This is a genomic window from Bradyrhizobium sp. HKCCYLR20261 (genome assembly GCF_051168435.1).
Taxonomy (GTDB): Bacteria; Pseudomonadota; Alphaproteobacteria; order Rhizobiales; family Xanthobacteraceae; genus Bradyrhizobium.
Window position 1 is genome coordinate 115,344 of record NZ_JBNPUZ010000003.1, and the last position, 55,915, is coordinate 171,258.

The window sequence follows — 55,915 nt, forward strand, 5'->3', positions numbered from 1 at the left end:
CAGGTGCGACGTCATGGCGAAGCCAAGACCAACGTTGTCGATGTCGCCCGGGCCATGGGTACGTCACACACGACGATTTATCGCCACTTCCGCTCCAAAGCTGACCTCTTCGATGCGCTCGTCGTCGAGGCCATGCGTGATGAGGAAGAGATGGCGCGTCGCTTCGCGGACGCCAAAGGACCGTTCGCAGAGCGGATCGAGGGCATGGTGCTTGCGCTGCATGCCCGCAAGCGCGAACGCTTCGTTGCTGATCCGGAGGTTTACGGGTTGTACCGTCGCATTGTGGAAGAGAGGCCAGAGATCATCGCGGCCTATTCCCGAGCAATGACTTCGCTCATCGCCCGCATTCTCGCTGACGCGAAAAAACGTGGCGAAATCAAAGTTGACGATATTGATGCGGCGGCTGGCGTCGTACGAGATGCAGTCACCGTTTTCGTGCACCCCGCCCACGTCGCAGCGGCGGCCGCAGCCAATCTTCCGAGCGAGAGAATGGCTCGCAACGTCGTACGAACGCTCTGCGCCGGTTTCCGCGCTGGACTTGATTGAAGGCGGGCCGGATCGGCCGGCCGTTGTGGAGCTTCGCCTCCGCCGATCGCAGCGAACTGATGATCTGGTTGAGCCCGGTGGTGCGCACGATCCGGCAGGAGGCCCAGCGGCGCGGCTACGAATGCGACGATGTTGCCGCCGCGCTCGGCCGCTACAATCCGATCAACTGGTCAACCGGATCGAACGCGTCGCGCCCGACAGCCGGCTCGTCGTCGGCCGCTTCGACCGGATGGTGCCGCGCGCCCGCGGCCAGGCGCGCTGCTCACGCGCGCGAGGCGACGGATTGTCGGCGACATCTCTTCGAGCTGCCGCTGGGCCATGTCGCGGTCCTCGCCGTGAGCGGCTTTCTGCAATGGCGCTAGCTGCGCGCTGAGGCCCACCGTTCGCAGCGATGAGCACAGCGCGGGCAACACCTCGTTGCACTGCAACGATCGCTGCAAACTACTCCGAACTACTTCCAGAACGGATGCATTTTGTCGGATTCGCGACACCAACTTTTCTTGACCCCCGCGCCGACCGCTCCTAGCTTCCGCCCCCGCTTGCGGCGATCAACAAACTCATCAAGGGCGGAAACGATGGTTCGCGAATTCGAATACAAGGGAGAAGTGTTCCGGGTGACGGCGCATGGCATTCACGGCCATGAGGAGATCTTCATCGTGCACATCGATGACGGCGTCGAGGGCGGCGAGATCTCGATCGACCGCATGACCGAGGAGAACGATAAGTCGGCGCCGCTGGAATCCATCATCGTCATGCTGTGCGACAAACTGATTCCAGAGTCCGCCATCGCCTGCCGAAACCCCGGCGCGCCGTTCGCATGGCGAGAGGGCAAGGTGGTCTATCAGGTGCATGATGGCGTGCAGGCACTGAACCATTGAACACGCAGCGCGGACGGCTCGACGTATGACGACGATGTCGTTTCGGCGCAATCCATCCTTGTACGGCCGACGTCCAATGCCGAACGACGATCGTCGTGACTGCGCCCTCTCCCCCAAGGCGAAGCGAAGCTTCGCCAGGGTGGGAGAGGGCGCGGTAGCAGGCAGCGCATGGATGGATCGCGCGTCGCGCGGAGATGGCTGTGGTCAGATGCGCCGCCGCACGGACGCGGGTTGGAGATCCTGTCCGCAGCGGCAGCTTCGCTGGGCCTTTTCCTGCAGGATCTCCGAGACCATCCGCTCCGTCCCGGTCAGGCCGGTCAGAATGGTGGCGCTAACGGCCATGCCCGGCCTCAATCCGGCGGGAAGGACAGTCTTCAGGCGGATCTTCAGGGCGACGCGGTCTTCGCCGTTCGGCGACCCCGGCGCCGCACCGATCCATTCGGCATCCGCCACATGTCCGTAGAGCCGGATGGACGGCAGGCCCGGCACCTCGATCGTGACCGCCTGTCCGAGCGCGACATAGGTGATGTCGGAGACAGCGAGGACAGCGGTGATGTGGGGCTCGCCCGGCGTGGCCACCGCCATCATCGACCGGTCTGCCGTGACGACGTCGCCGACATGGAGACCGCCCACCGTCACGACGCCGGCGACGGGAGCGATGACGTCGTTCAGCGCGACAGTCGCTGTCTCCGCCTCGCGGGGCGCGATGCGCGCGAGAAGCTGTCCGGCGGCGATCTCCTGATGATCGGTCACGAGCAGTTCACTCACCCGGCCGGGCACGGCCGACCTGACCGGGACTTCGTTCCCGCCGACATAGGCCTCGTCGGTATGAACGAGATACTGGCCGACGGTCACGTAATCGACCATCCACCACAGCGCGACGAACATTCCCACGATCAGGCCAAGCCCGGCGAGCGGCCGCAGCGCACGGCCTGCGGACGCAGGCGGCGTCGCCCGCGCATCCGCCGGCGAGCGCTCCTTGTTCGGATTGACCATCCGGGTTCCGCCCGATCCTTGCTGTTCGACCACCGCGCGCTCCCACGACGGCATCGCCTGCGTTGCCGCCCCGACGGGTTTTTCGTGACCATCATGCTCGTTGCGCCGATGTGGCGGCTCCCGGGCCGGTTGATAATGGCGCCGGGACCAAATGCGGTGTTCAGGTTCTCGAAACAATGCCCCTGCCGGCGCGCCCTGCATCGGGTGCAAGCACCAGTTCGGCGCCGGCGACGACATAGCGGACATAGCGGTAGTCGCGGATGAAGCTGATCTTTCCGTCGCGCCACGCGAGCCACATGACGTAGCTGGGCTCGTGATCCCCGCGGTCCTCGAAGACGGCGATCACCTCCCTGCCCTCGAGCCATGCGGGCGCAAGCCAGATGGTTTCGGCCTTGGCGTAGATCTGGAAGAACATGCCGACATCGGCCGCGCCGGAACGGACGGGATGCGTGGACTGGTTCAGCTTGACGTCGTCGGCCAGCAACGCACGCAAGCCGTCCCAATCACGCCGGTTGAACATCGCGACGTAACGCGCCACCGCGTCGGATGGCGGCCTTGCAGGCGGCGGATCGATGGCGTTGATCTCGCGCAGCCGCGCGCGGCCGCGGGCGAGATGGGCTTTCACCGAATCGAGCGTCAGATCGAGCAGGGCTGCGATCTCCGCGAGCGGCTCGTCCAGCACGTCCTTGAGGATCAGCACGCTGCGCTGGTGCAGCGGCAGCGCGGTGAAACGCGATATGGCGGTTTCGATCGCTTCCCGGCGCATCATCATCTCCACGGGGTCAGGCGCGGCGGCATCGACCACGTCGCCGGCCGCATCGATCGGCTCCGCGGCCCGCAGCGCGCGGCTGCGCAGCAGGTCGAGCGCGCGATTATGCGCGATGCGGAACAGCCAGGCGCGCGGCGTCGCGACATCGGACATGTCATCGACGGCCGCGAGCGCGCGCGTCAGCGCATCCTGCACGACGTCCTCGCCATCGATCACCGAGCCCATCAGCCGCGCGCAGTAGCGGTGCAGCTCGGGCCGCAGCCGCTGCGCCAGCGTGACGAGCTCGGTGCGCGCCTCCTCGGATGTGGGCCGGCCGTGGCTCAAGCCGCCGCTCCTTCCATCACCGTGACGCCGTCGTCGCCGTTGAGACCGAACACGACGCCTTCGGCGAACCGCTTGTCCTCCAGCACGGCGATGACGCGATCGCCATAGGCGCGCGGCGGCATCGGCGCGCCGAAGCGGGCGACGAACGCCTCCGGCGTGATGCCCATCGCGCCCGCATAGGCGCCCGCGGCGGTGTCGCCGATGCCGGTGCCCAGGATCATCATGCGCGGCACGATTGCCTGGAAGCGGATGCCGAGCTTGTCGTCCTGCGCCACGCCATTGGCGTATTTGGTCATGAACCAGAGCATGCGCTTGGCGCCGGCGTAGCCGCCCGACATCTGTGACCCGCCCACCGCCGCGCCGCTCGATCCGACCAGGACCCGGCTCCCCGGCTTGAGCGGCAGTTTGAGCGCCGCCTGGATCCAGTACAAGCCCGCTCTGACGTCCGTGTCCCAGGCGACCGAGAAGTCCTGCCAGCTCAGCCGATCCAGCCGGTCCATGTGCGGGGTCGTTCCGGCGTTCAGGATCAGGATGTCCGGCCGGATGTCGCCGACGATGCGATGCGCGGCGGCCTCGTCGGTGACGTCGGCGGCGATCGTCGCCACGGCCAGCCGGTCAGCGGCGGCGCTCAGCGCCTCGGCTCCGCGCGCAACCACGGTCACCTTGGCGCCGTGATCGACCAGCGCCTCCACGATCCCGAGGCCAAGGCCGCGGCTGCCACCGGTGACGACGATCGACTTGTCCTTCAGGCTCATGATGATGCTCCATTGTCCAGATGACATGAAGACGATCGAGGCATCGAAAAGGAGTCAGGCGACCGAATTGATTGTAAGAGTCCCCTTGCGCCAGGGGACGCCGGGCTGGATGTTCCGGCCCTCGTTCAAACATGGGAATCGCCTGATGTCCGTCGACACTGCCGCCGCCACCGATCGCCTGATGCGTCTGCTCGCCGTTCGGGGCGTCACCGGACAGGAGAAGGCGATCGGGCGCGAGATCATGGCGGCGCTGAAGCAGGCCGGCGTGCCGGCGAAGGCGATGCGGTTCGACGATGCCAATAGCCGCATCGCGCTGCCGACCGAGACCGGCAATCTCATCGTCGAGCTGCCCGGCCGCGGCAGCCTGAAGGATCAGCCGCGGCTGATGTTCATGACCCACATGGACACGGTGCCGCTGTGCGCCGGCGCGCAGCCGAAGATCTCGGGGCGCAAGATCGTCAACCAGGCCAAGACCGCGCTCGGCGGCGACAACCGCTGCGGCTGCGGCATTCTGGTGACGCTGGCCGCTGAGCTGATCCGGCAAAAGCTCGATCATCCGCCGATCACGCTGCTGTTCTGCGTGCGCGAGGAGAGCGGGCTGCACGGCGCGCGGCATGTCGATCTCGACGCGCTCGGCGCGCCGAAGATGGCGTTCAATTTCGATGGCGGCTCCGCGTCCAGCATCACGATCGCCGCGGTCGGCGCCGACAAATGGGAGGTCGAGATCTTCGGCCGCGCCTCGCATGCCGGCGTCGCGCCGGAGCGCGGCATCAGCGCCACCATAATCCTGTCGCTGGCGCTCGCCGAGGTCAGAGCCGGCGGCTGGTTCGGGAAGGTGGTGAAGGGCAAGGGCAAGGACGCCAAGCTTGGGACCAGCAATGTCGGCCCGGTCACCGGCGGCGAGGGCCGCCCCGCGGGCGACGCCACCAACGTCGTCACCGACTACATCCATGTCGTCGGCGAGTGCCGCAGCCATGATGCCAAATTCGTCCGCGAGATCAGCAATGCCTACAAGGCCGCGTTCGAGAAGGCCGCCAGGCAGGTCACGAACAGCGACGGCAAGTCCGGCCGCGTCAAGTTCAAGGCGGTGACGGAGTTTCCGCCGTTCCAGATCAAGGAGAACCTGCCCGTCGTCAAGCGCGCCACCGCCGCCGTCACCGACATCGGCGCGACGCCGGCGCTGCGCGCCGGCAATGGCGGCCTCGACGCCAACTGGATGGTCCGCCACGGCATCCCCACCGTCACCTTCGGCACCGGCCAGAACGAGCCGCACACGATCGACGAGTGGATCAATCGCGACGAATACGACCGCGCCTGCGCGCTCGCGGTGCGGCTGGCGACGATGGGGTGAGTGACGCGACGCTTCGCCAACGTCGGCACGTCAGACGGCGGTAAGCTTCACGGCGTTCACATTACCGCGCCTGGACGCGGCGGATCGCGTGGGCAGCTCTGCAGCGAGGCGACCTTGCAACACGACCGTGAAGACGACCGCGTCACCCTCGAAGTCGCGGACACGCGCGATCTGCCGGCATTCAAGCGGGAACTGCAGGAGGCGTTCTCGGCTGCCCTGATGGACGAGCTCGGCTCGTTTCCGGATCAGGCGATTCCGTCCGCTGACGATATCGAACAGTCCTTCACCGCGCCGGGCGCCGCGACCTATCATGTGCTGCTGGACGGACGGCGTGTCGGGGGCGTCGTCCTGACCATCGATCCGGTCTCGCAGCGCAATTCGCTCGACCTGTTCTACATCTCGATCCGGCAACATGGCCGCGGCCTCGGGCAGCGCGCATGGCGCGCGATCGAGGCGCGCTATCCCGAGACCCGGGTGTGGCAGACGTTCACGCCCTATTTCGAGAAGCGCAACATCCACTTCTACGTCAACAAATGCGGCTTTCGGATCGTCGAATACTACAACGCGCACAATCCGCTGCCGCACCGGCCTGCCCTGGACGGCATGCCCGACGACGGCGACTTCTTCCGCTTCGAGAAGATCATGCGGCAGGAGCATTGAGGCGGATTTGCCTTACACCTCCTCCGGCGGGATCACGCCCTTGCTGAAGATGAAGCAGCCATAGAAGCGGCGCTCGCCGGTGGCGATCACGCAATAGGCTGATCTGGCCAATTCATAAAACGCGTAGCGCTCGACGCCGACCAGCGGCCACGGCCTGCCCTCGGCCGCGTCGATCGCGGCCTGCACCTCCTGCTGCACCGGCGTGACCTCCAGGGGATGGCCGACGACCTCCATGCGCAGGGCGGCATCGTCGATGAAGGTGTCGAGCGGCAGCACCGACAACACCGCCTGAACGGCCCGCGCCGCGCTGACATTGTCGATGCGCAGCAGTTCGCCGAACACGGTCTGCCGCGCGATCGCATCCGCTGGAAAGTTGGTGTCGCAGATCACCAGCCGGTCACCATGCCCCATGGCCCTGAGCGCATAGAGCACGTCGGCATTGAGCAGCGGATCGATCCCCTTCAGCATGGCGTCCTCCCCGTGTTGCTTCGTCTGCCGACCGCCTGCGCCTCGGCCTGGCGCAGGCGCTCGATGTGTTGGATGCGAGTGTCGCAATGGATGCGGCGAGCCGCAATCGTCATGCGTCACTGCGGCAACGCGTCGGGCGCGTATTGCGCGGCAAAGGCTGCGCTCGGCGGAATCGGCTTGATGACATCGATCAGCACGCCGTTCGGATCCTGCGTGATGAAATGCCGCTGGCCGAACTCCTCGTCGCGCAGCGGCAGTAGGATCGGCAGCCCGGCCGCGACCGCCTCGGCATGCACCGTGTCGACATCCTCGACTTCGAAATTGAGCAGCACACCCGAGGCCCGGCCCCGCGCGGCTTCGGGGATGGTCGCGTGGTCGCCCCTGAGGATCGCGAGATTGACGGCGGGGTCACGTGTCGACTGCAGATGGACGTACCAGTCGGCCTCGAACAGTGGCTGGAACGCCAAGTGCCGGACATAGAACGCGGCCGTTCCGGCGACGTCGTCGGCCATGAGGACGGGGTAGTAGCTGGTGATCTTCATGCTTCCCTTCTCCCTCAAATAAACATACATTCTGCATGTTTCTTTTTTTAACAAACAGGCAGACTGTATGCAAGTGAAATCGACCCGGCGCAGCAATCCCGAGCGGACCGCCGAGATGCGGGCGCGGCTTGTCGCGACGGCGCGGCGCCTGTTCGTCGCACACGGCTATGCCGCGACCAGCACGCCGGCGATCGTCGAAGCGGCCGGGGTCACGCGGGGCGCGCTGTATCATCACTTCGCGGACAAGCAGGCGATCTTTCGCGCCGTGGTCGAAGCGGAGTCCGCCGATGTCGCCCTGGCGATCGCGGCCGCCGACGCGCCGGAGCTGTCCGCGCAGGCGCGACTGCTCGCCGGCGCCAAGGCCTACGTGCAGGCGATGCAGGCCGAAGGCCGCACGCGGCTGCTGCTGATCGAAGGCCCGGCCGTGCTGGGCCGCGACGAGATTCGCGCCATCGAAGCACGCAACGGAGACGCCAGCCTGAAGACCGGCCTCGGCGAGGCGATCGCTGCCGGTGCCCTGCCCCGCCTGCCGCTCAATGCGCTCGCCTCGCTGCTCTCGGCCATGTTCGAGCGCGCCGCCATCGATGTCGTCGAGGGCGTCGCACCGGCGGATGTGCTCGCCGTGATCGAGCAGATCCTTCGCGGGCTGGCGACGGACTGACGACGCCGCAGCAAGATGCGGCGCCACACCATCACTCTAGGCCGAGCTAAACTCCGAGTCGCCTGCCCTCGCCGACCACGCGGAGATCGATGCTGCCGATCAGATCCGATCGCAGCGCCTCGGCATCGGCCATCGCCGCCGTGGTCTGCCGCAAGGTGCTGACGTTCGATCCGAGCGACACGATGCCGCCAAGCACCGCGGCAATCGCGCCGAGCAGCGCCACCGCGTTGGATCCGAGCAGACCGAGCACCGCGCCGAGCAGCAAGGCCGCGCCGACCGAGATCAGGACCTTCGACGCCAGGATGATCTTTCGGCACCGCTCGGCCATGTCGGCCAGCTGCTCGATCCGCATCTCGATCAAGGCGATCTGTCCGCTCCGGTCGTCCTCCTCCATCACCCGCGCCGTCCTCTGCGATCACACTCCTTGCAAGCCGCGAGCCTACGATGCCGGCCCCGCGCGGGCAACCATCCGCGGTGGTGACCGTGTGTGCGGCAACGCCAATCGCACGCCCCTGTGGCGGAAGGCAGCGGGCCGGAACAAAGCCTGCGACGCCGGATTGTCGTGGTCGAAATTTCCACTCAGCAAAACGATGAGGCGACCATGGCTGCAGACAGCCTGAAGACACTGCACACGTCCCTGGTTGATGCGCGCAACGGCTATCAGGAAGCCGCCGATGATGCCGAGACGCCGGCGCTCAAGGCGCTGTTTGCCGAGATGATCGCGCTCAAGGAACGGGATCACGCCGAGCTGCATGACGCGCTGCGGCGGATGGGCGAGACGCCGGACGAGTCCGGCTCATTCATGTCCACGGTGCACCAGACCGTCATCCGCGTCCGCGCCGCGGTGACCGGCCTCGGCACGAATGCGCTGTCCTCCTTCGTCAGCGGCGAGGAGCAGATTCTCGGTCAATACGACGACGCGCTGAAGGACTGCGCCGGTGACGCCGCGACCGCGGCCACGCTGCGCCGGCAGCGCGAGACGTTGCAGGCGAAGATCGCCGAGATGAAGCAGCTCGCAACCTGAGCGCCCGATCGTGCCGAACCTGAAAACCGACGAGCATTTCATGCAGGAGGCGATCAAGGTCGCCACGCAGGATGGCGCGGATCCGTCGCTGTCGCCGATCGGCTGCGTCATCGTGCTCGGCTCCGACATCATCGCCGCCGAGCGCAATCACGTGTCCGCCAAGCGCGACGCCACGGCGCATGCCGAGATCGAAGCCATCCGCGCCGCCGGCCGCGGCTTCGACGATGGCGAGTTGCGCGGCGCGACGCTCTACACCACCCTGCAGCCGTGCGGCATGTGCACGATGGCGTCGATCTGGAGCAAGGTGGGCCGCATCGTCTACGGCGCCGGCCGCGAGGACGTGCACCAGATGTACTTCGAGGCCCGGCACGTCGACACGCTCGACTTCGTCGCGAACGCCTATCGCGACGACGTCTCGATCGAAGGCGGCGTTCTGCGCGAGGCCTGCAGCAAGCTGTATTATCGACCATGGGACGATGTCCCGATCGAGGACCAGGGCAACCGGTAACGCCGGCATTGTCTTCACGCCCCAAACAGCTTGATCTTCAAGCAGCGAGCATGGCCGGCCGTCTCGCGGCCGCATGCGCCCGAGGGCCGCGACAAACTGGCGCGACGGGCAATGTCGGCATGCGCCCCGCGCGCGGACTGCCCGTCCGCAGCCCGCAATGCTCCGAGCTCATCAGGTCGTCTCTGATCATCGCGACGCTCGCGCGCGGCGGAACTCGAAAGGCCGGTTGAAGTTCTAGGTCAGTGGATCCGTCTTCGCGCCTCCTGTGCCGCACGAGGTCGGGCCAGACCTGGAATTGATCTCGCGTTTGACACCGCTCTGTTCGGACCGTCGTCGAGACGTCTCGGCGAGGCCGACATTGGACCCATCAGCCGACCACGGCATACTCATTGGAGGCCAGACATGTCGACCAAAACTGTTCTGCTCGGCCGCACGGCCGTCATCGCTTCGCTGACCGCACTCGCGATCGGCGCCTTGACTCCGACCAGCGCCGAGGCGCGAAACGGGCGCTGGCACGGCGGCGGCGGCGCCGCGGTGGGCGCAGCGCTTGCGGCCGGTGCCATCGGCACCGGACTTGCGATCGCTGCGAGCCGCGACGCCTATGACTACTATGACGGTCCGGTGTATGGCGGCCCAGGGTACTACGCGCCGTCCTATTACGGCCCGAACCCTCACGCCTATGGCTATTACCGCAAGGGCGAATTCCCCTATCAGGTCTATGGCGGCGACAGCCCGAATGCCGTGTGTGCGCAGGGCACGACCTGGAACTGCCGCTAAGGCCGCCCCCGATCGAAATCTCGGCGCGACCGTGGTCGCGCCGCTCGTCTTCCGACGGCGTCATGGCCGGGCTCGTCACGGCCATTGATGTTACGCCGCTTAGTCCGGCATGCCGCGCGGACGGCCGCGTCGTCCTCGGCACGGACCGGGCGGCTTCCTTCCGATGCCGTTCGAAGCCCGGGATGCCGGCGCGCTCAGATTCGGCGCGAATTCCTATTGCCAGGACATCGAGACCGCATCGAGAGTCGCGGCAGCGTTCGACGCGAGGAGCAGCAGGGCAAACGGCGGAGGCCGTTTTTCCGCGCGGATGCCGGCGGCGGGACAACAGATCCACCGCGCGGCTGCCAGCGTTCTGGCGAGAGCCATCAGGAGGTCCCGACCATGCAGCTGCATCTGCTCACGACCGCATTCCTCCTGGGATGGATCGCCATGCCGCACCCGAGCGACGCCTCTCCACTCGACTCCTACCGATGGAAGAACCGCCTTCTGGTGGTGACCGGATCCGACGGCGCAGCCACGCAGCAGCAGCGCCGGATCTACGATGCCGCCAAAGCCGGCATGTCCGAGCGCGCCATCGTCCTGCTGCAAGCCGATGACGACAGCACCTCGTCGCGGCAATTGCGGGCCGCACTCGGCACCGACGGCCGCCGCTTCAGGGTGTATCTCATCGGTAAGGATGGCCACACGGCGTTCGCGTCGGACGAGCCCATTTCGGCCGAGGCATTGTTCAAGCGCATCGATGCGATGCCGATGCGGCAGGACGAGATGCGGCGCGACAGGATGAAGGAGCGCTGACCCGCGGCGTGACCCCGCCTACGACAGGTCCGGGCTCCGGTCTCGCTCTTCGAGACGACCGCCCCTGAGGGCGGTCTAACCGTTGAAGCCGCAGATCTTGTCGATCTGCAGATCGTTCGAGAAACCTATACGCGATCACATCTCAGGGCCGCTCCGGAGCGACACGATGAAGCTCCGGAGCTCGCACGCGCCCGATGTCAGGCCGCCCGGACCGTTGTAAGGAACTTGCCGATCTCGGTTTTCAATCGCTCGCTATCGCGAGACAGTGACTTCGCCGCAGACAAGACCTGGCTCGAGGCAGAGCCGGTCTCGGACGCCCCGCGTTGGACCTGAACAACGTTGGTCGACACCTGCTGCGTGCCGGAGGCCGCCTGCTGGACGTTGCGGGAGATTTCCTGCGTCGCCGCCCCCTGCTGCTCGACCGCCGCAGCAATGGTCGAGGCAATCTCGGACAACTTTTCGATCGTCGTGGAGATGGCCCTGATCGCATCGACGGATTCGTTGGTCGCCGTCTGGATGCTGCCAATCTGCTGGCCGATTTCGCCGGTCGCTTTGGCCGTCTGCTCCGCGAGCGCCTTGACCTCGGTCGCAACCACCGCGAAACCACGTCCCGCCTCGCCGGCGCGCGCCGCCTCGATGGTGGCGTTGAGCGCCAGAAGATTGGTCTGCCCAGCGATCGTGTTGATGAGTTCGACCACGTCACCGATCCGACCCGCGGCCTTGGAGAGTTCGGCGACCTGTTCATTGGTCTTGCGCGCCTGCCCGACGGCCTCGTTCGCCATCCGCGCGGACTCCTGCACCTGACGGCTGATCTCCGTGACGGAGGATGACAACTCCTCGGTTGCGGAGGCCACCGATTGAACATTCGTCGAGGCTTCTTCCGAGGCGGCGGCCACCGACGTGGACATCTCCTGAGAGCGTTCCGCGGTCTTGCTGAGACTGCCGGCTGAGGCCTCGAGCTGTGTCGATGCCGACGACACGGTGTCGACGATCTCGCCGACGGCCTGTTCGAAACGGTTGGCCAGATCCAGCATGTCGCGGCGCCGCTGATCGACCTGCCTGCGCTCCGTCTCCTTCTGCTCCGCCTCGAGGGCCTGCACGCGGATCGCGTTGTCCTTGAAAACCTGCACGGCCTTTGCCATCTCGCCGACTTCGTCGCGGCGATCGGCGTAAGGAATGACAACGCTCAAATCCTGGTTGGCCAGCCGCCCCATTGCCACCGTCATGCTGGTGATGCCGCGCGTTACGGCCGAGTTCAGGATCAGCAGCGAGAGCAACGCGATGACCGCCATCACGACTCCACCGACCATGATGGCCATTTTCGAGGATGCGAGAGCTGCATCAGCGGCCTCCGCGCGGGTGTGGAGCAGCGACGCCTCAGCGTCGATCACCTCTTTCACGAGTCCGCGCAGTCCATCCATGTACTTCTTGCCGGCGCCGGAGGCTTCGAGATTGCGCGCCTCCGCGATCGTCTGCGGATTGCGCATCAGCGCGATTTCCTTTTCGGCGACGTCCTGCCGCCAGCCCTTCGCGGCCGTCTCGATCTGCTCCAGCCGACGTTGCTGGGCGGCATTGTCGGACGTCAGTTGCCTCACTTCCTTCAACGCAGTCTTGAAAGCCGCGTCCGCATTTCGGTAGGGCTCGAGAAAGTTGTCCGTCCCGCCGACCAGAAAGCCGCGCACGCCGGTTTCGGCATCCACCATCGCCGAGACGAGCGCCTTGGTCGTATCGATCACCTGATAGGTGTGGACCGTCCATTGGTTGTTCTGGGCGAGCGTACCAAGGTTCTGCCACGTTACGACGTTCGCCACCAAGGATACGATGATCGTCAAGAGGAAGGCGGCACCAATCTTACGTGACGTCTTCAAATTCATCAGGAAGGACAGCACCTTTTTAGCTCCCAACAGGCCGCGCCCCCGCGGCAGGCAAGAATTGCGACCATGCAACTCGCCTCCCATGCTGGCCGATCGCCGTTAATCGCCCATTAACCCTCCCTCGTAGTACTACGGACTATCGGAATACCGTGATGACATATCTCGATGAGTTTCCAGGGACAGCAGGCGAAGCCGATCTCACGTCTCCGCATAGCGGCGTTCGAATGCCCAGACGTCCTCGAAGCCGATCAGCTTGTTGAATTCCGCGAAAGAGAACATCGTGTCGGACAAGGTCGTGGTGCCGTTGCCCCTGAGATCGGCATAGGCCGTCTCGAGCGCCTTGGCGGTCGCGAGAAAGCCGACCGCGGGGAAGATCGCGAGCGAAAATCCGATTTCGGCAAGGCGCTTGGCCGGCAGCATCGGCGTCCGCCCACCATTGACCATGTTGGCGACGAGCGGCGTCTTGATGCGCCGGCCGATATCCACCATCTCCGCCTCGGTCTCCGGTGACTCGATGAAGACGATGTCGGCGCCCGCCTCGGCATAGGCCTCGCCGCGGCGCAGCGCCTCGTCGAGACCGAGCGACGTCCGCGCGTCGGTGCGCGCGACGATGAGGAAGTCACGGCTGCTGCGGCTGTCGCTGGCGACCTTGATCTTGCGGACCATGTCGGCCATCGGCACCACGCGCCGGTTCGGCGTATGGCCGCACTTCTTGGGAAACTCCTGGTCCTCGATCTGGATCGCGGTTACGCCGGCCGCCTCATAGCCGCGCACGGTGTGGCGGACATTCAGGAGGCCGCCATAGCCCGTATCGGCGTCGGCGATCACAGGCGTCTTCGTCATGCGACAGATGCAGCCGATGCGGTCGATCATTTCCGTGTAGGTCGCGAGCCCGGCGTCCGGCAGTCCGAGCGCGGAGGCGACCGTGCCGTAGCCTGTGACATACAGCGCCTTAAAGCCCATGCGGTCCGCCATCAAGGCCGAGATGAGATCGTAGACTCCTGGCGCGACGATGAACTCGCGGGCTTCGATCGATGTTTTGAGCGCGGGGGATGCCATGAAGACCTCGTTGCTTGACGTTGTGATGGAGTGAGATGATTTGCGGCACCGGGTATGCGGTACGACAGTTGTTAGGACGAATTTGATGTGACAGAGTAGCTCGTCACTGACGCGGAGCACGCATGAGCGAACTTGATATCTACGCCAAACAGGGATTTGCGCAGACCGTCGGCATCGGCGATCGCCCGGCCGTCGTGGTCGTCGACTTCATCAATGGCTTCACCGACCCCGATCATTTCGGCGGCGGCAACATCGATCCTGCGATCGAACGCACCGTCGAGCTGCTCGAGCTGGCGCGCGCGCGCGGACTTCCGATCGCTCATACGCGGGTGGTCTATGCCGACGATGGCAGCGACGCCGGCGCCTTTGCGAGGAAAGCCCCGGGCCTGCTGAAGCTCACCGAGACCAGCCCGCTCAGCCAGTTCGTGCCGCAATTGCAGCCGCGCCCGGGCGAGTTGATCGTCAAGAAGCGACACGCATCGGCCTTTTTCGGCACCGACTTCAGCGCCTGGCTGACGTGGAACAGGATCGATACGCTGCTGGTGGCGGGATGCACGACCTCGGGATGCGTTCGTGCCACCGTCGTCGACAGCTCTGCGCATAATCTGCGGACCGTCGTGGTGACCGACTGTGTCGGCGACCGGGCGATCGCGCCGCATGAAGCCAATCTGTTCGACATGGGACAGAAATATGCGGACCTGATGCCGCTTTCGGATCTCCGCCAGCACTTGACCTCGCATCATGCGGCGTCGCTGGCTGACGCGACGATCTGAGCGTCGCTTCCGAGAATGACGTGACGCGCGGCCGCGATATGGCTGCGCATCACCGCCCCCGCCCATTCGCTGTCGCGCCGTTCGATCGCCGCGACGATCTCGCAATGATGGGCCGCGCTGCGCTGGAGATCCTCATCGTCGTAGCGGATGAAGGTTCGCATCGTCAGGGGAATCTGGATGATGGTCTTCAGCAGCGGCCCCAGGCGCTTCACGCCGGATGCGTCGTGCAGCAGCTGGTGAAACTCCGTGTTCAATTCGGCGATCACCTCCAGATGATGCTCGCCCCGCTCGCGCGCCGCCAGGCTCATGCGTTCGGCGAGCTCGCGCAGCCGGGCGAGCTGCTCGGGCGAACGCCGCACGGCGGCCTGCTCTGCGCCAAAGCTTTCCAGCACCATGCGAAGGCTGAACACCTCCTCGGCATCGGAGCGTTCCCAGCTCAGCACATAGGCGCCGCGGTTGGCGACGAAATCGACCAGACCCTCGGCATGCAGCCGGCGCAGCGCTTCACGAACCGGCGTCCGGCTGACGCCGACGGCGTCGGCGAGATCCTCCGCCTTCAGATGTGAGCCGCCGGGATATTTGCCGCCCAGGATGCCCTCCCGGATCGCGGCATAGGCCTTCTCGACTGCTGCTGCCATTCGCCTCCCCGCTCTCTCTTGTCTGCGGCATTCGCGCCGATTCGGACTATATATAGCCGCTCGCGCTGCTAGTAACGCTCCAGCAGCGGTCCCCAACCCGGGATTTTGTCGTCGATCCCCGACGCCCGCAGCGCGTGATGGTAGATGGCGGTATTGATCGCGATCACGGGCTTGCCGAGCCAGATCTCGGCGCGGGACGCGAGCGCGGCCATCGCGAGGTTGGTGCCGACCTGCACGATGGCCTCGACATCCGGCGCGTTGACCGCGACCAGCGCATCGCGCAGGCGGGCCTCGCTGACATGGGCAATGGCCACAGGGCTTTCGCATTTCAGGCCGAGGATCTTGGCGACCGAAAATCCAGCCTCCTCGAAGAAGCGCACAACATTCTCGTCGCCGACCGGAAAATACGGCGTGATCACCGCGATCCGCTTGACCCCGATCAGCTTGAGCACGGACTCGACCGCGTCCGAGCCGGTGGTGACCGCGATGCCGCTGTGCTGCTCGAGCTCCTGCTTGAGCCGCCGGGCCGCGGCATAGCCGTCCCAAAACGACTCGGCGGAGATGCCCAGCACCAGACGGTCCGGCTCCATCGACATGGCGCTGTCGACGGCTTCGATCTGCGCCGCCGCGATCAGTTCGACCAGGCGCTGGAAGTCGTCATTGCTGCGCAACGCCATGTTCGGGATGCGGATCCGGCTGATGTGGTTGGTGACGCCGACCGGGCGCATGCCGTCGAATTCAGGCTGCACCGACGTATTGGTCGACGGCACCAGGACCGCGAACTTCTTGCGCCATCCGATCGCGTCGGTCATTCGGATTCTCCTTGAAAGTCAGCAGACGAAATGGGTGTCATGATGCGGCATAGCGTTGTTGCACGTGCGCCGATGCCCTGGGCACCGCAGCGAGCAGCTTCTTCGTGTAGTCGTGGCGCGGCTCGCGCAGCACCTGCGCCGGCGTGCCCTGCTCCACGATCACGCCGGCCTGCATCACCGCCACCTCACTGCAGAGATGATGCACGAGTGCCAGATCGTGGCTGATGAAGATCATCGTCAGGCCGAGACGCTGGCGCAGCGAGATCAACAGACGCAGGATCTGCGCCTGCAGCGACACGTCCAGCGACGACACCGGCTCATCGGCGACGAGCAGCTCCGGCCGCATCGCGAGCGCCCGCGCAATCGCCACGCGCTGGCGCTGTCCGCCCGACAATTGGTGCGGATAGCGGCCGCGCAGCTCGGCATCCAGCCCGACCATGCCGAGCAGGTCCGTGGCCGCCGACGCGCGCTGCGGTTTCGGCATGCCGGCGAGCGCCAGGCTTTCCTGCAAGGTCCGCTGTACCGTCTTGCGCGAGTTCAGCGAGGCCGTCGAATCCTGGAACACCATCTGGAAGCGGCGTCGGAACGGATGCAGCGCCGCGCCGTCGAGTTCGCTGATGTCGTGGCCGTCGAACAGGATGCGGCCCGAGCTCTGGCGCTCCAGCCGCATGATAATCTGCGCCAGCGTCGACTTACCGCAGCCGCTCTCACCGACGATGCCGAGCACGCCGCCGCGGGGAACCTTGAGGCTGACGCTCTTCACGGCATGCAACGGCTGGCGGGCGCCCAGCAGCCGCGGCAGCAGCCGGCGTTCCAGTTCGAACGTCTTGCAGATATCGACGAGTTCGAGCAGCGCGGTCATGCGGCTGCCTCCCAGCAGGCGACGCGGCCGCCTGAAACGAGCCGCACTGGGGGCCTGTCAGCGCATTGCGCGACCCGCGCGCCGCAACGGGGCGCGAACGGACATCCCGTGGTGAGCCGTCCGGCCACCGGCGCCGACCCTTCGATCGTATGGATGACGCCCGGCGGGTCTGGGAGCCGCGGTACACAGGCGAGCAGCGCACGCGTATAGGGATGCGCCGGCGCCGCGAACAGCGCGTCGACCTTGCCCTCCTCCATCAGCATGCCGCCATACAGCACGACGGCGCGGTCGCAGAGCTGGGCCATCAAATCGAGATTGTGGGTGATGAACAGCACGGCAAGGCCGAGCTTGCGCCGGAGGTCGCCGAGCAGATCGACGATCTGCGCCTGCACGGTGACGTCGAGCGCGGTGGTCGGCTCGTCGGCGATCAGCAGCTTCGGCCGGCAGGCGATGGCCATCGCGATCAGCACGCGCTGACGCATGCCGCCGGAGAACTGGTGCGGATATTGCCGAAGGCGCGCCTCGGGATTGCGGATGCCGACCATGTCGAGCGCCTCGACCGCGATCCGCGTTGCCTCGGCGCGGCTCGCGTTGCGGTGCGCGGAGATCACGTTGGTCAGCTGCGCGCCGACGGTGAAGGCCGGGTTGAGCCCCGACATGGCATCCTGAAACACCATGGAGATGGCACCTCCACGCAGGCGGCGCATGGCGGTCTCGCCGGCATCGGTCAGATCCTGGCCATCGAACCGGATGCGCCCCTTGAGGATGCGGAGCGGCGGCCGCAGCAATTGCAGGATCGCGAGCGCGGTCTGGCTCTTGCCGGAGCCGGATTCACCGACCAGGCCGATCGCCTCTCCGGCGTCGAGCGACAGGCTCAACCCGCGGACCAGCTCGATCGTCCCGCCGTCAGCGGGATAGCCGATATGCAGATCGTCGAGCTCGAGCAGCGCCATCTCACGCCACCATCGACAGGCTGGCGGCGCTGCGCGGATCGAGCAGCTCGCGAAGTGCGTCACCGAGAAGATTGAAGCCGATCACGCTCAGCGAGATGGCAAGGCCCGGAAAGACGTAGGTCCACCACTCGCCGGAGAAGATGTATTTACGGGCGTCGGCCAGCATGCCGCCCCAGCTCGGGTTCGGCGGCTCGACGCCGAGGCCGACGAAGCTGAGGCTCGCTTCGACCACGATGCCGACCCCGATCAGCAAGGTCGCCTGCACGATCACCGGCGACAGGCAGTTCGGCAGCACGTCGCCGAACATGATGGAGAGCCGCGACGCGCCCTGCATCCGCCGCGCCCGGACATAGTCCGCCTGCCCTTCCACCAGCGCGCCGCCATAGGTCACCCGCGCGAGCGGCGGAATGTAGAGGATGCCGACCAGGAGGATGATCTTGCTCTCGTTCGGCAGCAGCCAGGGGCCGACCGGCACCGGGCCGACGCCGACGATGCCGACCACGGCAATCGCCCAGATCAGCATCGGGATCGCGGCGAGGCCATCGACCGTGCGCATCGCCGCCTGCTCCCAGAACCCTCTGACGACACCGGCGCTGACGCCGAGCGCAATGCCGCCCGTCAAGCCGATCGCAACCGCGAGCAGGCCGACCGTGAGCGAGGGCCGCGCGCCCCAGATGATGCGGCTCAGGATATCGCGTCCGGTCTGATCGGTGCCCATCCAATGCAGCGCGCTCGGCGGGGCGAGCTTGCGGCTCAGATCGACGGCGAGCGGATCATAGGGCGCGATCCACGGCGCCAGCAGCGCGGTGGCGGCCGCCGCGAGCACGAGCGCGAGGCCGATCCGGCTCTCCAGGCGCCATCCCGCTCCGCTCATCGCGACAACCTCGGATCAAGCCAGGTGTAGAGAAGATCGGCCAGCGCATTGGCGGCGATGAAGACCGCGGTGATGACGAGCACGACGTTCTCGATCATCAGATAGTCACGCCGGAAGATCGCGCTCAGCAGCGCCCGCGACATGCCGGCGATGTTGAACACCTGCTCGACGATCAGCGACCAGCCGAACATGTAGCCGAACGACATCGCGGCGACGGTGACGACCGGCGGCAAGGCATTCTTCAGGACGTAGACTAGGATGCGGCGCCGCGGCAGTCCCATCGCCTGCGCCACCCGGACGTGGTCGGCCCTCAACACATCGGCCACGGCCGAGCGCGTCATCCGGCTGATGATGGCGACGTAGTAGATGCCGAGCGCAATCGCCGGCAAGGTCATCGACTGCAGATGCGCGACGATCCCGTCACGCCAGGGCACGTAGCCGCCGGCGGGAAACCAGCGTAGCGCGACCGCGCCCCATGCGATCAGCATCAGACCCAGCCAGAAGCTCGGAATCGACACGCCCGCGACCGACAGCACCCGCGCGACCTGATCGATCGCCCGCCCCTCATAGAGCGCGGAGAGAACGCCCAGGGGAATGGCCGTCGCGAGCGAGAACGCGAAGCCGAGCACGACGAGCTCGAAGGTGACCGGAAACGTATCGGCGATCTGGCTCGAAATGGGCGTGTCGTCGATCACGGAGTTGCCGAAATCGCCGCGCGCCACGCCGCCGATCCACGAGGCGTATTGCTGCCACAGCGGCCGGTCCAACCCGTGATCCCGGTCGAACTCGGCGACATCTGCCTCGGAGGCATCGGCGCCGAGCACCACGCGGGCCGGTGACACCGGGATCGTATGCACGAGCACGAACAGCACCAGGCTGACGCCTGCCAGCGTGATGATCGCGCCCATGATACGGTATGCGATGGCGATCACGATCCCGACCGATCAGCTCATCTTGACGTCGCGAGTCCAGATCGTCAGACCTGTGTTCGGGACGAAGTCCTTGATCTCGGCGCGCCAGGCATTCGCGACGCCGACGAAACCGAGCCAGACATTGGGGCAGTCCTCGGCGAGGATCGCCTGCATCTTCTGGAACAGCGGGTCGAGATGCGCCGGATCCTGGTATTTGTAGCTCTCCTTGATGGCGTCATCGAGCGCCGCGCTGGTCCAGCCCGACGATTTCGACATGATCTGATCGGCCGTGTAGCAGATCTGCATGATGAACGTCGGGTCGCTCGGTCCCATCAGCGGCAGCGCCGAGGCGACCTGCGTGCCCGCCATGGCGCGCGACAGGATCTGCGGCATCTCCATGGCCGTGATCTTCATCTTGATGCCGACCTCGGCGAGCTGCGACTGGATCACGATCGCAGCTTCCGACTGGTCGAACAGATAGGGCGTCGACGGCACCAGCAGCTCGAACTCGGCATTGGCTGCGTATTTGGAGCGCGACAGGTAATCCCGCGCTTTCGCCGGGTCATATCCCACCGCCTTGTCGGCCTCGGCATTGTAATAGGATACTGTGGTCGGCGCCGGCACCGCGCTCGGGTCCATCAGCCCATAGAACACCTCGCGGGCAATCTTCCGGCGATCGATGGCGCAGGAGACGGCCTTGCGGAAGTTCACGTCGTCGAACGGCGCCCGCTTGGTGTTGGTCTGCAGGAACCACATGCCGCCGACGGCGACCTTGCTGCCCGTCGCGATACCCGGCACCGTCTTGAGCCGCTCGAACTCGTGCGGCGGCGGCGCGCTGATGATCTGGGCCTGGTTCGTCATCAGATAGGCGACGCGGGTGGCGTCCTCCGGCACGATCCTCGCGACCAGACGGTCCCATGCCGGGACGCCCTTACGCCAATATTTGTCGTGCCGCTTCAGCTCGACATAGTCGTTCTGCTTCCAGGCAACGAAGGCCCCCGGCCCCGTGCCCACGCCAACCGGCGCGGTCTTGAAGCCGTTGTCGCCGAGCTTCTCGCGACTGCCCTTGGGAAAGATCCCCATGAACTTGGTCATGTATTGAAACCACGGCCGGTACGGCGATTTCATCTTGAACACGATCCGCGTCGGGCTCTCGATCACGATCTCCTGGATCGGCGCGAACAGCGAACGGCGGACCGATTTGTTTTTGGGGTCCAGCATGTATTCGTAGGAATATTTGACGTCCTCGGCGCTGAACGGCGAGCCGTCGTGAAACACGACGTCGTCGCGCAGGTCGAACTTGAACACGGTCTGGTCGTCGGAAATCTCCGGCATGGCACGCGCCAGCGACGGCACGACGTTGCCGTCGAGGTCGATCTCGAGCAGGTTCTCGAACACGGCGTTGGTGATCGCCATCGCGTCATGATTGGAGATCTGGATCGGATCGAGCGTCGAGGGATTGTTGGGCAGCGCGATCGTCAGCGTCCTGTCGGCCGCCAGGGCCAGATCGGGATCGAACAGCGAGACGCCGGCGATAGCGGCGGCGCCACCGGCCACGAATGAACGGCGCGTCAGATGCATGAGGCCTCCTTGAGGGATGCTGGCAGGACGTTGGCGATGGCCGGCGCGCAGCGCACCAGCCGCCCATCGGGCGCGGCGAGCAGCGGCTGCGGCTGGCCGCTGCAGGACGGCAGCGCGACCGGGCAGCGCCCGGCGAGATAGCAGCCGCGCGGCAGATCGATCGGGCTCGGAATCTCGCCGCTCAGCGCCTCGATATCGGTCCGGTCGACACGGCGATGGGTGGGGTCGACCACGAGATGCGCCGCCAGCAGCGCCTTCGAATACGGATGCAGCGGGCGGCGGAAGATCTGCTCGCGGGTGCCGATCTCGACGATCTGGCCGAGATACATCACGGCGACGCGATGGCTCATCTCCTCGACGGTGTTGAGATCGTGCGAGATGAACACATAGGAGACGCCGAGCCGCTCCTGCAGGCTGCGCAGCAGTCTGATGATCGCGAGCCGCGCCAGCGGCGTCAGCGCCGAGGTCGGCTCGTCCAACACGATCAGGTCGGGCTCGACCGCGACGGCGCGCGCGATGTTGACCCGCTGCTGCGCTCCGGCACTCATCGCGCGCGGCCTGAGCCGCGCCGTCTCAGGCGGCAGGCCGACAAGCTCCAGCAATTCATTGATGCGCTTGGCGTCGGCTTTCGGTTCGATCGCCTCGGCGAGGAGATCGGCGACGCTCCAGCGCGGGTCGAGCGAGTCCAGCGGGTCCTGGAACACGATCTGCATCTTGCGCCGAAGCAACCGCAACTCGCGTGGGGAGGCGCGGCTGAGCGAGCGGCCGCTGAAATCGATCTCTCCGGCATCCGGCTCGACGAGCCGCAGGATGGCGCGCCCGACCGTCGTCTTGCCGGAGCCGCTCTCGCCGACCAGGCCGAGCGTCTCGCCACGGCCGACCGTGAAGCTGACGTCATCGACGGCCTGCACCCGCTTGTCGCTGTCGCGCAGCGGGAACGTCTTGCGCAGACCGCTTATGCTGAGCAGCGGCGTGACTGCTGCGGCGCGCACCGTTGCCTCCTTGCGGCGCGCCAGGATCGAGCGGCTGTAGTCGTCGCGCGGCGCGGCGTAGAACGAAGCCGTCGGCGCGTCCTCGACCTTGCGTCCGTCCTGCAGCACGATCACGCGGTCGCAGTAGTTGGCGATGATGCCGAGATCCTGGGTCATCAGCAGCGCCGCCGATCCGGCCTCGCGCACCGAGCGCCACATTTCGTCGAGGAACTGCGCCTGGATCGTCACGTCGAGACCGCTGGTCGGCTCGTCCGCGACCACCAGCCGCGGCCCCGATCCAAGCGCCATCGCGATCAGCACCCGCTGCGCCATGCCGCCGCTGATCTCGTGCGGATAGGCCTTGGCGCGTCGCTCGGGATCATTGAGGCCGAGATTGCGCAGCATCGCGACCGCATGCGCTTCGGCCTGCCGCGCAGACACCGGATGGTGCGAGCGATAGACGTCGGCGATCTGGCTGCCGACCTGGTGCAGCGGGCTGAGCGCGCTGCGCGGATTTTGCACGATCAGTCCGATGTCACGGCCGCGCCACTCGCGGCGCTCGGCTTCATCGAGCGCGAGCAGATCGGTGCCCTGCATCATGATCTGGCCGCTGACGATGCGGCCGTTGCCGCGGGTCAGGCCGAGCAGCGCCAAGGCGAGCGTCGACTTGCCGCTGCCGGAATCGCCGGTCAGGCCGACCACCTCGCCAGGGGCGATGGTCAGCGCGAAGTCCGAGATCGCGGCACGCGCGCCGTAGGCGACGGTCAGCCCCCTGACATCGATGACCGCGGTCTCATTCGGCATAGATGCGCTCCAGACCGTTGCCGAAGGCGGCATAGCCGAACACCGTCAGCGAGATCGCGAGACCCGGGAAGAGCGACGACCACCATTCGCCCTGGATCAGATCATTGGCGCTGGCGGCGATCATCAGCCCCCACTCCGGCGACGGCGGCCGCACCCCGGCGCCGACGAAGCTGAGGCCGGCGGTCATCAGGATCGCGAAACCGATCGTGACCGAGGCCTGGATCAGCGACGGCGCCAGCGCATTGGGCAGCACGTGGCGCAGCGCGATGAAGAGCTCGCTCTTGCCGAGCGCGCGCGCCGCATCGACGAAGCCGCGGGCGCGCTGCGCCAGCACTTCGGCGCGGGTCAGGCGCACATAGATCGGCGTGTAGAGGAAGGCGAGCGTGACGATGATCGTGCTGTTGCTGCGGCCCGCCAGGGTCACGAGGATCATGCCGGTGATGAAGACCGGAAAAGCCTGGATCAGGTCCGACAGCCGCATCACCGTCGCCGCGATCCATGACCGCGCGAAGCCCGCGAGGAGGCCGAGCAGGCTGCCGATGATCAGCGACGCAAGATTGGCGCCGACCGCGATCGCCACGTCGGTGCGCGGCGCGGCGATTACCCGCGAGAAGACGTCGAGGCCGGTGGCGTCGGTGCCGAACCAATGGATCGGCGGATGCGGCGCGCCGCGCAAGGCGCTCCACATCAATGCGGGAACGCTCGCGAGCTCCGGCGGAGGTTCGCTCACCTCCATCGTCGGCCGGCTCGGGTCGTAGGGCGCGAGCCACGGGCCCGCCACCATGAGGACCAGCGACAACAGCACGAGCGCCGTCCCGAAGCCGAACAGCCACGATGGTCTTCGCTGTTCTACGATGCGCTGGCCGATGTCGGCCGTATCGATCAACTCGGTCATGCCGCCAGCCTCGGATCGATCCAGGCATGCACGACGTCGAGCGCGAGATAGACGAACAGCGAGATCGCGGCGATCACCAGCACGACCGCCTGGATCGCCGGGTAGTCGAACGCAAGCACGGAGCGCACCGCGTATTGGCCGATGCCGCCGAGCGAGAACACGGTCTCGATCAGCACCGCGCCGCCGAGAATATAGCCATAGAGCACGCCGAGCAGCGTCAGCGCCGGGACCAGCGCATTCTTCAGCGCGACCAGCGCGATCCGCCACGGCGGCAGTCCGGAGGCGCGGGCATAGAGGATGTAGTCGGCGCCGAGCACGCGGACCATGTTCTGCCGGACCATCTTGATGATCGGGCCTGACAGCACGAACACCTTGGTGGCGATCGGCAGCGCCAGATGATGGAGCGCATCGCGCAGCGCCGCCATGTTGCCGGCGAGCAGCGAGTCGATGGTGATGAATCCGGTGACCGCCGGCGGCGGCGTCATCATCGGATCGATCCGGCCGAGCGGCGCCGGCGCCCAGCCCAGCACGGCGAAGAACACGTAGATGAACAGAAGCCCCCACCAGAACTCCGGCTGCGAGCCGGCGAACAGGCTGTAGGTGAAGGTCGCGCTGTCAGCAACGCCGCCGGGGCGCAGTGCGCAGAGCATGCCGAGCGGCACGGACAATAGAAACGCGAGCACGAAGCTGATCGTGATCAGTTCGATGGTGACCGGCAGGACATTGCGGATGTCCTGCATGACAGGCGCGCCGCTCACCCAGGAGCGGCCGAAGTCGCCGCGCACGACGCCGACCGCATAGCTCAGGAGCTGCTCGAGCACGGGTCTGTCCAGCCCGAGCGCATGCTGGGACGACAGATACGCCTCGCGCGTCGCGTTCATGCCGACGAGCCGCGCCACCGGATCCGCCGGCAGCATGCGGATCGCAAAGAACACCACGAGCAGCAGTCCAACCAGCTGCAGCATGGCGACAGCCAATCGCCGGGCGACGAACGGGATCACGCGACCGGCTCCGTCAGTTCTGCAGTTGCAGATCGATGAAGTGGATCGAGTTCTCCGGGTGCCAGGTGACGCCGGACAGCTTGCTGGAAAAGGCCCACTCCGTCTTGGTCTCGACCAGCGGCACCCAGGCGAGATCCGTCTGCAGCCGCTCCTGGATCTGGGTCAGGATCTGGCGGCGCTTCGCGTCGTCGACCTCGCTCTTGGCCTCGCTGAACAGCTTGTCGACGTCCGGGCTCGAATAATTGGCGAGGTTGTTGACGCCGCCCGCGGCGGTCGACACGAAGAACAGCATCGTCGCGTAGCCGACGTCGGGTCCGACGGGCTTTTCCTGATCGGACAGACCCATCGGCAGATCCTTCTTGACGATTCGACGGTCGCTCATCTGCGTCTGCGGCAAGGGATCGAGCTGGACCGGAAGGCCGATATCCTTCAGCGACGACTGGATCACGGTGGCGATCGGCCCCAGCAGCGACTCGCGCTCGGCGACGAAGGCGAGCTTGAACGCGTCGGGGTATGCCTCCAGCCCCTTGCCTTCGGGATAGCCGGCCTCGGCCAGCAGCTGCTTGGCCTTGGCGAGGTCGGTGTCGTATTGCGTCGACGGCTTCACATAGGCATTCAGCGCCCGCGAGAAGTGACCGTCCATGTGCTGGGCCGCGCCGGAATAGCCGACATTGGTGATCTGCTGATACGGCATCGCATAGGCGATCGCCTGACGCAGCTTCGGGTTATCGAACGGCGGCGTCTTGAAGTTCAGGTTGAGGATCAGAACCTCGTTACCGAAGATGCCGGCGACCTTGACGCCGTTGGCCTTGCGCAGGCCATTGAACTCGCGCGCCGTCAGGCGCTGGGTCAACTGCGCGCTGCCGCTGCGCAGCGCCAGCGTCCGGTTCGAGCTCTGCGGCACCTTCTTGATGACGACGCGATCGATCGCCGGCTTGCCGCGGTAATAGTTCGGGTTGGCGACCAGGACGAACTCGTCATCCTTGGTCCAGCGCTCCAGGCAGTAGGCCCCGAAGGACGGCACGTTCTGGGTGTTGACGTAGTCATGCGCCCACGGGTCGGCCTCGGTGGCGTGCTTCTTCATCTCCTTGCTGTCGTAAGGATAGGTCGAGTAGATCGTCATCACCATCTGGAACAGGCGGTTCGGCGACGACTGCTTGATGCGCACGGTGTAGTCGTCGACCTTGGTGACGGCGTCACCCAGGCTCTTGTCCGCCCCGGGCTTGAAGACATCGCGCGTGAAGCCCGAGACCGAGGCGAGATTGGCCAGGAACCAGCCGATCGGCGCCTTGCCGCTGACCGATTTCGCGCGCGCAAAGGTGTAGAGCACGTCGTCCGCCGTGAACTCGTTGCCGGCGCAGCTCTTGACGCCCTTTCGCAGATGGAAGGTCCAGGTCAGGCTCGGCTCGTCGAACTCCCAGCTCTCGACCAGGCGTCCCTCATATTTGGAGTAGTCGAGCGTGCGGATGCCTTCGCTGTTGGCCGGGCCATAGGGGTAATAGATGTAAGGCTCGGATAGATTGATGAATCCGGTCTGCGAGGTGTTGGTCGAGACCGATGGGCCGTCATAGTCCAGCCCGGCTGGGACGTCCTCGGCCAGGAACAGCAGCTGGCTTTCGGCTACAGCCGGTGTTGCCGCGAGCGCCAGCATCGTCAGCCCAGCCCAGATCGTCCGCATCCCTCGTTCTCCTGTTCTCTTCATCCCCGGCTCATTGCATCAGCAGCGCGGTCAGCGCCCGGACGTCCTCGACGTCTTCGAGCCGATCGACCATGTCGATCAGCCGGTCACCGGACTCTGGATGCAGCGGCACCTGCGCGAACTCCAGACAGCGGCGGAACTTCGTCAGATGCTGATCGCGCGACAGCCGCCGTGACGGATGGGCCAGCATCACCTCGCAGCGCCGGCGCAGCACCTCGCCGCTCCTGAGCGTCACCACGATCTCCTGCGGCACCAGCGCGTTCGGATCCGGATTGTCGTCGGCTTCCATCGTGACGCGGGCAGCGACGTCATGCGTCGCGGCGTCCGTCAGCTCGGCGCCGCGATAATGCGCGAGATCGACCGTGCCGTGCAGCAGCGCCTTGGCCGCAATGAATTGCATGCACAGGCGCGCGTAGTTGGCATTCGGCGCCGGCACGTCCGGACGTCCGCAAAGCCGCTTGATCAAGGAGGGACCGATGACGCACACGGACTCGACGTCGGCGGCCGTGAAGCCGTGTTCACGACGCAACGCGATCAGGCCCTCGATCCCACCGTGGGTGGCCCGTCCGGCCGGAAAAGGCTTGTGGCTGAGCTCGCTGACCAGCCAGTCGCGCCCGAGACCCTCCAAGGTCGGCTCCAGATCCCAGCGCCCCTCGAACAGCTTGAGATAGCCGAACGGTCCTTCGAACACATCGCGGGGACCAACGAGTCCGACCGCGGCGAGATCGCAGCTTTGCAGCGCGGCCCGTGCATTGAAGGCGATCTGCATCGGCAGCACGATGCTGCCCTCGACATGCGCCTGCATCGTGCCACTGGTCTGGCCATACTGAACGCCGAACGCATTGCAGGTGGCCTCGGCGTCGAAGCCGGCGAGGCGCGCGACCGCTGCGGTCGCGCCAAATCCACCGGATGTGGCCGGCCGAAAAAACGTCAACGCTGAGCGGGAGGCGACACCGAGACCGGCCGCGACGTCGATGCCGACCGCGACGGCGGCGATCAGTTCGCGCCCGGATACGCCGCCCCTTCGGTCCGCATAAGCGAGCGCAGCCGGAAGCAGGGTCGCCATCGGATGCAGCACCGCGCGCTCATGGACGCAGTCATATTCCTGGCAATGAACCTGAAATCCATTGAGGAACGCCGCCATCGAGGCCGGCGCGCGCATGCGGCGCCCCCAGACGACCGCCTCGCTCCCCTCGCCCCACCCAGCCGAAGCCGCAGCGAGCTCATCGGCACCGGCGGCCGACGAGCCCGCGATGCCGACCCCAATCGTATCGAGAATGAAAACCTTGGCCTGCGCGATCGCGTCAGAGGTCAACTGAGCAAAACGCGTCGCGACCACATGACGCGCGAAGCGCTCGGAGGCAACCAGCGCAGTGCTGCCGCTCATGCGACGCTCGGCGCGCAAGCACGTGGCGTGGAGACCGGCGCGCCCGGTGCGGGCCGAGACCGCCATTTGCGTAAGCCGACCAGTTGAAAGATCCGCCTCAAGACCAGCCCCCATCGCTGCCGTCTGGCCGTCAGGCTAACACCGCCCTCGACAAGATTGCATACACTTTTTCTGTGCAACGGCGTAGGCAACCTGCCCATTAGTACAGCAATCGCCGCGTCACGATCGCAAAATACCTGTACGAAAGCCATTTTGTGAAACGCGACGGATGATTGCTCGTGATGAGTAGTCGGAGGCGTTGACGGACTCGAACAACAGTGCATACAATCTTGCACTGGTTACCGACAGCGACGTCGGTCCATCCACGACCAGGCCTCGCCGCCCGATCAGAGGATTTTCAATGCCGGTCATCCGCACCCATGCCATGAGCTTCGACGCGTCGGTGCCGGTGCTCGTGGTTGGAGCCGGCGCAACCGGCATGACCGCCGCACTCGCCGCTGCCGATGCAGGCGCGGAGGTCGTGGTGCTCGAACGCGACGCGAGCCCGACCGGCACGACCAGCATGGCGCAGGGCTTCATCTGCGCGGCCGCGACGCGGGCACAGAAGGACAAGGGCGTCAGCGACAGCGCCGAGGCGATGTTTGCCGATATCATGACGAAGACGCGCGGACAGACCGATGAACGGCTGGCCCGAACCATCGCCCTCGAGTCCGGCCCCACGATCGACTGGCTGATGGCCGATCATGATTTCCCCTTTGATGTCGAGCTCGCCTGGCGCACGGATTTCGGCCACTCGGTGCCGCGGCTGCACGGGCTGCCATCCCGCAGCGGAACGGAATTGCTCGGTCGCCTGATCCGCGCCGGCGAAGGACGGGTGTCGCTGACGACGAACGCGCATGTCGTCGACGTCTACGCCGACGACAGGGATCGCGTGCTCGGTGTCGGTCTTCTGCGTCCGGACGGCACCCGCGAAACCATCGGCTGCGCAGCATTGGTGCTGGCGACCTGCGGCTTCGGCGCCAATCGCGAGATGGTGCGACGCTTCATCCCGGAGATGGGCGACAGCCCCTATTTCGGGCACGAGGGCGATGACGGCGAAGGCATTCAATGGGGCATGGAGCTCGGCGCGGCCACTGCCGACATGGCTGCGTTCCAGGGCTACGGCGCGCTCTCGATCGAATCCGGCGTGCTGGTCAACTACAACCTGATCATGGAAGGCGGCATCCAGGTCAACCTGACCGGCACGCGCTTCTCCAACGAACTGTTCGACATTTCCGGCCAATCCAAGCAGGTGCTGGCGCAGCCGGGCGGCATCGCCTGGGTGGTCTATGACGAGCGGCTGCGGCAGAGCAATTTGCGCTGGCCGGAGTACCAGGCCCTCACCAAGCTCGGCATGGTCAAGTCCGCGCCCGATGCCGCAAGTCTCGCGCAACTGATCGGCGTTCCCGCGGCCGCGCTGCAGGCGACCCTCGCCCACGCCATCGCCTGCGCAAACGGCGAGGCCGAGGATCCGTTCGGCCGCGATTTCCGCCGCAATCCTTCGCTGAGCAGTGAAGGCCCTTACTTTGCGGCCAAGGTGACCGGCGCTCTCTTTCATACCCAGGGCGGCCTGGTCGTCGATGACACCGCCCGCGTGATGCGGTCCGACGGATCGCCGATGCCCAATCTGTTTGCCGGCGGCGGCACCGCGCGCAGCATTTCCGGCCCCGGCGTCTGGGGTTATCTCCCGGCCGCCGGCCTGTGCATGGCCGTGACGCTCGGGCGGCTGGCCGGCCAGGCCGCGGCCCGACAGGCATAACAAGCATCATAAGGAACAAGCGATGCGTGATGTTCTCGGTTGGCGCAAGAAGTTCGGCGTGCTGGGCCCGTCGACCAACACGGTGGTCCAGCCGGACTTCGAGGCGATGCGGCCTGCCGGCGTCACCAACCATTACAGCCGCATCTACACGCCGAATTCGCACGCCGTCAGCAACGAAACCTTCATGGCGGGTACGAGCATCATCTCCGACAACGTGGTCGATGCCGTGAAAAGCGTCATGACCTGCTCGCCGGACTACCTGGTGATGGGCATGTCGGCCATCACCTTCTATGGCGGCATCAAGGGCGCCGATGCGTTCCAGGCCAAGGTGGAGCGCGAAAGCGGCGTCGGCATCAGCATCGGCTCGCACGCCTGCACGGCGGCGCTCAAGGCTTACGGCGCAGGCAAGCGCATCGCCTTCCTGACGCCGTATTATCCGGTCGCCAATGATCAGGTGCGGACCTATTTCACCGAGGCCGGCTACACGGTGGTGCGCGACATCTGCCTGAAATGCCCGAGCTGGACCGGCATCGCCGAGGTTCCTGAGGAAACACTGCGCGACCAACTGATCGAGCTCAATGGCGACGATATCGACGCCATCGTTCAGGTCGGTACCAATCTCAGCATGATCCGGCTGGCCGCGATCGCCGAGTTCTGGCTCGACAAGCCGGTGATCGCGATCAACACCGCGACGTATTGGCACGCCCTGCGGCAGAACGGCATTACCGACAGGATCTCCGGTCTCGGTCGCCTGCTGGAAGAGCATTGACCCATGGCTCTCCCGGCCACGACGCCTGCCGATCGCGCGCCGTGGCCGCATCTTCCGGCATCGCCAATATCTGGCATCGCGTTTGCTAGCAGACTATCAGCCGGTGAGGCGCTTGCCGGCGAGCCAATCGATCTCTTCCGTAACCAGGAGCGACTGCAATGGATCTCGGCGTCTTCATCCCGATCGGCAACAATGGCTGGCTGATCTCGACCGCATCCCCGCAGTACAAGCCGACCTTCGAGCTCAACAAGGAAATCGTCCAGCGCGCCGAAGCCTATAATTTCGAGTTCGCGCTCTCGATGATCAAGCTGCGCGGCTTCGGCGGCAAGAGCGAGTTCTGGGACTACAATCTCGAAAGCTTCACCCTGATGGCGGGCCTCGCCGCCGTGACCACCAAGATCAAGCTGTTCGCGTCGACCGCGGTGCTCACACTGCCGCCCGCGATCGTCGCTCGCATGGCCACGACAATCGATTCCATTTCCGGCGGACGCTTCGGCATCAACATCGTCTCGGGATGGGCCAAGGCGGAATACGAGCAGATGGGCCTGTGGCCCGGCGACGACTATTTCGGTTACCGCTACGGCTACTCGACCGAGTACGTCCAGGTCATGCAGGATCTCTGGACCACAGGCACTTCGGATCTCAAGGGCAAGCACTTCCAGATGTCCGACTGCCACATGAAGCCGATGCCGGAGCACAAGATCGAGATCGTCGCGGCCGGACAGAGCCCGACCGGAATGGCGTTCGCCGCGCAATATGCCGACTATAATTTCGTGCTTGGCAGCGGCGTGAATACGCCGACCGCACATGCCAAGACCAACACGCAGCTTCTGGAGGCCGTCGCCAAGTCCGGGCGCGACGTCGGCGCCTATGTGCTGTTCATGGTCATTGCCGACGAGACCGACGACGCCGCGATGGCGAAGTGGCAATCCTACAAGGACGGCGTCGACGTCGACGCGCTGGCCTGGATGGCCGATCAGGGTTCGAAGGATCAGTCGGCTGCCGACTCCTCGACCGCCAAGACGATCAACCTGCCCGAGCAGGCCGTCAACTTCAACATGGGCACCATCGTCGGCTCCTATGCCACCGTCGCGAAGCTGCTCGACGAGGCCGCCACGGTGCCGGGGACCAAGGGGCTGATGCTGACCTTCGACGACTTCATCGCGGGAATCGATACGTTCGGCAAACATATTCAGCCCCTGATGCAGTCGCGCAAGGATCGCCTGGCCCGCGCGGCCTGATCCGGGTCGGTGGCGCCGGCGAGCCTCGCCGCCGGCGCAGACCTAACTCTCGGAACGCCCCTGACATTCCGCACCCAAACATCCCTCCACGTTCAAGAGAGCGGGCACGGCTTCGCGAACTGTCAGCGCTTGCACCGTCATTCCGCGCGCTCACGGCCATTGAGAACGACTAATCGTGGTGAGGCTGAATCAAGCTCGATCATGGAGTCCTCGCCGCAGCCGCCTCCCTGATTTCCACGCGGATCGGGGTCGGATCGAAGCCGTTGCAGGGATTGTTGACCTGTGGACAGTTCGAGATCACGAACAGGACGTCCATCTCGGCGGTCACGTCGACGAAGTTGCCCGGCGCCGACGGACCATCCAGCACGGTAAAATTGCCTGAGGGCTCGATCGGCACGTTCATGAAGAAATTCAGGTTGGAGACGATATCGCGCTTGGTCAGGCCATGGCGCGACAGCTCGAGGATGAAGTTCTCCCGGCAGGCATGGAGATAGCGCGTCGCCTCGCCGAAACGCACGGCGTTGCTCTCGCAGGAGCAGCAGCCTGCCGAGGTATCATGGCGGCCGCAGGTGTCGGCAGTGATCCGCGCCATGACCCGTCCACGGTTGGACATCAGCTTCGTACCGAGCTCGAGATAGGCCGAGCCCTGGACACGCAACGTATCCTGCGCGCTGTAGCGCTCGGCGGTGTCAGCAGCGACATACATCAGCGCGTCCACCGCCTGCTCGCCTTCGCTGTCGATGATGCGCAGCGTCTGGCCCTTCTTCAGCACCCGCGACCAGGGCTGCTCGGCGGGAATGTCGAAGGCATAGACGAGAGAGCCTGGGTCGGTCGAAGACATGGATCACGCTCCCTCAGGCGAACAGCTGATCGGTGAAGGCGTAGGCGCGCACCGCTTCCGGCGATGCCGTGCGGCAGACGTCATCGGCTGCAGGCGGCGGCAGACGGTGGCGGATCAGCTTGACCGGGGCGGTCGCCGCCGGCCGCGTCGGGTCGAGCGGATGGGCACAGTTGGAGACCGCGACGATCAGGTTCATCTCGGCGCGCAGATCGACGAAATCGCCGGCGCGCTTGCGCGAAGGATGCCAGACGAAGCGCCCGGTCGCATCTGTCGTGACCGGCGCAAAGAACGTCACGCAGGGCGGGATGTCGCGCAGGCCGAGGCCGATCTTGGCGGCAGCCGAGATGAAGTTCGCCTGCGTGTTGCGCGTCACCTCGCCATAGGCCGCAAGAGTCGAGTCGGCGGTGGAGCCGCCGACCAGGAGATCATGCGCGCCGGAGGTATCCTCGATCACCGACAGCAGCACGCGCCCCATATCGGAGAGGATCATCCTGCCCTTCGACAGCGCCGCGCTCCATTGCACCTTCACGGTGTCGGCGCAGTTGATCCGCTCGCATGGATCCTCGGTCCGCCAGGCCAGCAGCGAAACGCTGGAACGTCCGAGATCATCCGAGATGCGCAGGCCCTCGCCACGCGACAGCCGCACCGTCGTGTGCCATCCGGGCGGCACCTGCTCGGTCGAAATGAGCGCATCGGAAGCAATGGGCGCACCGTCCAGCGCCGTCAGCGGCGGCAACTGCTTCAGCTCCTGCCCCGCCGCACGCAACTCCTCGTAACGGCGGCGGTTGGCCTCGGCGCGCTCGGCCTTGTTCTGCGCACTCATGCCGATGTCACCGTGAAATGCGCTTCCACAGGCTGTCCGGCCTTGCCATTGATCGGCAGGATGTCCTGCGGACAGGCGGAGAACGCGATCACCAGATCCATCTCCGCACGCAGGCGCACATGGCCGCCGGGAACGGGACGCGGCGGCGCGGCGAAGCCGAGCGTGCCCTGGGCGTCCCACGGAATGTTCATGAACAGATTGAGCGGGCTCGGCACCTCCGGCGGAGTCAGGCCGAGCTCGGCCATGCCGGCGAACAGATTGTCGGTGCAATTGTCGTGATAGCCCTCGTGTCCGAGAAAGGCGTAGCGATAGCGGTCGCAGGCGGCGATCAGGGTGTCGTGAATGCCGCCCGACGTGTCCTCGATCATCGTCAGGATCGGCCGGCGCATGTTGGTGCGGAGCACGTCGCCCGGCCGCGGCACCAGATGCAGCGAATGCGCGCGTGTATGCTCGTTGGACATGAACTCGGAGAGATCGGCGCGATTGAAGGCCCAGGTGTCGACCACCTGCTCGCCATGGGTGTTGATCACGGTGACGACCTGGCCGGCCGCAACGAACGCCGCCTTGCCGCGCCGCGCGGGAATCTCGATCGGCTGCATTGCACTCTCCCTCAGGCCTTGTAGGCGACCATGTCGATCTCGACGATGCCGCCGCGCGCCAGATCGCAGACGCCGATCGTGGTCCGGCCCGGTCGATGCGCATCGTCGAAATGACTCGAGAAGATCGCGTTCATCGGCGCGTAGTCGCGCTTGAAATCGGTCAGGTAGATGCGGGCGAACACGACGTTCGCGAAACTCATTCCGCATCCCTTCAGCACCCGCGCGAGGTTGTCCATCACCTTGCGGGTCTGTGCCTCGATGCCCTCCGGGAGCGGCAGCGCGTCGTCATCGGGATCGGTCGCGAGCTGGCCGGTGACGAACAGGAAGGGACCGGCCTGCACCGCATGGCTGTAGGGCGTGACCGGCTTCGGCGCGTCGGGAAGCAGATGATAGATCGGGTCCATGGCGTGTCCTCGCTGGTCTCTTCGCTAGCCTGCGGCGTAGCGCTGGATGAACTGGCGCGCGCGCTCGGTGTCCGGGCTGACGAAGAAGCGCTCCGGCGGCCCGGTCTCGACGACGCGGCCGCGATCCATGAACAGGATGCGGGTGGCGGCGTCGCGGGCAAAGCCCATCTCATGGGTCACGATCACCATGGTGCGGCCCTCGCGGGCGAGCTCACGCATCACCACCAACACCTCGCCGACCAGCTCCGGGTCGAGCGCGCTGGTCGGTTCGTCGAACAGCAACACGTCCGGCTTCATCGCCAGCGCGCGCGCAATGCCGACGCGCTGCTTCTGCCCGCCGGACAGCCGCGCCGGAAACACATCGGCCTTGTCAGAAAGCCCCACCTTGGCGAGCAGCGCCATCGCCTCCTCGCGCACCTCGGCCGCAGATCGCTTCTGTACTTGCACCGGCGCCTCGATCAAATTTTGCAGGACCGTCAGATGCGGCCACAGTGCGAAATGCTGGAACACCATGCCGATCCGCGTGCGGACCCGCGACAGCTCGCGATCCGACATCACGACGCCGCCATTGTTGATGCCGATGCGGTCGCCATTGAGATAGATCTGGCCGGCGTCGGGCCGCTCCAGCCAGTTGATGCAGCGGAGCAGAGTCGACTTGCCGGAGCCGGACGGCCCGAGCACGCAGACCGTCTCGCCGCGCGTCACCGTGAAGCTGATGTCGGTGAGCACCTCGAGGTCGCCGAAGCGCTTGGAGATGCCGGCGACGTCGAGCACGGGCATGTCGTCGGTCATTCCAACCTCCCTCAGCGCCGCGCCGCGGCCAGCCGGTCGATGCCGCTGACCCCCGCCTCGATCACGAGGCAAAGGCCCCAATAGAGGAACACGGCGGTGATGAAGGCGGCGAACGGCACATAGTGGCGCGACTGGATCGAGCTCGCGGCATGCGTCAGCTCGGGCAGCGCGATGATGGTGAGAAAGGCGCTGTCCTTGACGATCTGGATCATCTGGTTGCCGATCACGGGCCCAGCAGCGAGCAGCAGCGGCGGCAGGATAATGCGCCGGAACAGACGCGGCCCCGAGAAGCCGAAGGCGACACCCGCCTCGATCGGCTCGCGCGGCTGCGCCGCCCAGGCGCCGCGCAGGATCTCGGCGAGATAGGCAGCGTGATAGACGGTCAACGCCACCAGCCCCGAGCTCCAATTGTCGAGCCGGATGCCGAACGACGGCAGGCCGTAATAGACGATGTAGGCAAACAGCAGGAACGGCACGCAGCGCATGCCGTCGACGAACACCCGCACCGTGAGCGCCAGCCAGCGCCGCGTCGACATCAGCGCCGGCGTCAGCACGAAGGCGATCACGAGGCCGGCGATGGCGGAGAGTACCGAGAGGATCGTGGTGTTGCCGAGCCCGCTCAGCAGCAGGTCGCGCTCGCTCCAGACGATGGCGAAATCCCTGATCATGCCGCCTCGGCTGCGAGCTGGCGCCGCTCGATGAAGCGCTGCAGGGAAACGAGCGCGAACACGATCGGCGCATACATCGCGATCGCCACCAGGAACGGCGGTAGCGGCTCATAGGTCTCGGCGCCGATCCGCACCGCCGCGCGGGTGATGTCGACGACGCCGACCACCGCCAGCACCGGCGTCACCTTGATCAACAGCGACATCTCGTTGACGAGCCCGGGAAGACTGACCCGCACGATCTGCGGCAGCACGATGCGGCGGAACCGCAGGCTCGCATGCATGCCGACGGACTGCGCGGCCTCGTATTGCTCCCTGGGGAAGTTCATCAGCGCGGCGCGCCAGACCTCGCAGTTGAACGCCGAAGTGTTCATGACCAGCGCCAGGATCGCCGCCGACACCGGGCCGATCGCAATCCCGACATTGGGCAGCGCGAAGAACAGCAGCAGCAGCAGGGTCACCAGCGGGGTTGCGCGCAGCACCGAGACATAGACGGCGACCACGCGGGCAACGACGGGGACGTTGGCCCAGCGCAGCAGCGCGAGGCCAAGGCCGATCGGCAGCCCGATCAGGATGCCGACGAAGGACAGCGTCACAGTGACGACGGCGCCCTGCAGGATGGCGAGCACGTCGGCCGCACTCATCGCCGTCCACCCCTGGCAGTGTGCGGCCGGCGCAGCGCGGCTGGCCGCAGCTCACGGGCAAACAGACCAGCGCGCAGCGATCGCCACCCGCACATCAACTGCACCTCGGTCGCGGCGTTAGAATTCCGGCTCGAACGTGACCGGCAGATCCGGGAACGCCTCGCCGAACCACTTCTTCTGCAGCTCGGCGAAGCGGCCGGATTCCTTCTGCTTGGCAATGAAGCCATTCAGGAATTCCACCAGCTCGGTATTGCCCTTGGCGACTGCCCAGGCGGGATACGACTTGCCGGAGACGGGCTGGCCGACCGCGAACACGTTCGGCTTCTCGGCGACCAGCGCCTTGATGTTGATGATGGTGTTGACGACGTAGTCGACGCGTCCGAGCGCGAGATCCTGATAGGCCTCGGGATAGGAGGTGTACTCGACGACCTTGCCGAGCTTGCCGCCCTCTTTCTCCAACATGTCCTTCAGCTCGGGCAGACGGCCAAGCAGCGCACTGCCCGCCTGGACGCCGACGGTCTTGCCGCTGAGATCCTTGATGGCGTTGATGCTCTTGTCGTCCTTGCGCTTGACGTAATAGTGCGTCGCGTCGGCGATCGGGCTGGTGAAGTCGAGCGACTTCTTGCGCTCCTTGGTGATGATCGCCGCGGTGATCGCGACATCGTACTTTCCGGTCGAGACGCCGGCCAGGATGCCGGTCCAGGGCAGGATCTGCTGCTTGATCTCGAACGGCGCATATTTGCGCAGGTCCTCGATCATCTCATTGTCGAAGCCGGTCGGCTTGCCGTCCTTGACGAACTCGAACGGGCGAAAATCGTCCTCGGTGGCGACGATCAGGCCGCGTTTCTTGATCTCATCCAGGCTGCCCGCCTTCGCGCTGAACGCGGCCGGCAAGGTCAGCGCGGCGGCCAGCAGCGCCAACGCGAGGCGCCGCGACGGCGCCTGAAAGCAGGAAAACGAAGGCTTGGTCATCTCGCATCTCCTCATATGAAACTGGTCAGTCGAAGCTGAAGCCGTGCGCGCGCAGATAGGGCGGAAAGGCTGCGCCTTCCGCCTTGGCCGCCTGGCGCGCCTTGTCCTCGGACCAGCCGTAGAACTCGGCCTCGCCGAACTCGGCGTTGCCGCGCTGCTGGTCTTTCGGGATCGCATGCCGGGCATGACGCCGCCGGTCGTAATCGTCGAGCGCCGACGGCAGGGCATCGTCGCCGTAGCGGTCGAGATGCGTTGTGATGCTGCGCGGCAGCCGCAGGCTGACATGCCCCTCTGCCGCGGGATAGCCGAGGCACAGTCCGGCGACCGGGAACACCATGTCCGGCAGTTCCAGCACCTTGGCCACGGTATCGATCTCGTTGCGGATCACGCTGATCGGACAGGTTCCGAGACCCACCGACTCCGCGCACAGGATCATCGTCTGCAGCGCCAGCGCAGCGTCCACCGAGGCGTTGAAGAAGCCCTCCAGCGTTCCGTTCTTGACGGGCTTGCCGCGGAGTTCACCGATGCGCTGCAGCCGCCGCGCATCGCCGAGAAACACGAAGAACACCGGCGACACCCCGATCCAGGGCATGCTCGGAAACAACCTGCCGATTGCGACCCGCTTGTCGGCATCGCGCAGGCGCATCACCGACGCCTGCTGGAAATCCGACTTGGCCGACGCGCTCAGCGCGCCGGCGACGAGCAGGTCGAGCAGCCCCTCTTCCGGCATCCGGTCGCTGTAGCGGCGGACCGTCTTGCGCGACAGCACGCCGCGCAGGAATTCACTGGCTTTGGTGTCGCCGCCATCCGGCCCGCCGTCTCCGAAGCGCGTCGCGACCGCATCAGCATGCTCGGACATCACGGCGCCTTTCTTTCATCACGCGCGGCACGCGTCCAACGACGGCCGTCGAACAGAGCAGAGATCGGCGGAGACCGCCGCGGCAGACATCGCATCGCCCACTCCATGCGCCGCGACATCGATGTCGCCGCCCGGATTCATCTCGCCGCGACTTCTGCGCAGCTGCTAGGGGATGTCAGCAAGGGACATGCCAGAATTCGCAGGGCTCGGCGCAGCGCACCGTCCGCGCACTCGCTTCCCTGAAGACATCAGTTGAAATTGAGCAGCCAACAGCGCTGTTTGCAGACAAAACGCCGCAGCGCGAAATGCGGAGCATGCTTCGTAGTTGCGGGCGCCCTCGCCCTGACTGGATACCGCGCACCGGCGACGCGCTGCTTTTCGGGCAGCACCATGCCCATTATCTAATCGGAGCGCGATGCGGTCAGTCCGGCAAGCGTGTCGCGTCCAGCCCTTGCTCCTGCGCGGCAACAATCGCCTGCATCATGGCAATGAACCGCTTCTGATCGGCCTTGGTCAGATCCGCAACCGTCGCGAGATGCGCCGCCCGCGCCGGCCGCTCGATCTTGCGCAGTAATGCCGCGCCGGAGCGGGTCAAACGACAGGTCCGTGAGCGCCGGTCGTGCGGCCCGACGCTGCGATCGACCAAGCCGCGCGCCTGCAACCGCTTCAACGCACCGGTCGTGGTGGTCCGGTCGAGGGCGATGTCCTGCGCAAGCGCGGTCTGGTCTGCCGTTCCCCGTTTCGCCAGCGCCGTCAACAGGCTGTACTGCAACGGCGTGATCTCATAGGCGGCACATTTCTCCTGGAACAGCGCGACGTGGATCTGGTGCAGCCGCCTGATGAGATAACCCGGGCGCTCCTCGAGCGGCCACGACACATCTGCATTCGTCTTGTTCCTTCCAGCCATCGAACGGCTCCCGCATAAGCGCTGGTCATGCTGCATCAATTTGAAGCTGTCTATGGCACGGATCTTGATGTAATGCGAAGTATGCTTCGTAAATCGGTCGGCGCACGATCCGCGCCGGCTTGTCGGGGACGGCTTTGACCGGGACAAACAAACAGCCCGGATAAGGAGAGCTTGCATGTCCGTGAGCGCCTCGTTCGACCTGCTGCTGCGCGGCGGCCGCGTCATTGACCCCGCCTCCGGCGTCGACGGCTTGAGAGACGTCGCCATCCGCGACGGCCGCATCGCAGCCGTCCAGTCCGACATCCTGCCATCGAGCGCCAAGGACGTCGTCGACGTCACCGGCCAGCTCGTTCTCCCGGGACTGATCGACACCCACGCCCATGTCTATCAATACGTCACCGGCCGCTTCGGCATGAATGCGGACATGGTCGGCGTGCAGTCGGGCGTCACCAGCCTCATCGACCAGGGCGGCCCGTCCTGCATGACCCTGCCCGGCTTCCGGCACTTCGTCGCCGAGCCCGCGCAATCGCGCGTCTATGCGTTCCTGTCGGCCTATCTGGTCGGCGGCCTCGAAGGCCACTACTACCCTGACCTCTATCGCCCCGACTGTGTCGGCATCGACGCGACCGTGAAATCCGCGGTCGCCAACCGCGACCTCGTGCGCGGCATCAAGGCGCATGCCGAGATCGGCGGTTTCGCTCGCTGGGGCATCCGCGTCATCGAGATGGCGGCCGAGATCGGCCGCCGCGCCGAACTCCCTGTCTATGTCCATTTCGGCCAGCTCTGGGGCCTGCCCGCGAGCGGCACCAATGGCGAGGACGTCGACACGATCCTGGAGCGTGTGATCCCGCTGCTGCGTCCGGGCGACGTGCTGGCGCATCCGTTCACGCGCCATCCCGGCGGCTTCGTCAATACCAAGGGCGAGGTGCATCCGGTGATCCAGGCCGCGCTCGATCGCGGGCTCAAGGTCGACGTCGGTCACGGCAGTCACTTCTCCTACCGGCTGGCGCGCAAGGCGATCGACGCCGGCATCGTGCCGCATACGCTGGGCGCCGACATCCACGGCTACAACACCCATGTGCCGGCGCCCGCGGGCACGCCGGACGAGCCTGCCGACGACGAGAACCATCCGTTCGCAGGCCAGGCCAAGTTCAGCCTGGTGCAGGCGATGAGCTCGCTGGTCGCGCTGGGGCTGACCTTGGAGCAGGTCGTGCCGATGGTCACGTCGAACCCCGCCGCGATGCTCGGCCTGTCCGATCAGATCGGCGCGCTGCGGCCGGGCATGGCGGCCGACGTGAGTGTGCTCCGGGAGCAGCAGGGCCGCTTCGTGCTGCGCGACAATGAGAAGACTGAGGTGATCGCCGAGAAGCTGCTGCAGCCGGTGTTCTGCCTGCGTGCCGGCGTCCGGCACGATGCGACGGCGCCGATCTTGCCCGCAGCGGTCGCGGCCTGACGTGACCGACGCGGCGCCGACCGTCTCGCAACAGGCCGCGCCGCGTGGCGTCGGCGCACGGCTGCCGCGCAAGGAGGACGACCGTTTTCTGCGCGGCCGCGGTCAATACGTCGCCGACATCAGACTGCCGGGATTGAAGGACGTGGCCTTCGTGCGCAGCCCGGTGGCGCATGCGAGGATCAAGGCGATCCATATTCCCGCCGCGTATCGCGACGTCGTGTTCACGGCCGATGACCTCGTAGGCATCAAGCCGATCCGCGCTGTCTCCGGCCTGCCCGGCTTCAAGGTCTCCGAGCAGCCGGTGCTGGCCACCGGCAAGGTGCGCCATGTCGGCGAGCTCGTGGCGATTTGCGTCGCGTGCAGCCGCGCCGAAGCCGAGGACATCGCAGCGGCGGTCGAGCTCGACCTGGAGCCACTGCCGGCGGTGCACGACATGCGGCTGGCGCGCGCGGCCGGCAGCGCGCTGGTGCATGAGCATTGGGGCGACAACGTCTTCCTGGAGACCAATTTCGAGGTCGACATCAGCGCGGCGTTGGACGCGCCGATCAAGGTGACGCGCGAGATCACGACCGCACGCCAGTGCATGGCACCGCTGGAAGGGCGCGGTGTCGTCGCCACCTTCGACCACCGGCTCGATCAGCTGACGCTGCACACGGGATCGCAGATGCCGCACATCGTGCGCAACGGCCTGTCCGACTGCCTCGGCATCGAGCAGGGCCGCATCCGCATCATCGCGCCGGATATCGGCGGCGGCTTCGGCCACAAGGGCATCCTGCTGCCCGAGGAGGTCTGCCTCAGCTGGCTCGCCATGACCAAGGGCATGACGGTGCGGTGGCTCGAGGACCGGCGCGAGCATTTGAGCGCGAGCGCGAATTGCCGCGAGCACGCCTATCACATCACGGTCTATGCCGACCGCGACGGCCGGCTGCGCGGCATCGACTGCGAGGCGATCGTCGATTCCGGCGCCTATTCGTCCTATCCGTTCTCGGCCTGCCTCGAAGCGGCGCAGATCGCGAGCATCCTGCCGGGCCCTTATCGGATGCCGGCCTATCGCTGCCGCACCTACTCGGTCGCGACCAACAAATGCCCGATCCTGCCCTATCGCGGCGTCGCCCGCACCGGCGTCTGCTTCGCGCTGGAGCTGCTGCTCGACGCCGTCGCGGCCGAGGCCGGGCTCGAGCCCGGCGAGATCAGGCTGCGCAATCTGGTGCAGCCGCAGGACATGCCGTTCGACAACATCACCAACAAGCATTTCGACAGCGGCGATTATCCCGGCGCGCTGCAGCGTGCGCTGGCGGCAATCGATGTCCCCGCCGTGCGCGCACGCCAGCAGCGCGGCGAGCCCGACGGCCGGCTGATCGGCACCGGCGTCTCGATCTATTGCGAGCAGGCCGCGCATGGCACCTCGGTCTATGCCGGCTGGGGCATCCCGATGGTGCCCGGCCATGAGCAGGCGACCGCGCGGCTGACGCCCGACGGCGGGCTGGAGCTGCGCGTCGGCGTGCATTCGCACGGCCAGGGGCTCGAGACCACGCTCGCCCAGGTCGCGCACGAGATCCTCGGTGTCGATCCCGACAAGATCCACGTCGTGCTCGGCGACACCGCGATGACGCCCTACTCCACCGGCACCTGGGGTTCGCGGTCGATGGTGATGGCCGGCGGCGCCGTGGGCACGGCCTGCGAACAGCTCGTCGCGCGCGCCACGCGCATCGGCGCCAAGCTGCTGCAGCTTGCGCCAGAGGCGGTCACCTGGCGCGACGGTCGCGTCTGCGGGCCGAACGGTAGCGTAGGCCTCGCCGAGATCGCCCACACCTGGTACCGCCGGCCGCAGGATCTGCCCAACGATGTCGATCCCTCCGGGCTCGAGGTCACCGGCGGCTACAAGCCGGTGCGCGACAGCGGCACCTTCTCCTACGCGGCGCATGCGGTGACGGTCGCGGTCGATCCGGATCTCGGCGAGGTCGAGCTGCTCGACTACGTCATCGTCGAGGACGGCGGCGTTCTCGTCAATCCGATGATCGTCGACGGCCAGATTCTCGGCGGTCTCGCGCAGGGCATCGGCACCGCGCTGTACGAGGAGATGCCGTTCGACGAGGCCGCGCAGCCGCTGGCGACGACGCTGGCCGACTATTTTCTGCCGGGTCCGACCGAAGTTCCTGCGCCGCGCCTGTTTCACATGGAGACCCCGTCGCCCTATACGATGTTCGGCGTCAAGGGCATCGGCGAAGGCGGCGCGATCGCGCCGCCGGCCGCGATCGCCAATGCCGTCAACGACGCGCTGCGGCCGCTCGGCGCGGAGCTGATGCAATCGCCGCTGTCGCCGCGCCGCATCGTCGCCGCGGTGCTCGCCGCGAAACAGGCGAGCGCGACGTGAAGGCCGCATCCTTCGCCTATGAGCGCCCTCGCAGCGTGAGCGACGCGCTCGCTCTGCTCGCAGACGCTGATGGCGAAGCCCGGATCATGGCCGGCGGCCAGTCGCTCGGCCCGATGCTCAATCTGCGCCTGGTACAGCCGCCGCGCATCGTCGACGTCGCCGGCCTTGCCGAGCTTCGCGCCGTGGAGCGCGATGGCGAGGCTCTCGTGATCGGCGCTTGCGTCACCCATGCCGATATCGAGGATGGACGAATTCCCGACGTCACCCATGGCGTGCTGCCGCGGATCGCCCGCGGCATCGCCTATCGCGCCGTGCGCAACCGCGGCACCATTGGGGGCTCTCTCAGCCATGCCGATCCGGCTGCCGATTGGGTCACCACGCTCGCGGCGCTCGGCGCCAGCGTGAAGCTGACGAGCGCCGACGGCCAACGTGAACTCGCGGTCGCGGAGTTCATCCAGGGCGCGCTGCAGACCGCGCTGCGTCCCGGCGAGCTCGTCACTGCCATCCGCCTGCCCTCGCTGTCGCCCACGGCCCGCTTCGGCTACGCCAAGGCCTGCCGCAAGCCCGGAGAATTCGCTCATGCGATGGCCGCGGTCCTGATCGAGCCGGATCTGGCCCGCAGTCGCGTCGTCATCGGCGCCATCGACACCGCGCCGATCTTCATCGACGATTCATCCCTGTTCGGCGGAGCGATCACCGATCTCCGAGAACACTTCGATCGCGACCTCGCCAGCCGCCTGCTGATGCAGGCCGGCGTGACCGATCCGGCCGCCCGCCACATTCACCTGAGCGTGCTCGCGCGGGCGATCGCAGAGACAGCCGTATGACGACGATCCAACTCACCGTCAACGGCCGCGCGGCCGAAGCCAGCATCGAACCCCGCACCCATCTCGCCGACGCCCTGCGTGACCAGCTCGATCTGACAGGCACGCATCTCGGCTGCGAGCACGGCGTTTGCGGCGCCTGCACCTTGCTGCTCGACGGGGCTCCGGCCCGCTCCTGCATTACGCTCGCCGTGGCCTGCGATGGCGCCACGGTCACAACCATCGAAGGCCTGGACGAGGACGAGATCGCAGCCGAGCTGCGCGACGCCTTCACGCGCGAGCATGCGCTGCAATGCGGCTACTGCACGCCCGGCATGATCATGTCGGCGCGCGACCTCGTGCTGCGTCTCGATCACGCGGACGAGCAGGCCATCCGCGTCGGCCTGAGCGGCAATCTCTGCCGCTGCACCGGTTATGCCGGGATCGTGCGCGCGATCAGCGCCGTCATTGCCGCACGACGGCAGCGCGGCATCACGGCCGTGACCGGCGCGGGTCGGACATCGCTCGGCCCGGTGGGATCGCAGCCTGGCGCCATCGCCATCGCGGTCTCGCCCGCGCGGCCGGCGGCGACGGACATCAAGCCCCCGCGCGGCGCGGCGCTGGCTTCGCTCGCTCCTCCCGAAGTCATGCCCGCCAGGAACTTCGATGCGTCGTTCACGGTGAAGGCCGCGCCCGCGCAGGTCTTCGCGCTGTTCGGCCAACCCAAGACCCTGGCCGCCTGCTTTCCCGGCGCGACCGTCACGGACATCCCGGCTCCAGATCGCGTCGAAGGTGAGATCAGGGTCGCCATCGGTCCGCTGTCGGCCGCCTTCCGCGGCTCCGCGCGGATCGACCGCAACGCTGCTGATTTGTCGGGTCGGCTGATCGGTACGGGACGCGACCAGCGGAGCCGCACATCGACCTCCGGGCAGATCGCCTGGCGCATGGTCCCGATCGACGACGGACGGGCCACCCGCGTCGATCTCGCAATCGGCTACAGCCTGTCCGGTCCGCTCGCGCAGATCGCGCGCGACGGGCTGGTGCGCGATCTGGCATCGCGCCTCACGACGACATTCGCACAGAACTGCGAGCAGCATCTCAACGGCACGGCGGGCCTGGCCGAGACGACAGAACCGCAGCGACTCAACGCGCTGGCCCTGCTGCTCGACGTCGCGCGCCAACGCCTCACCGGCTTGGTTCAGCGCCTGCGCGGGCCATGAGAGCGCCGCGCGCCGGCGAACTGCCTCTCTCACGACCAGCCGTGACATCAGCGCCGAACACCCGCGCGACACATCGTACCGGCACCTGTCTCTACGTTTCAAAACAGCAGGCACGGCTTCGTCGTCTCGCGGCGAGATCCGCCCGAGCTTTGCCATCGATCGACCTCTTCCTCCAATGAAGAGGCGCAGGGAAGACCGGGTATCGACTGACACCCGCGGTCCGCGTGCAGCAAACAAGCACGCGGCAGAACCACAGGTTCAGCCCAATATCCGGCCTTCCCTGCGCGGCGGTTTTGCGGCTTATAGGCGCTCTCCCCGGGGACCGGCTGTCTTGCCCCCGTCGCCAGCGGATCATCACCACCGGCTTGGTCTCAGCGTCGGGAGACCAGGACCACACCATTTCGCCGTCGCCTCACTCCGTTCGTCGGCACGGGCTGTGACACCCGGCTGCAGAGCAACGCGCCCGTCGCCTCTCCGGCTCGACGCTTCATGACGATCGCGAAACGTCCCTCTTCAGCGAGCCGGGATGTCCGAGAATGTGGAGGTGATTTGCCCGACGATGCAAGGGATGAGACCGCGGCAAACCGGCACGACGGGCAACCCGCGCATGCGGGGCATGCGCGGGTTGCCCGTCGGGCGGATGATCAGTTGAACGATCGGCGTGCTCATGATCCCACGTGGAGCGCCGCCTTCGGCGCCTGATCGACATGGTGAGGCGCGCCGTGCTCCGCAGCTTCTCCAAGACGACTGCCAAAGGCGGCGCGTCTCGAAACATGAGGCCGCAGCTTGGGCCTCACCCTTCGAGACACCCGCCTTCAGCGGGCTTCTTTGCGCGGCGTACGGCTCCCCTATTCGTCCAGGAGATCAAGAAACCGCTCGACCTTCTGTAGCACCGGTCTGGCACTCTGGTCGGAATGGATGACCCGATTGCCGTCGCGCTGCAGCAGCCGTGAGCACGACCTCCGAATTCGTCCCGGCAGCAGCGTGGCCGCGATTGCTTCCGGCCCTACGTCGAGGCGCATGATTCCGCGCTCTCTGCACCTCATCCTGAGCCTGGCAACAGCGAAGAAATTGCTGGCCGCAGGCGGCAACGTTCCGAACCGACGCTGCGTTTCATCCTCGATATCTTCCAGCTCATCGTCAGTCCTGCACCGGGCCACCCGCGCATAGATCTCGAGCCTGACCGCCTCCGACTGCACGTAGTCCGAGGGAAGCAGCTCGGCGATCGGCAGGTTCAGCTCCGGGACCCAGAGGGCCGACATCCCGTCGCGATCGCCTTCCAGCGCCAAGGTCAGCAGATGACCATAGAGTGTCGGACCAAATACCTGCACGTGACCGGACTGGCGATCCGACAGCATGTCGCCGCTCCCGCGGAGGTCGAGATCGCGCGCGCTGATGGCAAAGCCCGCGCCCGGACGATTCAGTTCCTCGAGCACGGAGAGCCGCTGCTCCGATCGGTCCGAGCCGCCCTCGGTCAGGAAATGCGCGAATGCCCGGATGCCGCCGCGACCGACCCGCCCGCGGAGCTGATGCAATTGCGCCAGGCCGAATTTTTCCGGCCAGCACACGACGATCGTGTTCGCCCGCGGTATGTCGAGGCCACTTTCGACGATGTTGGTCGCGAGCAGGACGTCGGCCTTGCCTTCGACGAACGCCATCAGCCGCTCGTCGATCTCATCCGCAGGCAGCTTGCCGTGAATCGTGATGATCCGAAGCTCCGGCGCGAGCATGTGAATGCGGGCCCGCATGGGATCCAGGTCCTGGATCCGCGGACAGATCACGAAGCTCTGGCCGTTGCGGCGATGCTCGCGCCCCAGGGCGGTGGTGATCGCGATATCCGACAGCGGCGCGACCTTGGTCACCACGGGCACACGATGCACGGGCGGCGTCGCGATCACGCTGAGGTCGCGCAGGCCGGTCAGACCGGCCGCCAGCGTGCGCGGGATGGGCGTCGCGCTCATCCAGAGCCTGTGACCGTTCTTGTTGAGGCTCGACAGCATGGCCTTGTCGGCCGCGCCGAAATGCTGCTCCTCGTCGATGATGACGAGCCCGAGGTCAGCGAACTTGACGTCCTTCGACGCCAGCGAAAGCGTGCCGACGACCACTTTGAGCTCACCGCTCTTCAAGCCCTCGCGCACCTTGCGCGCCTCGGCCGTCGAAGCGATCCGGGAGAGATTTCCGACCTCGATGCCGAGCGCCGCAAAGCGCTTGCGGAACGTCTCGACGTGCTGTCGCGCCAACACCGTCGTCGGGACGACGATCGCGACCTGCTTGCCGGCCAGAACTGTCGCCGCGGCCGCGCGCAACGCCACCTCGGTCTTGCCGAAGCCGACGTCACCGCAGACGATCCGGTCCATCGGATGCCCCGATGCCAGATCATCCAGAACCTCGCGGATGGCCTGCGCCTGGTCCGGCGTGGTGAAATACGGGAAGCGCGCGACGAATTGCTCGTAGCTCGCGGGCCGCGGCACGAGCTTCGGAGCCGGCCGCCGGCGCCGCTGGCTGATCTGCTTGGCAAGTTCCTTGGCGACGATGTGAATCTCGGTCTCGGCGGCGGCGCGCCGCGGCCGCCACGAACTGCCGTCGGCCTTGTCGAGCGAGGTGTCGCCGAGTTCAGCCGCGTAAGGCCAGATCAGGGCCAGCTCCGCAAGGGGCACGAGGACCGCATCAGTTCCGGCGAACACCAGGCGGACCATCTCGCGCGCGGAGACACCGGCGGCGCCCATCGCCCGCAATCCGCCGAGCCGGGCCAACCCACGTTGCAGATGCACGACGACCGATCCGGCCTCGGGCAGATCTGCGGTTTCGAAGCCGGGTGTCCAGGCCCAGTTCGCAGGCTGCGGCTGATGGGCTCTGCTGCCGAGAACGTCGGAGGCGGTGATGACAACAATTGGCTTCCGCCCGGGAACGACGAAGCCGGCGTCGAAGCCGGCCAGCAAGGCTGCTTCCCGCCTGCCTCTCGCAATTGCCTGCGCCCAATCAACGGCGCCTTCGGCTTTGACTCCGCTCATGGCGGCCATCAGCCGCAGATCCGACTCGGCCGCCGCGGCAAACACGAGGCGTGCATCACCCCGCCGGGCTTCCTCGATGAAGGCGCGCAGCGCCTTCCGGGGCGTGGCCTCCTTGAAGAACTCCGGCGTCGCTCGGTATGGCGCCGTGGGCGACAGCAACGCAATTCTCTTGGCCGTCTGCTCCCATTCGCGGCGGCTCACATAGGCACGATCACGCTCGGCACGGGGAGCCGCTTCCTCGATCGTGCTCAGCCAGATGTCCGCATGCTTGGGGAGCTCCGCATCGGCGATCCACTTGGCCCGCGTGCAGTACTCGAACAGGCTGGCCTTGTTCCGAGCTCGTTCCTTGAACGCCAGCCGCTCGGACATCGGATCGATCTGGAGCTCCTTGAACTCGGAGATCACTTCCTGATCCAACGGATTGAAGGTGGCAATCCGTCGTATCCTCCCGCCTGAATGCTCGACCCTGAAAGGGCCACGCGCGCCGGCCGGGAAAATCTCGAACGTGTTGCCGTGAAACAGCACGCCGCCGGGATAATCCGGGCTGTCGTCCGAGTCATATCCGAGCGCAGCAAAGCGAGCTTCAAAATGCTGTTCGGAGTAGCTTTCGCCGACCCGCAGCAGCATGCCACTTCCCGACCAGTCCGCCGGCCGCGGCACGCGCTCCATGATCGCCTCCACGGTCGTGATCAGCAGAGGCTTCTTCGCCCGCGCGAGACGCCTCAACACGGAACTTCGCCGGCCCGCGATGTCACGCGACGGCTCGAGCAGATCGAACGGCAGGGTGTTCAGCCGTGGATAGACGAGCACGTCGCAGGCGGGATCGAGAACCTGAATGATGGACGCCAATCGCTCGGCGCGGCGCTCGTTCTTGGCGAGAAACGCAAGTCCGCTTCGCCCCTTCGCTTGCCACTCGGCCACCAGGTGCAGCGCCAAGAGCCCAAGAGGCGACGCGGAGGACACGGCAGGCTTCGCGGCTGCCACCTTCTTTGGCGCACCCGATATCGTCTTGCGCGGAACCGGCTTCGTTCGTGATGCGGCGTGCTTTGGTGAGGGCGTCTTCCGCTGCACCGAGCTGCGGGGATTACGAAGAACTGAGGGCAAAGATGGTGGCTCGTGTGTCGTTGAGGATGCCGGGACGAACGTCCGGCGAATCTGACGACAATTAGCGGATTCGGATCGTCGAGGGCACCAAGATCTCAAAGCGCTCCGCGCAGGCGCACCAGATCCCTATCCCGCCTCGGGAAGGTCAGAGACATGTCCCGAACCGGGAAAGTTCATGCGGCACATGACCTCATCACCGGGAATGCGCGCCATAGCCAGGCTCGACGCGCGTGACGATCGCGCAACGTCCCTCTTCAGCAAGCCGAGATGCGCGAGAAGGTGGCGGTGTTGCCCGACGACACATTTGAGTAGTTCGGCGGCGCGCGCCGCAGTCGCATGGGACGCGCCAGGCCGCCCCGATCAGGCGGCGCGGACCTCCTCGACGAAGCTGCCGACCTCGGTCTTCAGTTGCTCGGCCTGCCGCGACAGTCCGTCGGCCGCGTTCAACACTTCGCTCGCGGCGATGCCGGTTTCGGTCGCCGCCTTGCTCACGCCGCTGATCGTCGCCGTCACGTCCTTGACCGACTGCGAGGTCTGCTGAACGTTGCGGGCGATCTCCCCGGTCGCCACGCCCTGCGCATCGACAGCCGATGCAATCGCGTGCGAGATCGAGGAGACCTCCTCGATGGTCCCGGCAATGCCGCGGATGGCGTCGACGGCTTCCTTGGTGGCGGCCTGGATCTGCGAAATCTGTCCGCCGATATCCGCCGTCGCCGACGCCGTCTGTGTCGCGAGCATCTTCACTTCGGAAGCGACCACGGCGAAGCCGCGCCCGGCTTCGCCGGCCCGCGCCGCCTCGATCGTCGCGTTCAGCGCGAGCAGATTGGTCTGGGCGGCGATCGCCTGGATCAGGGTGACGACCTCGCCGATCTTCTCGGCGCCCTCGGCGAGCGTCTGCACGATCTTGTCGGTGCGCTGGGCATCGGCCACGGCACGGCCGGTGATCATCGAGGACTGCGCGACCTGGCGGCTGATCTCGGTGATCGAGGCCGTCAGTTCCTCCGCCGCGGAGGCGACCGTGCTGGCGCCCATGCTTGCCTCTTCGGCGGCAGTAGCCACCGTGGTCGCCTGCCCCTTGGTCTGCGTCGCGGTCGAGGACATCGACCGCGCCGTCGTCTCCAGTTCGGTCGCGCCCGAGGCGAGCTGCGCCACCATGGCGCCGGCCTTGGCCTCGAAATCGCGCACCAGGCCTTCGAGACGCGCCGCGCGCTTTTCCTTAACGACGCGCTCGGCGGCCTGTTCGCCGGCCAGCCGGTTGGTGGTGAGCATGGCCTCCTTGAACACCTGCACGGACTGCGCCATGCCGCCGATCTCGTCCTTGCGCGCGGCGAAAGGCACCTCGGCCTCCTCGTTGCGGGCCAGCCGGGTCATCACCTCCGACAGTTTCGCGATCGGGGTGAGCAGATGGCGCACCAGCAGGACGGAGGACGCCGCCGACAAGCCGAGCACGAACAGGATGGCTGCACCGGCGAACAGGATGCCCATGAGCCCATCGGACTCGTCCTGCTCGGCGACAGCCTGCGCATCGCGCAAGGCGGCGTCGCGAATGCCCAAGAGCGATGCGTTCGCGGCCGTAGCCTGCCGACGCCAATCGTCGATCGACACCTCATAGGGCGTGGCGTTGAAGGCGGCCTTGATCAGCGCCTCGCGCAGCGTCTTGTCCGCGCCGAAATAACGCTCACGCGCCTCGCCGACGCTCGCGCGCGTCGCCTTGGGCGCATGGGCGTCGTCGCCGCGATCGAGGATCTCGGCCCACAGCCGAGCCATCTGACCATTCGCGAAATTCAGCTCGTCGCGCTCCGCAGCCGTCGCCGGGCGGCCGGCCGTGACAAGCCCCGAAATCAGCAGCGACACCTGACCGGCCGTCTGCCGGATGACCCAGCCCTTCTGCGCGACGTCGAGCAAATTGCCGGCCGTGGTGCTCAGCCGCATCGTCTCCTTGATGCCGCTTTCGAGCAACTGGTTCAGGCTCGCCATCGCATCGGCGTAGTCGCGCATCGCCTTGGCGGCGATGCCGCTGCCGCGCTCGGCCAGCGGCTTGCTCCAGTTGGCGGCTGCCTCATTGCGCACGGCGGCGATCTTCGCCACGGCCGCGTCGACCCGCTGCGTCAGATCGGCGTCGCCGCGCGCGAGCACAGCCAGCTTCTCCAGCGCCTCGTCGCTGCTGCGGCGGTTGTCGGCGAACTCCTTCAGCACGGCGCCATCGGCCGGAGACTTGCCGATCAAGGCGCGATTGACGGGACCGCGTTCGACGGTCAGCGCTCCCACCGCGTCGAAGCCCGCCGCCAGCCGGGTCTCGAGCGCATGCGCCGCGACGGCGTTCTGATAGGCGCCCCAGCGCTCGCTGAGTTGAAGGCCCGATGTCAGGACGATGACGCCCGACATCAGCGCCGCGATGGCAATTCCCGTCCGCTTGATGGACACGTCCTCAACTCCCCATTCCCCAGGACACCCCGAGCAGGAGGGCGCGCTGAGCGCCCACGCGCGAAAGCCCCCGCCCTACTTCAGTTCGAATTCGACCAGCTCGATGGTCGACTTGCCCGTATTGCGGATCGTCCGCGCCGGCCCGATGTCCTGCCAGGCGAAATCGCCGAACTTCAGGTTCAGCTTGTGGTCCGGCTTGCCTTCACGGCCCTCGATGAGTTCGCCACCCTGCACCACGATCCGCACGCCCGGCGCGGCCTGACGCATCGCCGGCGCGGTTTGACCAGGCTGCAGGATCAATCGCCAAGCCTGAAGGCGATGGTTGTCCATGACCGTGACATAGGGCTCGGGACGCGCAGCCGGCGTGAAGCGGCCCGGCTCGGAGTCGAACAGCTCGAAGCCCGCAATCCGGAAGTCGCCGTCGCCCACATTGACGACCTGATGGACGCCCGGCTTCTTCGTGTAGTTGGTGAACAGCACCTCGCCGACCTTGCGGGGCACGATCAGCGGCTTGCCGCCGAGCGGCGTCCCCTCCGCATTCGAGACGGCGAGATAGACCTGCGCGAAATCCCTGGTGTGGCTGTGATAGGCCGCCATGCCTCCGGCCGGAATCGTGACGTTCATGAACTGCAGATATTCGTTCTTGAAGGTCTGATCGTGGAAGCTCGCGAACTCGATCGGCACGATCTCGGGCTCGCCTGTCGCATTCGCGCGTCCCGGCAGCACGGCGGCGCCAATCACCTGGGCGCCCAGGACGGCGCAACACCCGCACAAAAACTGACGCCGTCCCATCGCATTCCGCATCTTGTCGCCTTATCGTCTCGTTGAACTACGCATGCTGACCTGACTATCTGGATACCCCTTAAGACACGTTTAAGTGACGGCGCTCGCGCAGGTGTGAGAGCGCATGGCACGTCACATGCGAACGCATGCCTGCTGAATTCGCCGATGATCGTCAGCCGAAACGATCACTTGCGTGCTGATCGCGCCGTGTATCAAAAAGCGGGCGAATGAGCCGATGGATGACGATGCAATGCCTGCATCCATCGGCATGCGCAGCGCGAACACGATGCGAACCGAGCGCTCGCTGCAGCGTCGACGGCGCTGCTCCGAACCACCGCCCGACGACACCTGACTTTGTCAGGCTCCGCACGCCTGCCCCGGACGATGCCACGTTCGAACGCTCGTCGCGCTGGCAAGATCTGACCAGCGTCTGCAATCCCATTCAAGATCATGGACGGAAATCCAGGCAGGGTGCTCTGCCTCAAAGGAGAGCAACATGACTGTTTCAGCCGCGACGACCTCGCCGAATGATCATGCGACGATGATCGTTCCCCGCTTGTTTGTTCTCGAGCTCAGCGCGGGCAAGATTCATACGATGAACATCGACGGATCGGGCCGCGAGACGATCGTCACAGACTGCCGTCTTCCGGACGGCATCGCCCTCGACCTGGATGCAGGCCACATCTACTGGACCAATATGGGCGTTCCGAACCTCGATGACGGCTCGATCGAACGCGCCGACCTGGATGGCGGAAACCGCACCATCATCGTGCCGCAGGGGCATACGCACACACCGAAGCAGATCATCCTGCATCGGCGCGACCGCAAACTCTATTGGTGTGACCGCGAGGGCATGAAGGTCATGCGCGCCAACATGGACGGCTCCGCGATCGAAACGCTGGTGAACAGAGGGGCGTCCGAGCTCAGGCAGCCCGATCTGACGCGATGGTGCGTCGGCATCGCGATCGACGACGAGACCAACCGGATGTATTGGACGCAGAAGGGCCCGGAGAACGGCGGTCTCGGTGTCATCTACCGGGCGGGCCTGGACATTCCCAAGGGCGAGAGCGCATCGGCCCGGTCGGACATCGAAGTCTTCTTTGATGGCCTGTCCGAGCCGATCGATCTCGAACTCGATCACGGGCGTCGTCTGCTCTACTGGACGGATCGCGGCGAAGCCCCGCGCGGCAACACCGTCAACCGCGCCTCGATCGACAACAAGCCCGCTGAGCCGGAGATCGTGGTGCGCCACTTGAACGAAGGGATCGGACTCACGCTCGACCTGCCGAATGACCGCATGTTCGTCACGGATTTCGCAGGCTCCCTGTACGTCGCCAGGCTCGACGGCTCGGACCTGCAGAGCCTGCTGTTCGGCCAAGGCAACCTCACCGGCATCGCCTACGCAGAGATCGCTCGAAAGATCTGACAGGGCGCAGCGCTCGTGAAGATCGGGCGAAGCCCCAGGGCTTCCCGCGCTGAGCGTTATGGCTTTTCATCTGCGACGCGCTGATCGCAGCGTCAGCACGACTGCCGGCTGCAATATGCCGCAGTCGGAGCACATGCACGGCATGACGCTCTCGCAGTGCGCCCGCATCAAGCCAGTTCGGCGGCACGATGACACGCGACATAATGGTGTGGTCCCATCGCGTCCAGCACCGGGAGACGCTGCGAGCAGACATCGATCGCGGCCGGACAGCGCTGCGCGAAGCGACAGCCGGGCGGCGGATCGACCGGGCTCGGCGGATCGCCCTTGACCAGATAACGGCGCTTGAGATCATCGCGCAGCGGTCCGGGCGGCGCGGCGGCGGCGATCAGCGACCAGGTGTAGGGATGACGGGGCGCGGCGAAGATGTCGGCGGCCGGCGCCTGCTCGACGATCTTGCCGAGATACATCACCGCGACCTCGTCGCAGAATTTCTGGATCACGCCGAGATCGTGCGAGATGAAGATGTAGGTGAGATCGCGCTCGCGCTGCAGCCGTTTTAACAGATTGAGGATCTGCGCCTGGATCGCGACGTCGAGCGCGGACACCGCCTCGTCGCAGACGATCAGGTCGGGTTCGGGCGCCATCGCCCGCGCGATGCACAGCCGCTGACGCTGGCCGCCGGAGAACTGGTGCGGATACAGGTCGGCGGCCTGCGGTGGCAGACCGACTTCGGCCAGCAGCCTGCGCACCCGCTCGTCGCGCTCGCTCCGCGTGCCGATCCCGAGCAGGTCGAGCGGCTCGCGGATCTGGTCGCCCGCACGTCGCCGCGGATTGAGCGCCGAGAACGGGTCTTGGAACACGATCTGCAGATGCCGCCGCACCTCGCGCAAGGGCCGGCCGGTGAGGCCCGCGATGTCGCGATTGCCGAACACGATCTGGCCGGATGTCGCCGGCACCAGCCGCATCACGGCCTGCGCGGTGGTCGACTTGCCCGAGCCGCTCTCGCCGACGATGCCGAAGGTGGTGCCGCGACGAACGCGAAAGCTGACGCCGTCGACCGCGTGCACGAATGACGGCTTGCCGTTGCGACGGCCGGCCGGAAAGTGCACGACGAGGTCGTTGACGTCGAGCAGCACCTCGCGGGGGCCTGTGCCGCGGATCGCTTCGGCTATGCTCATGCCGCGAGCTCCGTCTTGCGCCAGCAGGACACGGCGTGATCCGCCGCAATCGGCTCGAGCGCGGGCTGCGGCTTCGCGCGGCAGACGTCGCAAGCCTGCGCACATCTTGCAAGGAAGGCGCAATCGGCGCCGCGCGCGCCGAGCGGCGGCACCATGCCGGGGATCTCGCCGAGATCGACCCAGGGCCGCGGTGGCTCTCCAATCGCGAGGTGCGGCACGCAGTTGAGCAGGCCCCGCGTATAGGGATGACGCGGCGCCGCCACGATTGCATCCGACGCCCCCGCCTCGATGCAGCGTCCGGCATAGAGCACGAGCATCTCGTCGGCGAGCTCGGCGACCGCGCCGAGATCGTGGGTGATCAGCAGGATCGCCGTCCCGGTGCTGCGTTGCAGCTCCGCGAGCAGATCGAAGATCTGCGCCTGCACGGTCACGTCGAGCGCCGTGGTCGGCTCGTCGGCGATCAGCAGCTTCGGCCGCCCGGCCAGCGCCATCGCGATCATCACGCGCTGGCGCATGCCTCCCGACAGCTGGTGCGGATAGGCGTCGACCCGCTGCTCTGCGGCCGGAATCTGCACCGCGCGCAAGAGCTCGATAGCGCGCTTGCGCCCGGCGGCGCGATCGAGCCCCTCGTGCCAGCGCAACACCTCGCCGATCTGGTCGCCGACCGTGAACAGCGG

At 66.2% G+C, this 55,915-nt stretch carries 54 protein-coding genes (2 of these 54 only partly in view); 19 read left to right on the forward strand and 35 right to left on the reverse strand.

Features of this window, described 5'->3' with window-relative positions; all coding sequences use genetic code 11:
• From ACQR1L_RS07650 to ACQR1L_RS07660, 3 genes are all read left to right on the forward strand, one after another.
• On the forward strand, nt 1-546 hold the 3' portion of the coding sequence (locus ACQR1L_RS07650) for a TetR/AcrR family transcriptional regulator (RefSeq protein WP_434857345.1). The gene continues 87 nt to the left of window position 1, outside the view; only the last 546 of its 633 coding nucleotides appear in the window; the start codon falls outside the window, past its left edge; it ends in the stop codon at nt 544-546.
• Nucleotides 547-605: 59 nt separating this feature from the next.
• Nucleotides 606-908 (forward strand): hypothetical protein, encoded by a 303-nt coding sequence (locus ACQR1L_RS07655; protein ID WP_434857346.1) that lies wholly within the window; start codon nt 606-608, stop codon nt 906-908.
• Nucleotides 909-1,121: 213 nt separating this feature from the next.
• The gene (locus ACQR1L_RS07660; RefSeq protein ID WP_434857347.1) at nt 1,122-1,424 is read left to right on the forward strand and encodes a hypothetical protein; all 303 of its coding nucleotides are present in this window, start codon (nt 1,122-1,124) and stop codon (nt 1,422-1,424) included.
• Nucleotides 1,425-1,628: 204 nt separating this feature from the next.
• Here the strand turns inward: ACQR1L_RS07660 and ACQR1L_RS07665 are convergent, their stop codons facing one another.
• From ACQR1L_RS07665 to ACQR1L_RS07675, 3 genes are read right to left on the reverse strand one after another with little or no spacing between them, the layout of a single operon-like run.
• The gene (locus tag ACQR1L_RS07665; RefSeq protein WP_434857348.1) at nt 1,629-2,621 is read right to left on the reverse strand and encodes an HlyD family secretion protein; all 993 of its coding nucleotides are present in this window, start codon (nt 2,619-2,621) and stop codon (nt 1,629-1,631) included.
• The gene (locus tag ACQR1L_RS07670; RefSeq protein WP_434857349.1) at nt 2,581-3,513 is read right to left on the reverse strand and encodes a sigma-70 family RNA polymerase sigma factor; all 933 of its coding nucleotides are present in this window, start codon (nt 3,511-3,513) and stop codon (nt 2,581-2,583) included. The genes ACQR1L_RS07665 and ACQR1L_RS07670 overlap by 41 nt, the downstream gene beginning before the upstream one ends.
• A complete protein-coding gene (locus tag ACQR1L_RS07675; protein WP_434857350.1) occupies nt 3,510-4,268 on the reverse strand; it encodes an SDR family oxidoreductase in 759 nt (252 codons plus the stop codon). Before ACQR1L_RS07675 ends, ACQR1L_RS07670 begins: the two co-directional genes overlap by 4 nt.
• A 145-nt stretch (nt 4,269-4,413) precedes the next feature.
• On the opposite strand from ACQR1L_RS07675, the gene ACQR1L_RS07680 reads away from it, so the two are divergent.
• Both ACQR1L_RS07680 and ACQR1L_RS07685 read left to right on the forward strand, forming a co-directional pair.
• A complete protein-coding gene (locus ACQR1L_RS07680) occupies nt 4,414-5,619 on the forward strand; it encodes a M20/M25/M40 family metallo-hydrolase (protein ID WP_434857351.1) in 1,206 nt (401 codons plus the stop codon).
• Between the two features lie 114 nt (nt 5,620-5,733).
• The gene (locus ACQR1L_RS07685) at nt 5,734-6,279 is read left to right on the forward strand and encodes a GNAT family N-acetyltransferase (RefSeq protein WP_434857352.1); all 546 of its coding nucleotides are present in this window, start codon (nt 5,734-5,736) and stop codon (nt 6,277-6,279) included.
• Between the two features lie 12 nt (nt 6,280-6,291).
• Here ACQR1L_RS07685 and ACQR1L_RS07690 read toward each other — a convergent pair whose 3' ends face one another.
• On the reverse strand, nt 6,292-6,747 hold the full coding sequence (locus ACQR1L_RS07690) for an RbsD/FucU family protein (RefSeq protein ID WP_434857353.1): 456 nt from the start codon (nt 6,745-6,747) through the stop codon (nt 6,292-6,294).
• Nucleotides 6,748-6,863: 116 nt separating this feature from the next.
• On the reverse strand, nt 6,864-7,289 hold the full coding sequence (locus ACQR1L_RS07695) for a VOC family protein (protein WP_434857354.1): 426 nt from the start codon (nt 7,287-7,289) through the stop codon (nt 6,864-6,866).
• Nucleotides 7,290-7,356: 67 nt separating this feature from the next.
• Between ACQR1L_RS07695 and ACQR1L_RS07700 the strand changes: the two genes are divergently transcribed.
• On the forward strand, nt 7,357-7,950 hold the full coding sequence (locus ACQR1L_RS07700; RefSeq protein WP_434857355.1) for a TetR/AcrR family transcriptional regulator: 594 nt from the start codon (nt 7,357-7,359) through the stop codon (nt 7,948-7,950).
• A 46-nt stretch (nt 7,951-7,996) separates the two neighbouring features.
• On the opposite strand, the gene ACQR1L_RS07705 is transcribed toward ACQR1L_RS07700, so the two are convergent.
• A complete protein-coding gene (locus ACQR1L_RS07705; protein ID WP_434857356.1) occupies nt 7,997-8,344 on the reverse strand; it encodes a hypothetical protein in 348 nt (115 codons plus the stop codon).
• Between the two features lie 207 nt (nt 8,345-8,551).
• Between ACQR1L_RS07705 and ACQR1L_RS07710 the strand changes: the two genes are divergently transcribed.
• The 4 genes from ACQR1L_RS07710 to ACQR1L_RS07725 all read left to right on the forward strand — a co-directional run bounded on the left by ACQR1L_RS07710 (nt 8,552) and on the right by ACQR1L_RS07725 (nt 11,054).
• On the forward strand, nt 8,552-8,974 hold the full coding sequence (locus ACQR1L_RS07710) for a ferritin-like domain-containing protein (protein WP_434857357.1): 423 nt from the start codon (nt 8,552-8,554) through the stop codon (nt 8,972-8,974).
• A 10-nt stretch (nt 8,975-8,984) separates the two neighbouring features.
• A complete protein-coding gene (locus tag ACQR1L_RS07715) occupies nt 8,985-9,482 on the forward strand; it encodes a nucleoside deaminase (RefSeq protein ID WP_434857358.1) in 498 nt (165 codons plus the stop codon).
• A gap of 402 nt (nt 9,483-9,884) precedes the next feature.
• Nucleotides 9,885-10,259 (forward strand): hypothetical protein, encoded by a 375-nt coding sequence (locus ACQR1L_RS07720; RefSeq protein ID WP_434857359.1) that lies wholly within the window; start codon nt 9,885-9,887, stop codon nt 10,257-10,259.
• Between the two features lie 381 nt (nt 10,260-10,640).
• Nucleotides 10,641-11,054 carry a DUF4174 domain-containing protein gene (locus tag ACQR1L_RS07725; RefSeq protein WP_434857360.1) on the forward strand — a complete coding sequence of 138 codons (414 nt, stop codon included), beginning with the start codon at nt 10,641-10,643 and terminating at the stop codon, nt 11,052-11,054.
• A 197-nt stretch (nt 11,055-11,251) separates the two neighbouring features.
• Here the strand turns inward: ACQR1L_RS07725 and ACQR1L_RS07730 are convergent, their stop codons facing one another.
• Together ACQR1L_RS07730 and ACQR1L_RS07735 are read right to left on the reverse strand one after the other, a co-directional pair.
• The gene (locus tag ACQR1L_RS07730; RefSeq protein ID WP_434857798.1) at nt 11,252-12,928 is read right to left on the reverse strand and encodes a methyl-accepting chemotaxis protein; all 1,677 of its coding nucleotides are present in this window, start codon (nt 12,926-12,928) and stop codon (nt 11,252-11,254) included.
• A gap of 198 nt (nt 12,929-13,126) precedes the next feature.
• Nucleotides 13,127-13,987 carry an isocitrate lyase/PEP mutase family protein gene (locus tag ACQR1L_RS07735; RefSeq protein ID WP_434857361.1) on the reverse strand — a complete coding sequence of 287 codons (861 nt, stop codon included), beginning with the start codon at nt 13,985-13,987 and terminating at the stop codon, nt 13,127-13,129.
• 122 nt (nt 13,988-14,109) lie between these two features.
• Between ACQR1L_RS07735 and ACQR1L_RS07740 the strand changes: the two genes are divergently transcribed.
• Nucleotides 14,110-14,760, forward strand: a complete 651-nt coding sequence (locus ACQR1L_RS07740; protein ID WP_434857362.1) for an isochorismatase family protein — start codon at nt 14,110-14,112, stop codon at nt 14,758-14,760.
• On the opposite strand, the gene ACQR1L_RS07745 is transcribed toward ACQR1L_RS07740, so the two are convergent.
• From ACQR1L_RS07745 to ACQR1L_RS07800, 12 genes are all read right to left on the reverse strand, one after another.
• Nucleotides 14,727-15,398 (reverse strand): GntR family transcriptional regulator, encoded by a 672-nt coding sequence (locus ACQR1L_RS07745; RefSeq protein ID WP_434857363.1) that lies wholly within the window; start codon nt 15,396-15,398, stop codon nt 14,727-14,729. The genes ACQR1L_RS07740 and ACQR1L_RS07745 overlap by 34 nt on opposite strands.
• 68 nt (nt 15,399-15,466) lie before the next feature.
• Entirely contained in the window at nt 15,467-16,210 is a 744-nt protein-coding gene (locus tag ACQR1L_RS07750; protein ID WP_434857364.1) for a maleate cis-trans isomerase family protein, read from the reverse strand.
• A gap of 37 nt (nt 16,211-16,247) precedes the next feature.
• Nucleotides 16,248-17,072, reverse strand: a complete 825-nt coding sequence (locus ACQR1L_RS07755; RefSeq protein ID WP_434857365.1) for an ATP-binding cassette domain-containing protein — start codon at nt 17,070-17,072, stop codon at nt 16,248-16,250.
• Nucleotides 17,069-18,025 (reverse strand): ABC transporter ATP-binding protein, encoded by a 957-nt coding sequence (locus ACQR1L_RS07760; protein WP_434857366.1) that lies wholly within the window; start codon nt 18,023-18,025, stop codon nt 17,069-17,071. The genes ACQR1L_RS07755 and ACQR1L_RS07760 overlap by 4 nt, the downstream gene beginning before the upstream one ends.
• 1 nt (nt 18,026) lies before the next feature.
• Nucleotides 18,027-18,899: an ABC transporter permease gene (locus ACQR1L_RS07765; protein WP_434857367.1), complete on the reverse strand. Its 873-nt coding sequence runs from the start codon at nt 18,897-18,899 to the stop codon at nt 18,027-18,029.
• The gene (locus tag ACQR1L_RS07770; RefSeq protein ID WP_434857368.1) at nt 18,896-19,831 is read right to left on the reverse strand and encodes an ABC transporter permease; all 936 of its coding nucleotides are present in this window, start codon (nt 19,829-19,831) and stop codon (nt 18,896-18,898) included. The genes ACQR1L_RS07765 and ACQR1L_RS07770 overlap by 4 nt, the downstream gene beginning before the upstream one ends.
• Before the next feature lie 12 nt (nt 19,832-19,843).
• Nucleotides 19,844-21,391 carry an ABC transporter substrate-binding protein gene (locus ACQR1L_RS07775; protein ID WP_434857369.1) on the reverse strand — a complete coding sequence of 516 codons (1,548 nt, stop codon included), beginning with the start codon at nt 21,389-21,391 and terminating at the stop codon, nt 19,844-19,846.
• Nucleotides 21,382-23,166, reverse strand: a complete 1,785-nt coding sequence (locus ACQR1L_RS07780) for a dipeptide ABC transporter ATP-binding protein (RefSeq protein WP_434857370.1) — start codon at nt 23,164-23,166, stop codon at nt 21,382-21,384. The genes ACQR1L_RS07775 and ACQR1L_RS07780 overlap by 10 nt, the downstream gene beginning before the upstream one ends.
• Nucleotides 23,156-24,061, reverse strand: a complete 906-nt coding sequence (locus tag ACQR1L_RS07785; protein WP_434857371.1) for an ABC transporter permease — start codon at nt 24,059-24,061, stop codon at nt 23,156-23,158. Before ACQR1L_RS07785 ends, ACQR1L_RS07780 begins: the two co-directional genes overlap by 11 nt.
• Nucleotides 24,058-25,062, reverse strand: a complete 1,005-nt coding sequence (locus ACQR1L_RS07790; protein WP_434857372.1) for an ABC transporter permease — start codon at nt 25,060-25,062, stop codon at nt 24,058-24,060. Before ACQR1L_RS07790 ends, ACQR1L_RS07785 begins: the two co-directional genes overlap by 4 nt.
• 13 nt (nt 25,063-25,075) lie before the next feature.
• Nucleotides 25,076-26,740 (reverse strand): ABC transporter substrate-binding protein, encoded by a 1,665-nt coding sequence (locus ACQR1L_RS07795; RefSeq protein ID WP_434857373.1) that lies wholly within the window; start codon nt 26,738-26,740, stop codon nt 25,076-25,078.
• A gap of 31 nt (nt 26,741-26,771) precedes the next feature.
• Complete coding sequence (locus ACQR1L_RS07800; protein ID WP_434857374.1) at nt 26,772-28,148, reverse strand: MmgE/PrpD family protein; 1,377 nt, start codon at nt 28,146-28,148, stop codon at nt 26,772-26,774.
• 400 nt (nt 28,149-28,548) lie between these two features.
• Here ACQR1L_RS07800 and ACQR1L_RS07805 point away from each other — a divergent pair, with 400 nt between their 5' ends.
• The 3 genes from ACQR1L_RS07805 (at nt 28,549) to rutA (ending at nt 31,956) form a co-directional block, all read left to right on the forward strand.
• Complete coding sequence (locus tag ACQR1L_RS07805; protein ID WP_434857375.1) at nt 28,549-29,946, forward strand: FAD-dependent oxidoreductase; 1,398 nt, start codon at nt 28,549-28,551, stop codon at nt 29,944-29,946.
• 22 nt (nt 29,947-29,968) lie between these two features.
• On the forward strand, nt 29,969-30,715 hold the full coding sequence (locus ACQR1L_RS07810; protein ID WP_434857376.1) for a maleate cis-trans isomerase family protein: 747 nt from the start codon (nt 29,969-29,971) through the stop codon (nt 30,713-30,715).
• Between the two features lie 158 nt (nt 30,716-30,873).
• Complete coding sequence (rutA, locus tag ACQR1L_RS07815) at nt 30,874-31,956, forward strand: pyrimidine utilization protein A (RefSeq protein ID WP_434857377.1); 1,083 nt, start codon at nt 30,874-30,876, stop codon at nt 31,954-31,956.
• Between the two features lie 199 nt (nt 31,957-32,155).
• Here rutA and ACQR1L_RS07820 read toward each other — a convergent pair whose 3' ends face one another.
• From ACQR1L_RS07820 to ACQR1L_RS07865, 10 genes are all read right to left on the reverse strand, one after another.
• Nucleotides 32,156-32,797, reverse strand: coding sequence for an urea amidolyase associated protein UAAP2 (locus ACQR1L_RS07820; RefSeq protein ID WP_434857378.1), 642 nt, complete (start codon nt 32,795-32,797; stop codon nt 32,156-32,158).
• A 13-nt stretch (nt 32,798-32,810) separates the two neighbouring features.
• On the reverse strand, nt 32,811-33,620 hold the full coding sequence (locus tag ACQR1L_RS07825) for an urea amidolyase associated protein UAAP1 (protein WP_434857379.1): 810 nt from the start codon (nt 33,618-33,620) through the stop codon (nt 32,811-32,813).
• On the reverse strand, nt 33,617-34,219 hold the full coding sequence (locus tag ACQR1L_RS07830) for a DUF1989 domain-containing protein (RefSeq protein ID WP_434857380.1): 603 nt from the start codon (nt 34,217-34,219) through the stop codon (nt 33,617-33,619). Before ACQR1L_RS07830 ends, ACQR1L_RS07825 begins: the two co-directional genes overlap by 4 nt.
• Nucleotides 34,220-34,230: 11 nt before the next feature.
• Entirely contained in the window at nt 34,231-34,623 is a 393-nt protein-coding gene (locus ACQR1L_RS07835; RefSeq protein WP_434857381.1) for a RidA family protein, read from the reverse strand.
• Nucleotides 34,624-34,647: 24 nt separating this feature from the next.
• Nucleotides 34,648-35,415, reverse strand: coding sequence for an amino acid ABC transporter ATP-binding protein (locus tag ACQR1L_RS07840; protein WP_434857382.1), 768 nt, complete (start codon nt 35,413-35,415; stop codon nt 34,648-34,650).
• An 11-nt stretch (nt 35,416-35,426) separates the two neighbouring features.
• The gene (locus tag ACQR1L_RS07845; protein WP_434857383.1) at nt 35,427-36,083 is read right to left on the reverse strand and encodes an amino acid ABC transporter permease; all 657 of its coding nucleotides are present in this window, start codon (nt 36,081-36,083) and stop codon (nt 35,427-35,429) included.
• Nucleotides 36,080-36,724: an amino acid ABC transporter permease gene (locus ACQR1L_RS07850; RefSeq protein ID WP_434857384.1), complete on the reverse strand. Its 645-nt coding sequence runs from the start codon at nt 36,722-36,724 to the stop codon at nt 36,080-36,082. The genes ACQR1L_RS07845 and ACQR1L_RS07850 overlap by 4 nt, the downstream gene beginning before the upstream one ends.
• 117 nt (nt 36,725-36,841) lie before the next feature.
• Complete coding sequence (locus ACQR1L_RS07855; protein WP_434857385.1) at nt 36,842-37,696, reverse strand: transporter substrate-binding domain-containing protein; 855 nt, start codon at nt 37,694-37,696, stop codon at nt 36,842-36,844.
• 25 nt (nt 37,697-37,721) lie between these two features.
• A complete protein-coding gene (locus ACQR1L_RS07860) occupies nt 37,722-38,555 on the reverse strand; it encodes a nitroreductase family protein (RefSeq protein ID WP_434857386.1) in 834 nt (277 codons plus the stop codon).
• 421 nt (nt 38,556-38,976) lie between these two features.
• Nucleotides 38,977-39,498, reverse strand: coding sequence for a MarR family winged helix-turn-helix transcriptional regulator (locus ACQR1L_RS07865; RefSeq protein WP_434857387.1), 522 nt, complete (start codon nt 39,496-39,498; stop codon nt 38,977-38,979).
• A gap of 139 nt (nt 39,499-39,637) precedes the next feature.
• On the opposite strand from ACQR1L_RS07865, the gene ACQR1L_RS07870 reads away from it, so the two are divergent.
• The 4 genes from ACQR1L_RS07870 to ACQR1L_RS07885 are packed head-to-tail and all read left to right on the forward strand — an operon-like array spanning nt 39,638 to nt 45,312.
• Complete coding sequence (locus tag ACQR1L_RS07870; protein ID WP_434857388.1) at nt 39,638-40,915, forward strand: amidohydrolase/deacetylase family metallohydrolase; 1,278 nt, start codon at nt 39,638-39,640, stop codon at nt 40,913-40,915.
• A 1-nt stretch (nt 40,916) separates the two neighbouring features.
• On the forward strand, nt 40,917-43,289 hold the full coding sequence (locus ACQR1L_RS07875; RefSeq protein ID WP_434857389.1) for a xanthine dehydrogenase family protein molybdopterin-binding subunit: 2,373 nt from the start codon (nt 40,917-40,919) through the stop codon (nt 43,287-43,289).
• Nucleotides 43,286-44,116: an FAD binding domain-containing protein gene (locus tag ACQR1L_RS07880; RefSeq protein WP_434857390.1), complete on the forward strand. Its 831-nt coding sequence runs from the start codon at nt 43,286-43,288 to the stop codon at nt 44,114-44,116. Before ACQR1L_RS07875 ends, ACQR1L_RS07880 begins: the two co-directional genes overlap by 4 nt.
• Complete coding sequence (locus ACQR1L_RS07885) at nt 44,113-45,312, forward strand: 2Fe-2S iron-sulfur cluster-binding protein (protein ID WP_434857391.1); 1,200 nt, start codon at nt 44,113-44,115, stop codon at nt 45,310-45,312. The genes ACQR1L_RS07880 and ACQR1L_RS07885 overlap by 4 nt, the downstream gene beginning before the upstream one ends.
• Nucleotides 45,313-46,160: 848 nt before the next feature.
• On the opposite strand, the gene ACQR1L_RS07890 is transcribed toward ACQR1L_RS07885, so the two are convergent.
• From ACQR1L_RS07890 to ACQR1L_RS07900, 3 genes are all read right to left on the reverse strand, one after another.
• Nucleotides 46,161-48,992, reverse strand: coding sequence for a DEAD/DEAH box helicase (locus ACQR1L_RS07890; protein ID WP_434857392.1), 2,832 nt, complete (start codon nt 48,990-48,992; stop codon nt 46,161-46,163).
• A 795-nt stretch (nt 48,993-49,787) separates the two neighbouring features.
• Nucleotides 49,788-51,851, reverse strand: coding sequence for a methyl-accepting chemotaxis protein (locus ACQR1L_RS07895; protein ID WP_434857393.1), 2,064 nt, complete (start codon nt 51,849-51,851; stop codon nt 49,788-49,790).
• Nucleotides 51,852-51,926: 75 nt separating this feature from the next.
• On the reverse strand, nt 51,927-52,592 hold the full coding sequence (locus tag ACQR1L_RS07900) for a hypothetical protein (protein WP_434857394.1): 666 nt from the start codon (nt 52,590-52,592) through the stop codon (nt 51,927-51,929).
• 538 nt (nt 52,593-53,130) lie between these two features.
• On the opposite strand from ACQR1L_RS07900, the gene ACQR1L_RS07905 reads away from it, so the two are divergent.
• The gene (locus ACQR1L_RS07905) at nt 53,131-54,060 is read left to right on the forward strand and encodes a 3-hydroxyacyl-CoA dehydrogenase (RefSeq protein ID WP_434857395.1); all 930 of its coding nucleotides are present in this window, start codon (nt 53,131-53,133) and stop codon (nt 54,058-54,060) included.
• Between the two features lie 167 nt (nt 54,061-54,227).
• Here the strand turns inward: ACQR1L_RS07905 and ACQR1L_RS07910 are convergent, their stop codons facing one another.
• Complete coding sequence (locus ACQR1L_RS07910; protein ID WP_434857396.1) at nt 54,228-55,238, reverse strand: ABC transporter ATP-binding protein; 1,011 nt, start codon at nt 55,236-55,238, stop codon at nt 54,228-54,230.
• Nucleotides 55,235-55,915: the 3' portion of an ABC transporter ATP-binding protein gene (locus tag ACQR1L_RS07915; RefSeq protein ID WP_434857397.1), read on the reverse strand. Its footprint extends 315 nt past the window's final position; the window shows 681 of its 996 coding nt (coding positions 316-996); its start codon lies beyond the right edge, outside the window; its stop codon occupies nt 55,235-55,237. The genes ACQR1L_RS07910 and ACQR1L_RS07915 overlap by 4 nt, the downstream gene beginning before the upstream one ends.

Bases quoted from the DNA above. Each gene is read 5' to 3' on its own strand.
- ACQR1L_RS07725 (WP_434857360.1), top strand. From the start codon at position 10,641: ATGCAGCTGCATCTGCTCACGACCGCATTCCTCCTGGGATGGATCGCC.
- ACQR1L_RS07800 (WP_434857374.1), bottom strand. From the start codon at position 28,148: ATGAGCGGCAGCACTGCGCTGGTTGCCTCCGAGCGCTTCGCGCGTCAT.
- ACQR1L_RS07885 (WP_434857391.1), top strand. From the start codon at position 44,113: ATGACGACGATCCAACTCACCGTCAACGGCCGCGCGGCCGAAGCCAGC.
- ACQR1L_RS07765 (WP_434857367.1), bottom strand. From the start codon at position 18,899: ATGAGCGGAGCGGGATGGCGCCTGGAGAGCCGGATCGGCCTCGCGCTC.
- ACQR1L_RS07910 (WP_434857396.1), bottom strand. From the start codon at position 55,238: ATGAGCATAGCCGAAGCGATCCGCGGCACAGGCCCCCGCGAGGTGCTG.
- ACQR1L_RS07820 (WP_434857378.1), bottom strand. From the start codon at position 32,797: ATGTCTTCGACCGACCCAGGCTCTCTCGTCTATGCCTTCGACATTCCC.
- ACQR1L_RS07805 (WP_434857375.1), top strand. From the start codon at position 28,549: ATGCCGGTCATCCGCACCCATGCCATGAGCTTCGACGCGTCGGTGCCG.
- ACQR1L_RS07905 (WP_434857395.1), top strand. From the start codon at position 53,131: ATGACTGTTTCAGCCGCGACGACCTCGCCGAATGATCATGCGACGATG.
- ACQR1L_RS07740 (WP_434857362.1), top strand. From the start codon at position 14,110: ATGAGCGAACTTGATATCTACGCCAAACAGGGATTTGCGCAGACCGTC.
- ACQR1L_RS07845 (WP_434857383.1), bottom strand. From the start codon at position 36,083: ATGATCAGGGATTTCGCCATCGTCTGGAGCGAGCGCGACCTGCTGCTG.
- ACQR1L_RS07705 (WP_434857356.1), bottom strand. From the start codon at position 8,344: ATGGAGGAGGACGACCGGAGCGGACAGATCGCCTTGATCGAGATGCGG.
- ACQR1L_RS07675 (WP_434857350.1), bottom strand. From the start codon at position 4,268: ATGAGCCTGAAGGACAAGTCGATCGTCGTCACCGGTGGCAGCCGCGGC.
- ACQR1L_RS07735 (WP_434857361.1), bottom strand. From the start codon at position 13,987: ATGGCATCCCCCGCGCTCAAAACATCGATCGAAGCCCGCGAGTTCATC.
- ACQR1L_RS07730 (WP_434857798.1), bottom strand. From the start codon at position 12,928: ATGAATTTGAAGACGTCACGTAAGATTGGTGCCGCCTTCCTCTTGACG.
- ACQR1L_RS07680 (WP_434857351.1), top strand. From the start codon at position 4,414: ATGTCCGTCGACACTGCCGCCGCCACCGATCGCCTGATGCGTCTGCTC.
- ACQR1L_RS07865 (WP_434857387.1), bottom strand. From the start codon at position 39,498: ATGCAGCATGACCAGCGCTTATGCGGGAGCCGTTCGATGGCTGGAAGG.
- ACQR1L_RS07890 (WP_434857392.1), bottom strand. From the start codon at position 48,992: ATGGAGCGCGTGCCGCGGCCGGCGGACTGGTCGGGAAGTGGCATGCTG.
- ACQR1L_RS07665 (WP_434857348.1), bottom strand. From the start codon at position 2,621: ATGCAGGGCGCGCCGGCAGGGGCATTGTTTCGAGAACCTGAACACCGC.
- ACQR1L_RS07835 (WP_434857381.1), bottom strand. From the start codon at position 34,623: ATGGACCCGATCTATCATCTGCTTCCCGACGCGCCGAAGCCGGTCACG.
- ACQR1L_RS07690 (WP_434857353.1), bottom strand. From the start codon at position 6,747: ATGCTGAAGGGGATCGATCCGCTGCTCAATGCCGACGTGCTCTATGCG.
- ACQR1L_RS07655 (WP_434857346.1), top strand. From the start codon at position 606: ATGATCTGGTTGAGCCCGGTGGTGCGCACGATCCGGCAGGAGGCCCAG.
- ACQR1L_RS07775 (WP_434857369.1), bottom strand. From the start codon at position 21,391: ATGCATCTGACGCGCCGTTCATTCGTGGCCGGTGGCGCCGCCGCTATC.
- ACQR1L_RS07720 (WP_434857359.1), top strand. From the start codon at position 9,885: ATGTCGACCAAAACTGTTCTGCTCGGCCGCACGGCCGTCATCGCTTCG.
- ACQR1L_RS07700 (WP_434857355.1), top strand. From the start codon at position 7,357: ATGCAAGTGAAATCGACCCGGCGCAGCAATCCCGAGCGGACCGCCGAG.
- ACQR1L_RS07745 (WP_434857363.1), bottom strand. From the start codon at position 15,398: ATGGCAGCAGCAGTCGAGAAGGCCTATGCCGCGATCCGGGAGGGCATC.
- ACQR1L_RS07840 (WP_434857382.1), bottom strand. From the start codon at position 35,415: ATGACCGACGACATGCCCGTGCTCGACGTCGCCGGCATCTCCAAGCGC.
- ACQR1L_RS07780 (WP_434857370.1), bottom strand. From the start codon at position 23,166: ATGCCGAATGAGACCGCGGTCATCGATGTCAGGGGGCTGACCGTCGCC.
- ACQR1L_RS07825 (WP_434857379.1), bottom strand. From the start codon at position 33,620: ATGAGTGCGCAGAACAAGGCCGAGCGCGCCGAGGCCAACCGCCGCCGT.
- ACQR1L_RS07810 (WP_434857376.1), top strand. From the start codon at position 29,969: ATGCGTGATGTTCTCGGTTGGCGCAAGAAGTTCGGCGTGCTGGGCCCG.
- ACQR1L_RS07785 (WP_434857371.1), bottom strand. From the start codon at position 24,061: ATGACCGAGTTGATCGATACGGCCGACATCGGCCAGCGCATCGTAGAA.
- ACQR1L_RS07850 (WP_434857384.1), bottom strand. From the start codon at position 36,724: ATGAGTGCGGCCGACGTGCTCGCCATCCTGCAGGGCGCCGTCGTCACT.
- rutA (WP_434857377.1), top strand. From the start codon at position 30,874: ATGGATCTCGGCGTCTTCATCCCGATCGGCAACAATGGCTGGCTGATC.
- ACQR1L_RS07870 (WP_434857388.1), top strand. From the start codon at position 39,638: ATGTCCGTGAGCGCCTCGTTCGACCTGCTGCTGCGCGGCGGCCGCGTC.
- ACQR1L_RS07755 (WP_434857365.1), bottom strand. From the start codon at position 17,072: ATGACCGCGCTGCTCGAACTCGTCGATATCTGCAAGACGTTCGAACTG.
- ACQR1L_RS07860 (WP_434857386.1), bottom strand. From the start codon at position 38,555: ATGTCCGAGCATGCTGATGCGGTCGCGACGCGCTTCGGAGACGGCGGG.
- ACQR1L_RS07795 (WP_434857373.1), bottom strand. From the start codon at position 26,740: ATGCGGACGATCTGGGCTGGGCTGACGATGCTGGCGCTCGCGGCAACA.
- ACQR1L_RS07695 (WP_434857354.1), bottom strand. From the start codon at position 7,289: ATGAAGATCACCAGCTACTACCCCGTCCTCATGGCCGACGACGTCGCC.
- ACQR1L_RS07855 (WP_434857385.1), bottom strand. From the start codon at position 37,696: ATGACCAAGCCTTCGTTTTCCTGCTTTCAGGCGCCGTCGCGGCGCCTC.
- ACQR1L_RS07830 (WP_434857380.1), bottom strand. From the start codon at position 34,219: ATGCAGCCGATCGAGATTCCCGCGCGGCGCGGCAAGGCGGCGTTCGTT.
- ACQR1L_RS07760 (WP_434857366.1), bottom strand. From the start codon at position 18,025: ATGGCGCTGCTCGAGCTCGACGATCTGCATATCGGCTATCCCGCTGAC.
- ACQR1L_RS07660 (WP_434857347.1), top strand. From the start codon at position 1,122: ATGGTTCGCGAATTCGAATACAAGGGAGAAGTGTTCCGGGTGACGGCG.
- ACQR1L_RS07750 (WP_434857364.1), bottom strand. From the start codon at position 16,210: ATGACCGACGCGATCGGATGGCGCAAGAAGTTCGCGGTCCTGGTGCCG.
- ACQR1L_RS07710 (WP_434857357.1), top strand. From the start codon at position 8,552: ATGGCTGCAGACAGCCTGAAGACACTGCACACGTCCCTGGTTGATGCG.